This is a genomic window from Planococcus beijingensis, from assembly GCF_016820615.1.
GTDB classification, from domain to species: Bacteria; Bacillota; Bacilli; order Bacillales_A; family Planococcaceae; genus Planococcus; species Planococcus notacanthi.
Genome location: NZ_JADHDZ010000003.1, coordinates 1 through 57,671, shown reverse-complemented (window position 1 = coordinate 57,671; position 57,671 = coordinate 1). Strand labels below are relative to the sequence as shown.

General features: G+C 44.5%; 57 protein-coding genes, 1 pseudogene and 1 riboswitch (1 of these 59 running past the window's edge). Of the genes and pseudogenes, 35 read left to right on the top strand and 23 right to left on the bottom strand.

Annotation, left to right across the window (positions count from 1 at the left end; translation table 11 throughout):
- The 10 genes from IRE19_RS08875 to IRE19_RS08830 all read right to left on the bottom strand — a co-directional run.
- Positions 1-549, bottom strand: the 5' portion of a protein-coding gene (locus IRE19_RS08875; RefSeq protein WP_203340094.1) for a P-II family nitrogen regulator. Its footprint begins 153 nt before the window's first position; 549 of the gene's 702 nt are visible here — the first part of the coding sequence; the start codon lies at positions 547-549; its stop codon lies beyond the left edge, outside the window.
- Positions 539-1,276 (bottom strand): DUF1538 family protein, encoded by a 738-nt coding sequence (locus tag IRE19_RS08870; RefSeq protein ID WP_203340093.1) that lies wholly within the window; start codon positions 1,274-1,276, stop codon positions 539-541. Before IRE19_RS08870 ends, IRE19_RS08875 begins: the two co-directional genes overlap by 11 nt.
- Positions 1,273-1,968, bottom strand: a complete 696-nt coding sequence (locus IRE19_RS08865; RefSeq protein ID WP_203340092.1) for a DUF1538 domain-containing protein — start codon at positions 1,966-1,968, stop codon at positions 1,273-1,275. The genes IRE19_RS08870 and IRE19_RS08865 overlap by 4 nt, the downstream gene beginning before the upstream one ends.
- A 139-nt stretch (positions 1,969-2,107) precedes the next feature.
- A complete protein-coding gene (locus IRE19_RS08860) occupies positions 2,108-2,458 on the bottom strand; it encodes a Na+/H+ antiporter subunit G (protein WP_191714879.1) in 351 nt (116 codons plus the stop codon).
- Positions 2,436-2,720 carry a Na(+)/H(+) antiporter subunit F1 gene (locus IRE19_RS08855; protein ID WP_191714880.1) on the bottom strand — a complete coding sequence of 95 codons (285 nt, stop codon included), beginning with the start codon at positions 2,718-2,720 and terminating at the stop codon, positions 2,436-2,438. Before IRE19_RS08855 ends, IRE19_RS08860 begins: the two co-directional genes overlap by 23 nt.
- Positions 2,717-3,202, bottom strand: coding sequence for a Na+/H+ antiporter subunit E (locus tag IRE19_RS08850; RefSeq protein WP_191714881.1), 486 nt, complete (start codon positions 3,200-3,202; stop codon positions 2,717-2,719). The genes IRE19_RS08855 and IRE19_RS08850 overlap by 4 nt, the downstream gene beginning before the upstream one ends.
- A gap of 30 nt (positions 3,203-3,232) precedes the next feature.
- The gene (locus IRE19_RS08845) at positions 3,233-4,717 is read right to left on the bottom strand and encodes a Na+/H+ antiporter subunit D (RefSeq protein WP_203340397.1); all 1,485 of its coding nucleotides are present in this window, start codon (positions 4,715-4,717) and stop codon (positions 3,233-3,235) included.
- The gene (locus IRE19_RS08840) at positions 4,710-5,048 is read right to left on the bottom strand and encodes a Na(+)/H(+) antiporter subunit C (RefSeq protein WP_203340091.1); all 339 of its coding nucleotides are present in this window, start codon (positions 5,046-5,048) and stop codon (positions 4,710-4,712) included. Before IRE19_RS08840 ends, IRE19_RS08845 begins: the two co-directional genes overlap by 8 nt.
- Before the next feature lie 3 nt (positions 5,049-5,051).
- Complete coding sequence (locus IRE19_RS08835; protein WP_203340090.1) at positions 5,052-5,474, bottom strand: monovalent cation/H+ antiporter subunit B; 423 nt, start codon at positions 5,472-5,474, stop codon at positions 5,052-5,054.
- A complete protein-coding gene (locus IRE19_RS08830) occupies positions 5,461-7,863 on the bottom strand; it encodes a Na+/H+ antiporter subunit A (RefSeq protein ID WP_203340089.1) in 2,403 nt (800 codons plus the stop codon). Before IRE19_RS08830 ends, IRE19_RS08835 begins: the two co-directional genes overlap by 14 nt.
- Positions 7,864-8,181: 318 nt before the next feature.
- Here IRE19_RS08830 and IRE19_RS08825 point away from each other — a divergent pair, with 318 nt between their 5' ends.
- Both IRE19_RS08825 and IRE19_RS08820 read left to right on the top strand, forming a co-directional pair.
- Positions 8,182-8,874 (top strand): universal stress protein, encoded by a 693-nt coding sequence (locus IRE19_RS08825; protein ID WP_203340088.1) that lies wholly within the window; start codon positions 8,182-8,184, stop codon positions 8,872-8,874.
- A gap of 60 nt (positions 8,875-8,934) precedes the next feature.
- On the top strand, positions 8,935-9,573 hold the full coding sequence (locus IRE19_RS08820; protein ID WP_203340087.1) for a pentapeptide repeat-containing protein: 639 nt from the start codon (positions 8,935-8,937) through the stop codon (positions 9,571-9,573).
- 139 nt (positions 9,574-9,712) lie between these two features.
- On the opposite strand, the gene IRE19_RS08815 is transcribed toward IRE19_RS08820, so the two are convergent.
- Complete coding sequence (locus tag IRE19_RS08815; RefSeq protein ID WP_203340086.1) at positions 9,713-11,209, bottom strand: peptide MFS transporter; 1,497 nt, start codon at positions 11,207-11,209, stop codon at positions 9,713-9,715.
- Positions 11,210-11,648: 439 nt separating this feature from the next.
- Between IRE19_RS08815 and IRE19_RS08810 the strand changes: the two genes are divergently transcribed.
- From IRE19_RS08810 to IRE19_RS08735, 16 genes are all read left to right on the top strand, one after another.
- Complete coding sequence (locus tag IRE19_RS08810; protein WP_191714888.1) at positions 11,649-12,005, top strand: helix-turn-helix domain-containing protein; 357 nt, start codon at positions 11,649-11,651, stop codon at positions 12,003-12,005.
- A gap of 180 nt (positions 12,006-12,185) precedes the next feature.
- Positions 12,186-12,971: an SDR family oxidoreductase gene (locus IRE19_RS08805; protein ID WP_203340085.1), complete on the top strand. Its 786-nt coding sequence runs from the start codon at positions 12,186-12,188 to the stop codon at positions 12,969-12,971.
- Positions 12,972-12,984: 13 nt separating this feature from the next.
- Positions 12,985-13,482, top strand: a complete 498-nt coding sequence (locus IRE19_RS08800; RefSeq protein WP_203340084.1) for a DUF4334 domain-containing protein — start codon at positions 12,985-12,987, stop codon at positions 13,480-13,482.
- Between the two features lie 131 nt (positions 13,483-13,613).
- The gene (recQ, locus tag IRE19_RS08795; RefSeq protein WP_203340083.1) at positions 13,614-15,386 is read left to right on the top strand and encodes a DNA helicase RecQ; all 1,773 of its coding nucleotides are present in this window, start codon (positions 13,614-13,616) and stop codon (positions 15,384-15,386) included.
- 259 nt (positions 15,387-15,645) lie between these two features.
- Positions 15,646-20,232 carry a glutamate synthase large subunit gene (gltB, locus tag IRE19_RS08790; RefSeq protein WP_203340082.1) on the top strand — a complete coding sequence of 1,529 codons (4,587 nt, stop codon included), beginning with the start codon at positions 15,646-15,648 and terminating at the stop codon, positions 20,230-20,232.
- A gap of 201 nt (positions 20,233-20,433) precedes the next feature.
- Positions 20,434-21,921, top strand: coding sequence for a glutamate synthase subunit beta (locus IRE19_RS08785; protein WP_203340081.1), 1,488 nt, complete (start codon positions 20,434-20,436; stop codon positions 21,919-21,921).
- Between the two features lie 426 nt (positions 21,922-22,347).
- Positions 22,348-22,809, top strand: coding sequence for a hypothetical protein (locus tag IRE19_RS08780; protein WP_203340080.1), 462 nt, complete (start codon positions 22,348-22,350; stop codon positions 22,807-22,809).
- An 89-nt stretch (positions 22,810-22,898) separates the two neighbouring features.
- On the top strand, positions 22,899-23,807 hold the full coding sequence (locus IRE19_RS08775; protein WP_203340079.1) for an HD-GYP domain-containing protein: 909 nt from the start codon (positions 22,899-22,901) through the stop codon (positions 23,805-23,807).
- Between the two features lie 125 nt (positions 23,808-23,932).
- Positions 23,933-24,583, top strand: a complete 651-nt coding sequence (locus IRE19_RS08770; RefSeq protein ID WP_191714896.1) for a hypothetical protein — start codon at positions 23,933-23,935, stop codon at positions 24,581-24,583.
- A 107-nt stretch (positions 24,584-24,690) separates the two neighbouring features.
- A complete protein-coding gene (locus IRE19_RS08765) occupies positions 24,691-26,148 on the top strand; it encodes a circularly permuted type 2 ATP-grasp protein (protein WP_203340078.1) in 1,458 nt (485 codons plus the stop codon).
- Positions 26,148-28,019, top strand: a complete 1,872-nt coding sequence (locus IRE19_RS08760; protein ID WP_203340077.1) for an alpha-E domain-containing protein — start codon at positions 26,148-26,150, stop codon at positions 28,017-28,019. The genes IRE19_RS08765 and IRE19_RS08760 overlap by 1 nt, the downstream gene beginning before the upstream one ends.
- Positions 28,020-28,164: 145 nt before the next feature.
- Positions 28,165-29,610 carry a DEAD/DEAH box helicase gene (locus tag IRE19_RS08755; protein ID WP_203340076.1) on the top strand — a complete coding sequence of 482 codons (1,446 nt, stop codon included), beginning with the start codon at positions 28,165-28,167 and terminating at the stop codon, positions 29,608-29,610.
- A gap of 249 nt (positions 29,611-29,859) precedes the next feature.
- The gene (locus IRE19_RS08750) at positions 29,860-30,426 is read left to right on the top strand and encodes a 3D domain-containing protein (RefSeq protein ID WP_191714900.1); all 567 of its coding nucleotides are present in this window, start codon (positions 29,860-29,862) and stop codon (positions 30,424-30,426) included.
- A 208-nt stretch (positions 30,427-30,634) separates the two neighbouring features.
- A complete protein-coding gene (locus tag IRE19_RS08745) occupies positions 30,635-32,161 on the top strand; it encodes a phytoene desaturase family protein (protein WP_191714901.1) in 1,527 nt (508 codons plus the stop codon).
- A complete protein-coding gene (locus IRE19_RS08740) occupies positions 32,158-33,615 on the top strand; it encodes a phytoene desaturase family protein (protein ID WP_203340075.1) in 1,458 nt (485 codons plus the stop codon). The genes IRE19_RS08745 and IRE19_RS08740 overlap by 4 nt, the downstream gene beginning before the upstream one ends.
- Positions 33,612-34,445, top strand: coding sequence for a phytoene/squalene synthase family protein (locus IRE19_RS08735; RefSeq protein ID WP_191714903.1), 834 nt, complete (start codon positions 33,612-33,614; stop codon positions 34,443-34,445). The genes IRE19_RS08740 and IRE19_RS08735 overlap by 4 nt, the downstream gene beginning before the upstream one ends.
- 102 nt (positions 34,446-34,547) lie before the next feature.
- Here IRE19_RS08735 and IRE19_RS08730 read toward each other — a convergent pair whose 3' ends face one another.
- From IRE19_RS08730 to IRE19_RS08715, 4 genes are read right to left on the bottom strand one after another with little or no spacing between them, the layout of a single operon-like run.
- On the bottom strand, positions 34,548-36,041 hold the full coding sequence (locus tag IRE19_RS08730; protein WP_203340074.1) for a phytoene desaturase family protein: 1,494 nt from the start codon (positions 36,039-36,041) through the stop codon (positions 34,548-34,550).
- Positions 36,038-37,138 (bottom strand): glycosyltransferase family 2 protein, encoded by a 1,101-nt coding sequence (locus tag IRE19_RS08725; protein WP_203340073.1) that lies wholly within the window; start codon positions 37,136-37,138, stop codon positions 36,038-36,040. Before IRE19_RS08725 ends, IRE19_RS08730 begins: the two co-directional genes overlap by 4 nt.
- A gap of 2 nt (positions 37,139-37,140) precedes the next feature.
- Complete coding sequence (locus IRE19_RS08720) at positions 37,141-37,815, bottom strand: lysophospholipid acyltransferase family protein (protein WP_203340072.1); 675 nt, start codon at positions 37,813-37,815, stop codon at positions 37,141-37,143.
- The gene (locus IRE19_RS08715; RefSeq protein WP_191714907.1) at positions 37,812-38,561 is read right to left on the bottom strand and encodes a carotenoid biosynthesis protein; all 750 of its coding nucleotides are present in this window, start codon (positions 38,559-38,561) and stop codon (positions 37,812-37,814) included. Before IRE19_RS08715 ends, IRE19_RS08720 begins: the two co-directional genes overlap by 4 nt.
- Positions 38,562-38,977: 416 nt before the next feature.
- On the opposite strand from IRE19_RS08715, the gene IRE19_RS08710 reads away from it, so the two are divergent.
- The 5 genes from IRE19_RS08710 to IRE19_RS08690 all read left to right on the top strand — a co-directional run bounded on the left by IRE19_RS08710 (position 38,978) and on the right by IRE19_RS08690 (position 42,733).
- Positions 38,978-39,820 carry a MurR/RpiR family transcriptional regulator gene (locus IRE19_RS08710; RefSeq protein ID WP_191714908.1) on the top strand — a complete coding sequence of 281 codons (843 nt, stop codon included), beginning with the start codon at positions 38,978-38,980 and terminating at the stop codon, positions 39,818-39,820.
- A 74-nt stretch (positions 39,821-39,894) separates the two neighbouring features.
- Positions 39,895-40,734: a transporter substrate-binding domain-containing protein gene (locus IRE19_RS08705; protein WP_191714909.1), complete on the top strand. Its 840-nt coding sequence runs from the start codon at positions 39,895-39,897 to the stop codon at positions 40,732-40,734.
- Between the two features lie 28 nt (positions 40,735-40,762).
- Positions 40,763-41,431, top strand: coding sequence for an amino acid ABC transporter permease (locus IRE19_RS08700; RefSeq protein ID WP_191714910.1), 669 nt, complete (start codon positions 40,763-40,765; stop codon positions 41,429-41,431).
- Between the two features lie 12 nt (positions 41,432-41,443).
- A complete protein-coding gene (locus tag IRE19_RS08695; RefSeq protein ID WP_203340071.1) occupies positions 41,444-42,166 on the top strand; it encodes an amino acid ABC transporter ATP-binding protein in 723 nt (240 codons plus the stop codon).
- A 150-nt stretch (positions 42,167-42,316) separates the two neighbouring features.
- Positions 42,317-42,733, top strand: a complete 417-nt coding sequence (locus IRE19_RS08690) for a CBS domain-containing protein (RefSeq protein WP_203340070.1) — start codon at positions 42,317-42,319, stop codon at positions 42,731-42,733.
- A gap of 48 nt (positions 42,734-42,781) precedes the next feature.
- Here IRE19_RS08690 and IRE19_RS08685 read toward each other — a convergent pair whose 3' ends face one another.
- Positions 42,782-43,198, bottom strand: a complete 417-nt coding sequence (locus IRE19_RS08685) for a hypothetical protein (protein ID WP_203340069.1) — start codon at positions 43,196-43,198, stop codon at positions 42,782-42,784.
- A 139-nt stretch (positions 43,199-43,337) separates the two neighbouring features.
- On the opposite strand from IRE19_RS08685, the gene IRE19_RS08680 reads away from it, so the two are divergent.
- Positions 43,338-43,637, top strand: a complete 300-nt coding sequence (locus IRE19_RS08680; RefSeq protein WP_203340068.1) for a cupin domain-containing protein — start codon at positions 43,338-43,340, stop codon at positions 43,635-43,637.
- A gap of 187 nt (positions 43,638-43,824) precedes the next feature.
- Here the strand turns inward: IRE19_RS08680 and IRE19_RS08675 are convergent, their stop codons facing one another.
- Both IRE19_RS08675 and rluF read right to left on the bottom strand, forming a co-directional pair.
- Positions 43,825-44,541 (bottom strand): DUF6904 family protein, encoded by a 717-nt coding sequence (locus IRE19_RS08675; protein WP_203340067.1) that lies wholly within the window; start codon positions 44,539-44,541, stop codon positions 43,825-43,827.
- A gap of 13 nt (positions 44,542-44,554) precedes the next feature.
- Entirely contained in the window at positions 44,555-45,262 is a 708-nt protein-coding gene (gene rluF / locus IRE19_RS08670) for a 23S rRNA pseudouridine(2604) synthase RluF (RefSeq protein WP_191714916.1), read from the bottom strand.
- 205 nt (positions 45,263-45,467) lie between these two features.
- Between rluF and adh the strand changes: the two genes are divergently transcribed.
- The 4 genes from adh to IRE19_RS08650 all read left to right on the top strand — a co-directional run bounded on the left by adh (position 45,468) and on the right by IRE19_RS08650 (position 48,324).
- A complete protein-coding gene (gene adh, locus IRE19_RS08665; protein WP_191714917.1) occupies positions 45,468-46,988 on the top strand; it encodes an aldehyde dehydrogenase in 1,521 nt (506 codons plus the stop codon).
- Positions 46,989-47,046: 58 nt separating this feature from the next.
- Entirely contained in the window at positions 47,047-47,409 is a 363-nt protein-coding gene (locus IRE19_RS08660; RefSeq protein ID WP_191714918.1) for a DUF779 domain-containing protein, read from the top strand.
- Positions 47,410-47,552: 143 nt separating this feature from the next.
- Positions 47,553-47,741 carry a hypothetical protein gene (locus IRE19_RS08655; protein ID WP_142826824.1) on the top strand — a complete coding sequence of 63 codons (189 nt, stop codon included), beginning with the start codon at positions 47,553-47,555 and terminating at the stop codon, positions 47,739-47,741.
- Entirely contained in the window at positions 47,734-48,324 is a 591-nt protein-coding gene (locus tag IRE19_RS08650) for a Fic/DOC family protein (protein WP_203340066.1), read from the top strand. The genes IRE19_RS08655 and IRE19_RS08650 overlap by 8 nt, the downstream gene beginning before the upstream one ends.
- A 31-nt stretch (positions 48,325-48,355) precedes the next feature.
- Here IRE19_RS08650 and IRE19_RS08645 read toward each other — a convergent pair whose 3' ends face one another.
- Complete coding sequence (locus IRE19_RS08645; RefSeq protein WP_191714920.1) at positions 48,356-49,168, bottom strand: AAC(3) family N-acetyltransferase; 813 nt, start codon at positions 49,166-49,168, stop codon at positions 48,356-48,358.
- 93 nt (positions 49,169-49,261) lie between these two features.
- Here IRE19_RS08645 and IRE19_RS08640 point away from each other — a divergent pair, with 93 nt between their 5' ends.
- Positions 49,262-49,738, top strand: a complete 477-nt coding sequence (locus IRE19_RS08640; RefSeq protein WP_191714921.1) for an acyl-CoA thioesterase — start codon at positions 49,262-49,264, stop codon at positions 49,736-49,738.
- Positions 49,739-49,774: 36 nt separating this feature from the next.
- Here the strand turns inward: IRE19_RS08640 and IRE19_RS18530 are convergent, their stop codons facing one another.
- Both IRE19_RS18530 and IRE19_RS18525 read right to left on the bottom strand, forming a co-directional pair.
- Complete coding sequence (locus tag IRE19_RS18530; protein ID WP_349291267.1) at positions 49,775-49,921, bottom strand: hypothetical protein; 147 nt, start codon at positions 49,919-49,921, stop codon at positions 49,775-49,777.
- A 179-nt stretch (positions 49,922-50,100) separates the two neighbouring features.
- Positions 50,101-50,289: pseudogene (locus IRE19_RS18525) on the bottom strand (DUF421 domain-containing protein); the annotation flags it as partial.
- Between the two features lie 312 nt (positions 50,290-50,601).
- On the opposite strand from IRE19_RS18525, the gene IRE19_RS08630 reads away from it, so the two are divergent.
- Positions 50,602-50,823, top strand: coding sequence for a hypothetical protein (locus IRE19_RS08630; RefSeq protein ID WP_203340065.1), 222 nt, complete (start codon positions 50,602-50,604; stop codon positions 50,821-50,823).
- A gap of 65 nt (positions 50,824-50,888) precedes the next feature.
- Here IRE19_RS08630 and IRE19_RS08625 read toward each other — a convergent pair whose 3' ends face one another.
- Positions 50,889-51,908 carry an SEC-C metal-binding domain-containing protein gene (locus tag IRE19_RS08625; RefSeq protein ID WP_203340064.1) on the bottom strand — a complete coding sequence of 340 codons (1,020 nt, stop codon included), beginning with the start codon at positions 51,906-51,908 and terminating at the stop codon, positions 50,889-50,891.
- A gap of 265 nt (positions 51,909-52,173) precedes the next feature.
- Between IRE19_RS08625 and lepB the strand changes: the two genes are divergently transcribed.
- The gene (lepB, locus tag IRE19_RS08620; protein WP_191714925.1) at positions 52,174-52,707 is read left to right on the top strand and encodes a signal peptidase I; all 534 of its coding nucleotides are present in this window, start codon (positions 52,174-52,176) and stop codon (positions 52,705-52,707) included.
- Positions 52,708-52,780: 73 nt separating this feature from the next.
- Here lepB and IRE19_RS08615 read toward each other — a convergent pair whose 3' ends face one another.
- Positions 52,781-53,944: a pyridoxal phosphate-dependent aminotransferase gene (locus tag IRE19_RS08615; protein ID WP_203340063.1), complete on the bottom strand. Its 1,164-nt coding sequence runs from the start codon at positions 53,942-53,944 to the stop codon at positions 52,781-52,783.
- A gap of 86 nt (positions 53,945-54,030) precedes the next feature.
- Between IRE19_RS08615 and IRE19_RS08610 the strand changes: the two genes are divergently transcribed.
- The 4 genes from IRE19_RS08610 to IRE19_RS08595 all read left to right on the top strand — a co-directional run bounded on the left by IRE19_RS08610 (position 54,031) and on the right by IRE19_RS08595 (position 57,558).
- Entirely contained in the window at positions 54,031-54,819 is a 789-nt protein-coding gene (locus IRE19_RS08610) for a carbon-nitrogen family hydrolase (protein ID WP_191714927.1), read from the top strand.
- A 51-nt stretch (positions 54,820-54,870) separates the two neighbouring features.
- Positions 54,871-54,972, top strand: a riboswitch (SAM riboswitch).
- A 68-nt stretch (positions 54,973-55,040) separates the two neighbouring features.
- Positions 55,041-56,054: a methionine ABC transporter ATP-binding protein gene (locus tag IRE19_RS08605; RefSeq protein WP_203340062.1), complete on the top strand. Its 1,014-nt coding sequence runs from the start codon at positions 55,041-55,043 to the stop codon at positions 56,052-56,054.
- Complete coding sequence (locus IRE19_RS08600; protein WP_191714929.1) at positions 56,044-56,715, top strand: methionine ABC transporter permease; 672 nt, start codon at positions 56,044-56,046, stop codon at positions 56,713-56,715. The genes IRE19_RS08605 and IRE19_RS08600 overlap by 11 nt, the downstream gene beginning before the upstream one ends.
- A 12-nt stretch (positions 56,716-56,727) precedes the next feature.
- Complete coding sequence (locus IRE19_RS08595) at positions 56,728-57,558, top strand: MetQ/NlpA family ABC transporter substrate-binding protein (RefSeq protein ID WP_203340061.1); 831 nt, start codon at positions 56,728-56,730, stop codon at positions 57,556-57,558.
- The last annotated feature ends 113 nt before the right edge of the window (positions 57,559-57,671 follow it).

The following is a 57,671-nucleotide window of genomic DNA, read 5'->3' as shown; positions in this document are numbered from 1 at the left end:
TAAGACAACGTCCTTTTCTGGATCAATTGTGAAATTCATGAACTTTTGCTGTTCATTGACTCCTGTACCGCGTCCGTTTATTATTGTTCCGCCTTCCGCCCCTGCTTTTGAAGCGGCTTTAACCACTTTTGAAGAATCTCCTGAATTGACAATGGTAACAATTAATTGAAAATCCTTCAGTTCTGATTCCAATTCTGAAGCACCTCTCTTTCTTTTGCGGTCATCCTGGCGTTGAGATAAATGCGGCACGCCCAGTAATTTGCTTAAATGAACGGTGAAACCTAATCCATATCCTGGTTTCCCGAGTTTTCCCGCTTCATTGACTGCTTCTGCAACCGCTTTTTCATTGTCTCCATCCAATGCGAAAAAAATCACATCTTTTTCATGGGTAGCCGGGAGGCCAAGAAATGTAGGTTTTTCATTTCTTCCGATTCCTTCGCCATAGACAATCGTTGCGCCATCGACCCCTGCTTTTTTAGCTGCCGCAATGACATCGCGTGAATGGCCTCTTTTGACAATCGCAATCATCAACCTATGATTAAGAATCATTCGCTTTCCCTCCGCCTTTCTTAGTGAAAATCAGACCAAGTATCAATACTGCAATGATAGGTGTCAGGGCTACAAGTGCGATCATTCCAAATCCATCGGTTAAAGGATCGCTGCCTTCTATGGCAGTCGAAATGCCTACTGCCACAGCAACGACAAAAGTGACGGTCATTGGTCCGGTTGCCACGCCTCCCGAATCAAAAGCGATACCGATAAAAGTCTGGGTTGAAAAAAATACAAGGATGAATGCAAGCAAGTAGCCAGGAATGATGAAATACCATAACGACCAGCCGGTTAGAATTCTCAGCATGGACAAAGCGATGGATACGCCGACGCCTGTCGATAATGTATAAAGCATCATTTTACGGGAAATGTATCCGCCGGTCTCTTGGTCGACTTCATCTGTCATAATACTGACGGCCGGTTCGGCAAATGTGGCAGCGAATCCAAGAACAAAACCAATCGGAATCAGCAGCCATTTGTTATTCCAACTGCCAAGCGTTTCACCCATCATTGTCCCTACAGGCATAAATCCAACATGCACACCTTGAAGGAAAAAAGAAAGGCCGAAGAAAGCTAAAATAAAACCAATTCCTACCTGAAGTACGCGCTGCATCGGCAATTTAAGCATAAACACCTGGAAGGCTGCGAAAAATAACAAAAGAGGGAGAAGTGCCAAAGAGACTTCCAGCATCACGGTTGGAAAACCTTCGAAAACATGAATGTTCACCTGAACAACACCCCCAGCACCATAACAGCCAGAATCGGTCCAATGGATGCCAAGCCAATCAAGCCAAATTTCTCGCCAGAACTATCATCCTCTGAGCGCAATACAGAAGCAACACCAATGCCAAGTGCCAGAATAAATGGAACTGCCATCGGTCCGGTTGTAACTCCTCCGGAATCGAAGGAAATGGAAATGAAGGCCTCGGGGACAAATAAAGATAGCAGAAAGACTAAAGCGTAACCGCCGATGAGTAGATAATGGAGGGGAATTCTAAAGATGGTGCGGACCATGGCCAACGCCACAAAGATAGCCAGGCCGAGGGAGACGGATAGAATCAGAATTGCTGCACTTACAGCGCCTTCAGATACTTCATCAATTTGCTTCGCCAATACCCGGACATCGGGTTCCGCGACTGTAACGGCGATGCCCAGTAAGAAACCGGTTGCAATGATGAAGCCTGCTTTTTTTGTGCTGGGCAGCCTTCGTCCAATCATCTCACCGATAGGCAGAAGGCCAGCGTTGACACCGATCAAAAACAGGAAAAAACCGATACTGACAAAAAGAACACCGACAAGAAATTGAATCACTGCCTCGAAAGGCATTTTGATGAAAACGACCTGCAGAAGAATAACAACAATAGTAACCGGGAGGATGGCGGCAGCGACTTCTTTAAACGTATCTCTTACATTTTCCATCGAGAGTCTGTCCCCATTTCTGTTTTTTTACTCTTATTCCCTCCAGAAACAGCCGTAAACTTTTGCTTTATTAACAAAAAAAGAGCGATGCCCACTTTACTGGAGTGGCCATGCTCTTTTAGCATTAACGTAATTCTTGTTATTTCTTAAACAGTTCTTCCAATGCGTCTTCTGTAGAAGAGTCAGCCAATTTGACGTTTGAACGGTAAGCGGCCCTTGTGATCAGATGTCCCGCAACCGGTGCAGTCAAAAAGACAAAAATAATGCCCAGAATTAGCCGAACGCTGATAAAGTTTTCGGATGCCCAGAAATAGATGAATGTTCCCGACAGCGACAACAGCACGGCTAAAGTAGAACTTTTAGTAGCTGCATGTGAGCGGGTATAAACATCCGGCAACCGAAGGATACCGATTGCGCTGATCACCGCCATGATGCTCCCGATCAAAATAAGAAAAACGCCGAAGTACTCAACGATCGTGTTTATGTTCAACGATATCGCCCCTTTCAACAAAACGCGCTAACGCCAGTGTGCTGATGAATGCCAGAATTCCCACAATCAGTATGACTTCGAGAAATGCATGGGTGTTGAGGACAACAGAAAATACAGCGACTCCTGAAATCAGGTTAACGCCGATCATGTCCAGGGCCACAACGCGGTCGGGCATGGAAGGGCCGCGAATAATCCGATAGAGGGCGAGGATGATTGCCAATATGAATAGGGACAAGGCGATGGTCAGTATCGTATTAATCAATTTCTCGTCACCTCCATAATCGCTTTTTCAAATACCTTGATGGATTTCAGTACGGAATCCCGGGAACTTTCCACATCCATTGCATGGATATAGAAAACTTTTCCGTCCGGCGATACTTCCATCACCACGGAGCCGGGTGTCAATGTCAGCAGAAGGGCTAGTGTAGTCAATTCGTAATCGCCTTCCATACTATGTTCATAAGTAAAGATGCCGGGTTTTATATTCAGTTTCGGGCTGAGGATCTGTTTCATGATCAGCAAGCTGGATTGTGAAAGTTCCGAAATGAAAATCAGCAATAACTTAAGCGCGGAGAAGACGCGCAGTAAATAGAACTTGGTCCCAAAAAATCGGTGCATCAGAAAAAGGATTCCAATACCGATCAAATAACCGGTCAGAAAAGTCGTCGGATAAAAAGCGTCTTCATCCATCAGCAAGGTCCATAGAAAAGCAATGGTGATATTTAAGAGGAACTGAGCCGGCACTTTGATTCACTCCTTTCAATGATTAATAGATTACTGAATCAGCCCTAGAACCGCATCAATGTAAATCCCAGGATTCAGTAATGTTTCAGCTGCATCTGTGACATAGGGCGCCATGCCTTCGGTACCCAGACCAATGCCGATTGTCAAAAGGACAAGAGCCAGGCACGGCCATAAAACGCCTTTTCGCAATGGCGGTTGTTCTTCTTTACTGACGATGGTTTCACCCCAGAAGCAATTTTTGAAGACGCGAAGCAACGAGTAAAGAACGAAGATGCTGGAAAGGAGAGCCAGTGCCAGCAATACGTAAGAACCGCTATTGATTGCTGCGCCTGAAATCAGCACTTTCCCGATAAAACCGCTGAGTGGCGGGATTCCTGCAAGTGACAGCATGGTAACGAAGAAAGACCATCCCAATAATGGATAGTTCTTCATGAGTCCACTCATGCCCGCCATTTTAGAAGTTCCGCTTAGTGTGATCATGGTACCGACAAGCAGAAACAGCAAAGCTTTGGCGACCATATCATGGATCAGGTAGTAGATGGATCCTTCAATGGATGACGGAGTGGAAATCGCCAACCCAACCAATATGAACCCGACCGCAATAACCACGTTATAAGCCGCAATCGTGCGGATGTCGTTAAAGGCAATGGCCCCGAGGCTGCCGCCGATTAAAGTAAGTGCCGCCATGATGCCAATCAGCAGATGCGTAGTTTCCGGCTGATGATAAAAAATCAATGAGAATGTCCGGAAGAGGGCATAAATGCCAACCTTCGTCAATAACGCGCCGAAAAGAGCGGACGTCACAATAGGCGGTGAGCTATAGGATCCCGGTAGCCAGAAGTACAGAAGCAATCCGGCTTTTAAGCTGAAAACGATCAAAAAGACGATGCTGATAGTAGTCAGAAGAGGGGTTTGTCCTACTTCAGCAACCCGTTCAGCCACATGCGCCATGTTCAAAGTACCGACCGCTCCATAAAGGAAAGCCAGTGCGACAAGGAAGAACCAGGACGAAACGATATTGATCGAAACATACTTGATGGCTTCCCGCAGTTGGCGTTTGGAATTACCCAAAGTCAGCAGTACATAGGAAGACAGCAGCATGACTTCAAAGCAGACAAACAAGTTGAACAAATCGCCTGTCAAAAAAGAACCGTTGACACCGGCTATAAGAAACAGCACGGAAGGATAAAAATACATCGTCTGCAATTCTTTGCTAGTGGAGATTAAGGCATAGCTTAGGCAAATCGCCGTTACAATGCTGGAAGTCAGCACTAGCAGAACAGAAAAGGAATCGGCAACGAACAGAATGCCGAAGGGCGGCTCCCAACCGCCGAAATCCAAACGGAAAATCCCCTCGGTCTGGACTTTATGCAAAAGGTAAACTGAAATGCCTGATGTAACCAGCATACTGGCAATGCTGATCCACGCTTGGACTCGGCCGTACGTACGAAGGAAAATCAGCAATACACCCACAACAATCGGAAGCAGCATAGGAAGCACTAAGATATTATTCATCATCAGAACCTCTCATTGCGCTTAGATTGTCCGTTCCCAGTTCCTGATAGGCGCGGTAGGCAAGCACCAGGACAAACGCCGTCACCGCAAAACTGATGACAATGGCAGTTAAGATTAATGCCTGCGGCAATGCATCGACATAGGTTTCGGCTTCTTCGCCAAGCAACGGCACCGCTCCTAATTTAAGGCCGCCCATCGACAAGATCAACAGATGGACTGCGTGGGACAAAATCGCTGTCCCCAATATGACACGTACAATATTTTTGGATAATACAAGATAGATGGCGACCGTGGTAAGGACGCCGACCAAAATAATGATCAATGATTCCACAGGCTACTCATCCTCACTTATGCTAAGAATAATATTCACGACAACGCCGACTACAGTCAACGCGATGCCGGCTTCAAATACGGTGACGGTGGCAAGTTCGGTTTTGCCGAATATCGGCAAGTCGAAATAGCCGAAGCTTTGGCTTAAGAAAGCCCCGCCGAAAAACATCGGGGCTATTCCGCTGATCATTGCCAACAATACACCAAGTGCAGAGAGCTTCTTGAAATCGATGGGCAATGCTTCGCTGACAGTTTCCGAATCGTAGGATAAAAACATCAGCACAAATGCCGAAGCAATTACCAATCCGCCGATAAATCCGCCTCCCGGTTGATTGTGGCCGGAAAAGAACAAGTAAATGCCGAAAGTTAAAATAATCAAAACAACGGCTTTCGATACGGTTTTTAAAATCACATCATTGATGTTCATCTTTTCCCGACCCCTTTCCAACTTTTAAGCGGATCAATGTATAGACGCCAAGTCCGGCAATGAACAGAACAAGTGATTCCAGCATAGTATCAAAAGCGCGGAAATCGCCCAAAATGGCATTGACGATATTGTCTCCTCCTGCAAGTTCATAGGAATCTTCAAAGTACCCGGAGATGCTTTCGAACAACTCACCGCTGTTGACGGTCAAGCCGATCAATGTAACGGTCACTCCGCCACCGATGGCAATAAGTGCGTTCCGAATTTTTGTCCGTTTTGGAGAATCTTCTTTTTTCCATTCCGGCAAGAAATTAAAGCACAGCAGGAATAATGCGGTGGTCACCGTTTCGATGACCAATTGCGTCAATGCCAGATCCGGTGCGCGGAACAACACAAAGAAAATGGCGATGGAGAAGCCAAGCACACCATTCAGTAAAATAGCTGTCAAGCGGGACTTGGCAAATAAGATGCTGACTGCTGCAACTGCCATTACGGCTACAAGCATGCCCTCATAAATGCTGATGGGTGAATCGGCCATCAAATCCACGGATAACGCACCGGTGATAAGAAGGGCGCCGCCGGCTGTGGCAATAAAGAAAATGAAGATATAGGCAAAGTAAGCTGGCAAGTGGCCAGTCATATAATGGGTTGTGATCCAATTGGCGACTCTTTTCAAATCCTTCAAGAAAGAATTATAAAGCACAGTGAACGTCCAATCTGCAGGCTGCAGGCGGTAGATTTTAAACCAGCTGCGGAAAGTAAGGAAAAGAAGCGTCCCTACAATTACGATTCCCAACGTCATAAACAATTCAGTGTTAAAACCATGCCATGCCGAAATCTGAGGTGCTGCACCTGAAATTCCAGGGATTACACCGTTCAATGCCGGACGAAGCAGATAGTCCCCCAATAGATTAGGGGCGAAAAACAAACCGATAATCAATATACAAAGGATGGCAGGTGAAATGAGCATACCGATTGAGGGTTCTACAGGCTGTTTGTCCAGCTTTTTCAGCTGAGATGAACCGAAGAACGTGCGGAATACCAAAATCATGCAATAAACGAAAGTGAAGACCGAAGCGATCCAGGCAATAACAGGAATCAGCACGCCCCATGAAGAAACGCCGAAAACTGGGAGTCCGGCCGCATTGACCGTAGCTGTGAAAAACATTTCCTTGCTTAGGAAACCGTTGAAAAACGGCAGCCCCGCCATTGAAAAGCTGCCGATGACAGCAAATGTGAACGTGATCGGCAAGAAGGCCATCAGGCCGCCCAGACGTCGTATATCACGTGTGCCGACCTGGTGATCGATGATACCGACTGCCATGAAAAGTGCACCTTTAAATGTGGAATGGTTGACGAGGTGGAACAAGGCTGCAAAAATGGCTAAACCGTATAAAGCACCTTGTTCACCGTCGCCGAAATACATAGCTGCTGAGCCAAGTCCTAACAAGCTCATGATCAGGCCCAGTTGGCTGATCGTTGAATAAGCGAGCAAGGCTTTTAAGTCCGTCTGCCGGACGGCACAGAATGCCCCCCAGAATAAGGTGATAAGCCCGACAATGGTGATGGTCCAGAACCAGGAAGCGTTGCCGGCAAAAATCGGTGTAAAACGGGCAACTAGATAAAGCCCCGCCTTTACCATCGTGGCAGAATGCAGATAGGCACTGACCGGTGTCGGTGCTTCCATCGCATCCGGCAGCCAGATATGGAATGGGAATTGTGCTGATTTAGTGAATGCGCCAAGAAGCACTAAGAACATCGCCGGATAAAACAGCGCATGGTCTGTATACTGGCCGATGACAGCGATAATTTCCCGGATGCTGAAGGTGCCGGTCATGGAATGCAGCATCATGAATCCAGCAAGCATCCCCAATCCGCCAAATACAGTGATCAACAGAGATTTTTGTGCGCCGTAGCGCGAATTTTTGCGATGGTACCAGAAAGCAATCAGCAGGAAAGAAGAGATGCTGGTCAATTCCCAGAAGACATAGAGCACAAGGAGGTTATCAGATAGAACGACACCGAGCATAGCTCCCATGAATAGCAACAGATAAGCATAGAAATGCGGGAAGGAGTCGGATGGTGAAAGGTAGTAGATGGAGTAAAGAACGACTAGGCTCCCCATACCGGTTATCAGTAAAGCCAAAATCAAACTGAGTCCATCAAGATAAACGGTAAAGTTGATGCCTAATGAGGGAATCCAATTAGCTGTCTGGTTAAGGACTTCGCCAACTGAAATAGCAGGAATTTGCAAGGCGAAAATGATGAACAATGCAGTAGGTACCAGCAGAACGAGCCAGCCGATATGCAAACTGCCTATGCGATTATGTATAAGTGGAATCAAAGCGGTAGCAATGAAAGGAATTAAAATGGCGATAATCAATAAATACACGGCAGAACCTCCTTAAATGAGTTAAAAATCATTAATGAATGGAAAAATCGATGAGCGGGTATATAATAAGGGAAAAAGGTTTCGCTTTTCCTGCAATATGATATGATAAGGGCTCCCAAAGCAGTCAATGTAAATTATACAGGAAATCCGGGGATTTTTCATTTCTCAGCTAGCGCCAAAGTGAAAAGAGGAGAATTCTTTTTGAGAACTGTAGTTTGAATGTGTACAAAAGCCCTTGATTTTTTAAAATAGAAGAAGTATAATTTCATGGTTTTGAATTTCAGGATAGACATTATATTTTCAGGGGGGTGAACATAAATGAAAAAAATCAGAGGACGAATGGATGAAAGTATCCTGGTATGTGTGTTTTATGGTCCTAATGGCGAACGATTAATCAGCCGTGGCCATCGACTTGCCAGCATGCTTGATTGCCCGTTGTACATTTTAACGGTGGATCCGACATCTATCAACGAATTTGACGCTGAAAAGGCTTCTTATATTGAACGATGGAAAGAGCTTGCGGAAGAATACGAAGCTGAAGAGTTTATTGTTCGTGACAATGAAAAACGCCCCTCTGCAAAAGTGATTGCAGAAGTGGCTCATGAATTCAACATCACGCAAATTATCATTGGGCAAACTGCCAGAAGCAGATGGGAAGAAATCACAAAAGGATCATTCCTCAATATGCTGCTTCGCGAAATTCCATTTGTTGATCTGCATGTTGTCTCAGTGGCTCGCACAGTCAAAGGCGTTGAAGGGGACGAATTCGAGAAAGGCGTACGCTGCTACCTGGTGAAAGATGGGGACAGCTACAAAATCAACTTTACGCAATCGAAAAACTGTCAGATTGAAGGGATTTTCTTTAAAGAAATCGGTACTGATTTTGATAACGGGATCTTTAAATTCATGCATGACAATAAATTATATCAAGCGGAAGTGACAGACGACCGTATCGATTTGCCTGAAATTATTGACGCTTGCCTGGACAAAGAATTAGTGAAAAACAAATAGCTTAAACAAGGCTGCTTCGCCATCGAGGCAGTCTTTTCTTTGCTTAAAGGAGAATCATTAATGAAGAAAACCAAAAGGTTGACGCCGCTTATTCCGAAAGAGTTGGAAACCAGTTCTTTTTCAACAGCGTTAGATGATAATTACATAAGCAATTGCCGGATTTTGCCGGAAACCATCGACTTCGCCACGGAGGAAGCGCTTCATATCGACAAGGTGATTTTTGAAAACGTCAATTTTCTGGAGACAAGCTGGCCGCGCTCGGAATTTGTCGATGTCGTGTTTTTGAATTGCGATCTGTCAAATGCAGACTTGAGCCGTGCGGTTTTCCATCGGACTGAGTTCCGAAACTCCAAATTGCTTGGCGTTAATTTTGCGGAAGCAGGAATCCGCCACACTCTTTTCGAAGAATGCCTGATGAATTACGCGACCTTCGGCTTTACTTTATGCAACACCGTTTCTTTCATTTCCTCCTCGCTGCGTTTTGCAGATTTTTATCAAATGGAACTGAAAAACAGTGAATTCCAAATGTGTGAATTGAATGATGTCAATTTCACGGAAACCAGTCTTAAGGGCATCGACCTTAGCACGAATTCCTTCGAAAGCATTCAGGTTTCAATTGAAAAACTTCAAGGGTGCAAGGTGTCTCCAAATCAGGCGATCGCTTTTGCACGGCAAATGGGAATGATCATAGAAAACTAATATTATAGAAGAAACATGAAAAAATGCCCGGCAGTTTTAAGCTGCCGGGCATTTTTTTTGAAGCTTTTACAGGCGTTTAATAATTGTTAAAATGTCCAGCTTCCGTGCCTGGATTCGCCGGGCACGGAAGCTTTCCTTATTAACGGACGCCTTTCATGAATTGCTGAATACGTGGAGCGAAGATGAACAATAGGATACTGAGGGCGATAGAAGCTCCCCCGATGATTCCAAAGTACATCATTTCGTTTTCCACTGTATAGAATTTAACCAATTGTGCGTTGATTGCCTGCGCGGCAGCGTTGGATAGGAACCACAAACTCATTGTCTGAGCTGAGAAAGCAGCAGGCGCCAATTTGGTAGTTGCTGATAGTCCCACCGGAGATAGGCAAAGTTCACCTAGTACAACAATGAAATAACTCAAGACAAGCCAAAGGGGATTAACCAATGCTGCTGGTCCGCCAAAGTAGGCCGGTAATAGGATAACCAGGAACGATAAGCCGGCAAACAACAGGCCGAGTGAAAATTTCTGTGGAATAGACGGTTGTCTGCTTCCCAGTTTAACCCAGAGCCAAGCGAAAACCGGAGCCAGTGTAATGATGAATAAAGGATTCAAGGATTGGAACCAGGCAGGGGAAATAGTGATTCCTGCGAATTCAAGATCCGTACGCGTATCAGCGTAGGCGGCAAGAATAGTTGATCCTTGTTCCTGTATTGCCCAGAACATAACGGAGGCGATGAACAATGGAATATAAGCCAATAAATGTGAGCGTTCCACTTCTGTTGTTTTTTTGCTGCGGTACATAACCGTGAAATAAGCGATTGGAATCAAAATACCAAAGATACCGACAAGTGCAACGAAGCTGTTAAAAGTCAATAGACCTGTTGGAATTCCGATAGCGACTGCCGCTGCAATAATCACAGCAGCAATAGTGAAGATCAGAATTGTTGTTTTGCGTTCTGAAGGCAATAATGGGTTCGGTACAACTGTTCCAGCCAATCCAAGATTTTTCTTCTTTGTGGCGATAAAAATCACTAAACCAAGGAACATACCGACTGCTGCAATACTGAATCCTAGATGGAAGTTGATATCCATACCGACAGTACCGACGATTAAAGGCGCCAGGAAGCCACCCATATTAATACCCATATAGAAAATGCTGAAGCCAGCATCACGGCGGTCATCATTGTCTGCATAGATTTCACCGACAACACTCGAAACGTTCGGTTTCAATAACCCGGTACCAAGGACAATCAAGACCATGGAAACAAAGAACAAAGCGAGATTTCCTGGAATTGCAAGAGCGATATGCCCAAGCATGATCAGGATACCGCCATAAAATACAGCTTTCGAGGTTCCGAATATCCGGTCTGCCAGCCAGCCGCCGATAATTCCGGACATGTAAACAAGAGAACCGTAAATAGACATGATAGATAAAGCGGTTGTTTGATCAAGGCCGAGTCCGCCATCGGAAATTTCGTAGTACATATAGAAAACCAGAATGGCTCTCATCCCATAATAGGAGAACCTTTCCCAGAACTCAGTAAAGAATAGCGTAAAAAGTCCTTTAGGTTGACCAAAGAAGCCTTTTTGAGGAACGCTATCGACAATCTCTTGTCGAGAATATTTTTCAGACATTGCACTAACCTCCATTTGTTTATTCTAACATAATACTTTTTTTAGTTAAAAAAATCAAAATAAATTTATTATCTAGTAAAAAAGCCCTCTAATTACGTTTTGGACGGTACTGTAAAATTGAGAAATATAAGAAATGTTTTGTTAGAATAATTATTATATTCAAATTTGCGTCATTTATTAATTTTATCTATAGGTGAAGTGGCACTGAAACAGATTTCTAAGTTTAACATGTCAATTTACCTGCAATTCCAAAAAATCTTTCGTGTGGTAAATTAAGTAAATAAAATATCCTATTAAATTACCATAATTAGTAATCGTTAGTTAGTGTTCACTAATTATTCACACTTTTTTAAAGAATTATCCAAAAAAGATTGTGAAAAAGCGCAAGGTGCAGTATATTTAAAATAGTTAGAATATTATTCAGGGAGCAGGAGTATAAATGAAACAGTTAAGCAAACGAATCAAGGACTTAAGAGAAGCAAAAGGACTATCTACTGAAGAATTGGCAGAAGAAATCGGCTTTGCGAAAAGCACGGTCTGGGCTTATGAAAGTGGAAAGAAACAAGTGTCTGTAGTGCATCTCGAGAGGCTTGCCGATTATTTTGAGATATCAGTCGACAGTTTGTTGGATCGCAGCGAACGGACAATCAATGTGGATCTTCAAAATACCAGTTTTTTAAATGATTATAATCTAATGTTGGATGACCAACCGCTTAATCAGCATGAAATTGCGGAAGCTGCATCTTTCATTCAAGTTAAACGCCGTATGGGCAGTTATGGAACCGCGACTAACTGATTGCCTGAAGGCCCAATATAACCAAAACGCCTATTCCTTAAAGGGGAATAGGCGTTTTGGTTTTTTGGAAACGACTAAGCCAGCAAGAGGAACTGCCTAAAGCGATATTTCCTGTTTTCTTGTTTATTCCAAATGCTTCCGGGAAGACATAAAGTAAAATGGATGATGGAGGCTGAAATTATGAGTAAAACAATCTTTATTACAGGAGCAGGAAGCGGGTTGGCGAAAGGAACAGCATTCGGACTCGCGGAGCAAGGGCATAAAGTGATTGCACCAGTGGAAACAGCTCCTCAAGTAACGGCTTTAAAGGAAGAAGCCAAAGCAAAAGGGCTGGATTTGGATATTTTTAAAATGGATATCAAAAATCCACAGGACTTGGCGCAAATGCTTGAATATGATTTTGATATTTTTGTGGCCAATGCTGCCATAAATGAAGGCGGTGCCCTGGCAGAAGTGCCGATGGCGAACTTCAGGGAATTATTTGAGGTCAATGTTTTCAGTACTTTAGAAACAGCTCAAATTGCTGCGCGGAAATTTGTGGATAAAGGAAAGGGCAAGATTATTTTCATGTCTTCTATGGCAGGGATTATGTCGACTCCTTATGTCGGTCCTTATACTGCAACTAAGCATGCGATCGAAGCCATTGCCACAACGATGCAAAAAGAGTTGGAAAGCCAAGGAGTTCAGGTGGCAACCATTAATCCAGGAGCTTTTGCGACAGGTTTTAACGATCGCAGTGCAGAGGCTAAATGGAAGTGGTTCGATGAAGAAATTCATTTTACGCGGAAAGAAGATATGGAAGAAGCTGATCGTGCATTAGAGAGTCAATATGATCCTGCTGAAATGATTGCGAAGATGATTGAAGTTATACCTCTTGATCACCATAAATTCCGTACAGCTTTTCCTGAAGAAACAGAAAAGCAAATGAAAGAAGAAGAGGCGAAACGATGGAAAATGGAGATTTGAAGGAGGGGCGAAGATGGAGCGCCAAGCAGAGTTGGTTGCCATGCTGGAAAAAGGAGAAGCGGATCTTCATGCTGCTTGCCAATTATTTGATTCGTTGGAAACGGTTGATCTGGAATCGCTTCTTGGAACTTGGAGAGGAAAAGAATTCCTTACTGGCCATCCGTTAGACGGTGTCTTAAAGAAACTAAATTGGTATGGGAAAGCATTCCATGATACAGAAAATGTGGATCCGTTGCTGTTTGAAGTGAAAAAAGGAAAAGTGATCGCAGTCGACCCAGTTCCTTTTATGGGAAAACAGAAGTTAACAAAAGCGGTTGGCGGTGAAGCCCGTATGCGGATGGTGGAGTATCGCGGGAAAATGAGTGCGGCGATGATCTATGACCATTTGCCGATCCTTGACCATTTTCGGAAAGTGGCAGAAGGGAAACTGCTTGGCATGATGGACTTGAAGGGAGACCAGCAGCCTTTTTTCTTCCTGCTTGAAAAAGTGCAAGATGAAAAACTGTCCTGAGAGCGTATGCTTGAGGACAGTTTTTTTATCTGTGTCAATATACATGGTTTTTCTCGGTATTTCGTCAAAGAAAAAGGCGCAAAAATGTGGTAAGCTAACTCATACGATACGAGTATTAGGAGTGTTCTATTTTGTTGGAAAGCGCGAAAAAATTATTGAAGTCCCATTTTGGCTATGAATCCTTCCGGATCGGCCAGGAGCAAGCCATTACCCAGGTGTTTGAAGGGCATAATTCGATTTGCGTCATGCCGACCGGCGGAGGCAAGTCCATGTGCTATCAAATTCCGGCACTGGTCATGGAAGGGACCACCATTGTCGTGTCGCCTCTGATCTCATTGATGAAAGACCAAGTAGATGCACTTTTGGCAGCTGGGATTCCAGCTGCTTATATAAATAGTTCCCTCGATTTTGATGAAGTGCGGGAAACGCTTATGGATGTGCAACGCGGTGCCATTAAGCTGCTTTATATTGCGCCAGAGCGTTTAGATTCAGAAATGTTCCTGAATGAACTTCAGGGAGTCCATGTTCCGCTGATTGCTGTTGACGAAGCACATTGTATTTCGCAATGGGGCCACGATTTCCGCCCAAGTTACCGTTTGATCAGCCGGATGACGGAGCTGTTCCCGAATAATCCGACTGTATTGGCGTTGACTGCTACTGCCACGCCCCAAGTGCGTGAAGACATTTGCCGGATTTTGAATATCGAAGAAGAACACACCATTATGACTGGTTTTGAGCGGGCAAATCTAACATTTTCCGTCATTCGCGGCCAGGACCGGGAACGTTTTGTAAAAGAATACGTGGAAAAAAACGAAAAAGAAGCGGGGATTATCTACGCCGCCACTCGAAAGACAGTGGACTCGGTATACGAAATGCTCATTAAAAAAGGCATTAAGGCTGCAAAATACCATGCCGGCATGCCTGACAATGAAAGAAAGATCGGCCAAGAACGATTCCTGAATGATGAAGTGACTGTCATGGTGGCGACAAATGCATTTGGTATGGGAATCGATAAATCCAATATCCGCTTTGTCATCCATTATCAGTTGCCGAAGAACATGGAAAGCTATTATCAGGAAGCCGGCCGTGCAGGCCGTGATGGGCTGCCGAGTGAGTGTATCGTATTGTATGCTTCCCAGGATGTCCAAACACAGCGTTTCTTAATTGATCAGGCCCAGGATCCGAGCCGAATTCCGGGAGAATTGGTGAAGTTGCAAGGGATGGTTGATTATTGCCATACTGAAAGTTGCCTGCAGCAGTTTATCATTCATTATTTCGGTGACACGGCAGCAGAACCATGCGGCCATTGTGGAAGCTGCTTGGATGACCGTGAAAGCATGGATGTTACGAAAGATGTTCAAATGGTTTTGTCATGCGTCATCCGGATGGGGCAGAAATTCGGCAAGGCTATGACAGCGCAGGTATTGACCGGTTCCCGCAATAAAAAAGTGCTGGATTTTGGTTTCGATAAATTGTCGACCTATGGAATTCTTAAGCACCAAAATGCCAAAGAAGTATCGAATTTAATTGAATTCATGATTTCGCAGGAGCTATTGGCTGTTGAACAAGGTTCGTTTCCGACCATCTATGTTCCTGATGGTGGCAGAGATGTATTGCTTGGCAAACGCCAGGTATTAAGAAAAGGCGCGGTTGTCACCAAGAAAATTTCATCGAATGATCCTTTATTTGAAGAACTCAGAGTGGTTCGGAAAAAGCTGGCTGATGAAGCGGGAGTGCCGCCTTTTGTTATTTTCTCCGATAAAGCATTACAGGATATGGTGGCGAGACGCCCTAAAAATGAAGTGGAATTTTTGGAGGTCAACGGTGTAGGTGCCAACAAACTTGAAAAGTATGGACAAGCCTTTTTACAAGCGATTCATTCTTTTGATGCCATAAATAACTGAATAAATATAAGTTGGAAAACCCCGTATAAAACGGGGTTTTTTTATTTGATGAATTACTTGAACTGTATATTTATACATTGTGTTCCGGAGTAAACGTTTGTTTTTCTTGCAATAAAAATGGAAGCGCTTGCAATGTGGATATAAGATTTCGCCTTTTATTTTTGATATTTTTTTACTTGGGGGAATTGTATATATATTCAGACTTATGATATACTATCAAAACATTATGACACATGAGTGTAATGAAGGAGGCGGTTTGATGAGCAAGAAAGAGTATCCAATCCCACAGGGACTATATCATCCAGATCAGGAACACGAGGCGTGCGGAATCGGGATGATCGCCAATATTAACGGAGAAAAATCACATGCAATCGTTCAAAATGCGATCAACATATTGTGCAACCTGGAGCACCGAGGCGGCCAATCATCTGACACGAGCACAGGAGATGGTGCAGGGATTCTGACGCAAATTCCCCATCGTTTTTTCCTGAAGCAATGTGAAAAAGAAGGCATTACTTTGCCTGAAGAAGGAAAGTACGGCATTGGTATGCTCTTTATGCCAAAAGATTATGATTTGCGTATGAAAACCAAGGAATTGATCCACCAAATTATCCAAGAAGAAGGCCAAGTCTGTCTTGGATGGCGTCCGGTTCCGGTCAACGATTCGTTTGTCGGTAAAGTCGCTTCAAAAACCAAGCCTGTGATTCGCCAGGTATTTATCGGTGCTGCACATGGATTGGAAAACCGTATTGACCTTGAGCGCCGTTTATATGTCATCCGCAAACGGATTGAACAGGAAATGGTCGGCAAAGAAGAATTTAAAGATGTGTATTTCAGCAGCCTTTCAGCAGGTACGATTGTTTACAAAGGCATGCTTATCCCGGAACAACTCGATTCGTTTTATATAGACCTCAACCATCCCGAATTCAAATCAGCATTGGCTCTCGTCCACTCTCGCTTTAGTACGAACACCTTCCCAAGCTGGCAACGTTCACACCCTAACCGCTACTCAATCCACAACGGTGAATTCAATACCCTTAGAGGAAACGTCAATTGGATGCGTGCTCGTCAGATGCTTTGCACATCTCCCGCTTTCAATGAAGAGGACCTTCAAAAAGTACTGCCTGTCATAGACGAAACCGGCAGTGATTCTTCAATGTTCGATAATTGCTTTGAATTCCTGCATTTGTCTGGAAGATCGCTTGCCCATACAGCCATGATGATGGTGCCGGAACCTTGGGTCAATGATCCAACCATCAAACAGGAAAAAAGAGATTTCTATGAATACCATAGTACGCTTATGGAACCGTGGGACGGTCCGGCTGCATTGGTCTTTACAGATGGCAAACAGATTGCGGCTTGCCTTGACCGAAACGGCCTGCGGCCTGCACGTTATTATGTGACGAAGAGCGGCATGATCGTCATGGGCTCAGAAGTAGGCGCACTTGATATATTTGCAGATGACATCATTTATAAAGACCGTCTTCGCCCAGGGAAAATGCTGCTGGTGGATTTAGAAGAGGGCAAAATTATTCCCGATGAAGAAATCAAGCTGCAGATTGCAGGAGAGTTGCCATACAAAGATTTCATCGAGAAAAATATGTTCGATTTGGAAGATTTGCCGGAGCCGGTCAAACCTACAAACTCTGACGATGCGCAGCCTTTGATTAAACGCCAGCTCGCTTTCGGCTATACAATGGAAGAAGTCCAAAAAATTATCAAGCCGCTAGCAACAGATGGGAAAGATCCTGTTGGTTCGATGGGATATGATTCGCCTTTGGCAGTCTTGTCTAAAAAACCTCAGCTTCTCTACAATTATTTCAAGCAATTGTTCGCTCAAGTTACGAATCCGCCAATTGACGCCATTCGTGAACATATTATTACAGCAGCCCGTACAACCATTGGTGCAGAAACGAATCTGGTTCAACCGACTCCTGAAAGTGCCCGCCATATCCGCCTGGAAACGCCGATTTTGACAGATATTGAACTTGAAAAATTGCGTCAGCAACATGTTCCTGATTTCAAGACCGCAACCATCTCTATACTGTTTCCAAAAAATGATGGGGAGCAAGCAATGGAACAGAGGTTGGAAGCTGTTTTTGCGGAAGCCGATCAGGCGATACGAGAAGGGGCGAAATTGCTCATTTTATCCGATCGGGGAGTGAATGAGGAGTTTGCAGCGATTCCTGCGCTATTGGCTGTTTCAGGTTTGCATCATCATTTGATCCGTGAAGGCACCCGAATCCAAATGAGCATTTTGCTGGAATCTGCAGAACCGCGCGAGGTCCATCATTTTGCGGCGTTGCTCGGTTACGGAGCGGAAGGCATAAATCCATATTTGGCTTTCGATACAATCAAAAATTTGATTGAAATAGAAGATATTCCGAATATGAATTTTGAGGAAGCGGAACAGACTTACGTTAAAGCTGTTACAGACGGCATTATTAAAGTTCTATCCAAAATGGGAATTTCAACCATTCAAAGTTACCGTGGTGCGCAGATTTTTGAAGCTGTCGGTATTCATATGGACGTAATCGATAAATACTTTACACGAACTTCTTCACGATTAGGCGGAATTGGTCTGGATATCATTGCTAAAGAAGTTCTTATGAGACATGCGGCAGCTTATCCGGTTGCTCAAGGAGACGACCAGGCCCTGGAATCCGGCGATGAATTCCAATACCGTGAAAATGGAGAAAACCATCAGTACAATCCAAAGACAATCCATACACTCCAGCATGCATGCCGGACTAATAACTACGATGTCTTCAAGAAGTATACGAACTTGTTGACGGATGAAAAGGCCAATCTTCAATCGCTGCGCGGTTTGATGTCCTTTAAGAAACGGACGCCTGTGCCGATCGAAGAAGTGGAAACAATAGAAGAAATCTGTGCGCGCTTCAAAACAGGCGCCATGTCGTACGGTTCCATCAGCAAAGAAGCACACGAAGCATTAGCGGTGGCAATGAACCGCATCGGCGGAAAGAGCAATTCTGGTGAAGGTGGAGAAGAAGTTTCCCGTTTTATTCCGGACGAAAATGGCGACAATCGCCGCAGCTCCATTAAACAAGTGGCATCCGGACGCTTTGGCGTAACGAGCCATTATCTGGTGAATGCCGATGAAATCCAAATCAAAGTGGCCCAGGGAGCAAAACCGGGAGAAGGCGGACACTTGCCTGGCAAGAAAGTTTATCCTTGGATTGCTGAAGTGCGCGGCTCTACAACCGGAGTTGAATTGATTTCACCGCCGCCGCACCATGATATCTACTCAATCGAAGATTTAGCTGAATTGATTTTTAACTTAAAGAATGCAAATCCAGATGCGCGAATCAGCGTTAAATTGGTATCCGCTGTTGGTGTCGGGACGATTGCTGCAGGTGTTGCTAAAGGCCGGGCGGACGTTGTCTTGATCAGCGGATATGATGGCGGTACAGGAGCGGCTCCTAAAACAAGCCTGAAACATACAGGGCTTCCATGGGAAATCGGCTTGGCTGAAACGCATCAAACCTTGCTGTTGAACGGTCTGCGTGATCGCATTGTCGTAGAAACAGACGGCAAAATGATGACCGGCCGCGATGTAGTGACAGCGGCTCTGCTTGGCGCTGAAGAATTCGGATTTTCCACTGCACCGCTTGTTGTACTTGGCTGTGTCATGATGCGCGTCTGCCATTTGGATACGTGTCCTGTCGGCATTGCAACTCAAAATCCCGAACTGCGTGAAAAATACGGCGGCGATCCGGAGCATGTAGCGAATTTTATGCGCTTTATCGCAAGAGAAACACGTGAACTGATGGCTGAACTGGGCTTCCGTACCATCAATGAAATGATTGGACGGACAGACGTTCTTGAAGCCAATCAAGCTGTCGATCACTGGAAAGCCGGCGGCATTGATTTGAGCGCCTTATTGTATCAGCCGGACCTGCCTGAAAAAGTAGGCCGTTATGCGACGGTTAAACAAAACCATGAATTGGAACAGACATTGGATTACCAGGAATTGTTGCCGCGTTGCCGTAAGGCGATTGAAAATGGCGAGCGGGTTGAAGTGGCAACGGCAATCCGTAACATTCACCGTGCGACAGGAACGATTGTTGGGAGTGCCATTTCAAAACGTTACGGTGCAGAAGGCTTGCCTGAGGACACTGTTAATTTGAATTTCCAAGGATCTGCCGGACAAAGTTTCGGTGCATTCATTCCAAAAGGGATGTCGATGAACCTGATCGGCGATGCCAATGACTTTGTCGGAAAAGGGTTATCGGGCGGTAAGATTACGGTTTATCCGGCACTCGATTCAACTTTCCTTCCTGAGAAAAACATCATTATCGGAAATGTATCATTCTATGGCGCCTCTGCTGGCGAAGCCTATATCTATGGAGTGGCTGGCGAACGCTTTGCTGTCAGAAACAGTGGAGCGAAAATCGTTGTCGAAGGTGTAGGCGACCATGGTTGTGAATATATGACGGGAGGACGGGTAGCGATTCTTGGGCAGACCGGCAAAAACTTTGCAGCTGGTATGTCAGGAGGCGTAGCTTATGTTCTCGATGAAGAAGGTACGTTCAGTGAGCGCTGTAATGCCGAAATGGTCCATTTGCAGCCGCTTGCCGACCCTGCAGAAATCGAAGAATTGCGCGAAATGATTCAAAAGCACGTTCATTACACAAGCAGTGTAAACGGCACGCGCTTGTTGGCTCACTGGGATATTTATTCCGCAAAATTCGTCCGGGTTATTCCTAAAGCTTACCTTCAGATTAATGAACGAATCAATAAATTACAGAGCAGCGGCATGGCCAAGTCCGAAGCGGAAATGGCCGCTTTCGAAGAAAGCAAAATGGCCGGTGCCGGGAAATAAGAAAAGCGGAAGCGCCTGTTCAGCTCTTACAGGGGCAAGGCGTTCTGGCGAAGCGGCATCTTTTCAGCCGCACAGCCAGAATGGCTTGCATCCCGAAGAGCTAGGTGCTGAAGTCTAGACAATAAGAAAAGCGGAAGCAGCCGTTCATGTTCAAAAGTGCTGTGATTACAACATGAGAAATCGTGAGTAGGAGGGGAAACAATGGGGAAACCAACAGGATTTATGGAATATGGCAGACAAACAGTCAAAGAGCGCCAACCGGCTGAACGGACAAAGGACTGGAATGATTACACAATTCCTTTGTCGAATGAAGAAGTGGCAAAACAAGGCGCGCGTTGTATGGACTGTGGAGTGCCGACATGCCATACCGGAATGGAATTGGATAATGTAACGACCGGTTGCCCTGTAAACCATCTCATCCCAGAATGGAATGATCTTGTTTATCGTGGCCAGTGGAAAGAAGCCTTGCACCGTGAACACTTGAAAAACAACTTCCCTGAGTTTACAGGAACGGCTTGTCCGGCACCTTGTGAAGGAGCTTGTGTACTCGGCATCAATGAACCGCCAGTAGCGATTCGTACAGTAGAACGGTCGATCATTGAGCGTGGATTTGCGGAGGGTTGGGTTGTGCCTGAGCCACCCAAAACACGTACCGGCAAAAAAGTAGCCGTAATCGGTTCGGGGCCGGCCGGACTTGCCGCTGCAGCCCAGTTGAACAAAGCGGGGCATATGGTGACGGTATTTGAAAAAAGCGACCGTGTAGGCGGCTTGCTGACGTACGGAATTCCAGAAATGAAGTTGTCCTATGATATGGTAACCAGACGTGTGAATATTCTTGAGCAGGAAGGAATCACTTTCATCACAAACGTGGAAGTCGGGAAAAACTACCCTTCTGCGAAACTGAAAGATGATTTCGATGCAGTAGTCATGTGTACGGGTTCAACAGTTCATCGTGATATTGATGTGGAAGGCCGGGAGTTGGAGGGTGTCCATTTCGCTATGGATTTCCTTCACGCCAGTACAAAAAGCCTTCTGGATTCAAATTTTGAAGACGGCAATTATATTTCGGCCGAAGGCCAAAATGTCATTGTCATCGGTGGTGGAGATACAGGAACGGATTGCTTAGCGACATCAGTTCGCCATGGTTGTGAAAGCCTTGTTCAATTTGACGTTTATGACAAAAAAGGTGCAATCCGCGACGAAAAAGGCAATCCATGGCCACAATATCCGAAAGTGCACCGCGTGGAATATGGCCATAAAGAAGCAGCGGCCACTTTTGGTGAAGATCCAAGAGCTTACGCAGTTATGACCAAGAAGTTTGTCGGTAATGAAAACGGCCAAGTCAAAGAAGTCCATACGGTCAATGTGAAATTGAAGATAGACGAAAACGGCAATCGGATTCGCGAGGAAATTCCAGGCACCGAAAAAGTATGGAAAGCAGATTTAGTGCTGATCGCCATTGGCTTTAGTGGGCCAGAACAAGACTTGATCCAGCAGCTGGAGTTAGAAACAGAAGTGAATTCAAGAGTAAAAGCGGAATATGGAAAATACACTACAAATATCGAAGGCGTTTTTGCGGCGGGTGATGTCCGCCGTGGCCAAAGCCTGATTGTTTGGGCCATCAATGAGGGACGTGAAGCAGCGCGTGAATGCGATCGTTTCCTTATGGGGACGACTGTATTGCCGTGATAAAGAAGCGTAATAATAGAGTTGAAGAAAAGCTGCAGTTGACCTCATTCGCGAGTTCAACTGCAGCTTTTTCTGTGGAAAGGAATGGACGCAGAAGAAGGGGGATAAGAAGTAGCGTTGCCATCAATAAATGCCCATGGTTGTTTCCATTTAGGGCAGGGGAATGAGGAGTGTTTACGCACAGTAGCAGCCTTATAACAGCTATTTGATAATCCTTTATTACAGTAATACTTTATCACTGTAACCTATAAGTCTTTTATCTAAATAATACAATATTTGATTGTGCAAAAGACCTATGAAGGATATACTATATTAGGTCAGGGATGGTATTTTAAGTTAATTTAAAGTAGAAAGATAATTGGCTTTTGCTTATAAAATTTTAAAATCTCACTGCCTGCTTACAAATTGGAAATAGGAGGAATACGGATGTTTAAAAAGAGCTTAATCGCTGTATTATTTTCATTCATTATGGCAATGGTATTAGGTACTAGTGTGTTTGCAGCGGATAATGGTGAAGTGGTCAAAGTCGACGCTGCAACAGAAATGACTCCGGAAATTGCATCAGTGATAAAAGATATTGAAAAAGCAAATGCGAAAATTTATGCTGAAATAGCCAAAACCCAAGAAAAAACTAACATGATGTATAGCAAATATCTTGAGCAAGTGAAAAAAACTGATAATGAAAAGCAAAAAGTGATTCTGTGGGAAAAGTATGATATGAAAGTAAATGAAACTATTTCTAAATTAGACTTGAAGACACAAAGTATAACAAACAAAGAAGTAGAAAAGGCCTCTGAAGCTGGAGTGAAAGTTGAAGTAAAGTGGATTCTTGTGAAATTTGCTGATCGCGAAGCATTAATTGACCCATTAGTTGCAATTGGTTGGTAATTTGATTTTATAAAAAGAAAAATATGAGTTAAGATGAGAGTGTAGATTGTTATCTATAACTCTTATTTTTTTTAGAAGGAAGTGGATATATGAAAGGCTTGGATATATTAAAAAAAGGATATCTTGAGAAAGTTAATAATGGAACTACTTCTATTAGTCTACTTGGACGAGGTCCTGGGATTGAATTGATGAAACAAACTTTTTTAGAAAGTACCCTGATTGTTCTTTTTCCAAGCAAAGATCCTACGGTCCAAGAGTTTTTTTATATAATAATGGGAGAAATCGAAGCAGAACTAAATGAAGGCAAGATCACTATTGAAGCGGAAGAATTTTTTTCGACAAAAAATCTTGAAGGAATGGTTCAGTTCACAGCCAAAACTGATGTCACTCTTTTATCTGTTTCAACTGCACCGGTATTCCATTATTTGAGTGATATGATAACCGAATTAAGAAAAATAGGTGAAGCAGTCGAAAAGAAGGACCGCTATACATTTAATCATAGTTCTAGAGTAGCTAACTATGCAGTGAAAACTGCTGCAAAAATGAATTTAAACAAAGAACAGATAGAGAACTTATTTTTAGCCTCCATCCTCCACGACATCGGCAAAATCAACATTCCTGAAGAAGTATTGAAAAAGCCAAGCAAATTGACGAACGAAGAGTTCGAGTTGGTGAAAAAGCATCCAGGCGATGGCGCTGCCATGATCCGGGACACTCCTTATGCAGACATCGCAGATATCGTCGAACAGCATCACGAGCGCGTGAACGGAAGAGGCTATCCTTTTGGCTTGAAAGGCGATGAGATTTTAGTGGAAGCTAAAATTATCGGCGTGTGCGATACGTTCGATGCGATGACCGAAGACAGAGCTTACCGAACCGCATTTTCTCCAGAATACGCGATGGCCGAAATCAACAATCTGGTTGGGGTTCAATATGATGAAACAGTCGTCAAGGCTTTCGAACAAGTTTTGAAAGAAGAAGGAAAGCTAAGTTCATAGATGCTGGAACCAGACACCCAGACTTTTCGAGGTGTCTTTTATTTTGCCTAAAATGTTTAAAAATCAGTGATTTAGTCAATACTTTATACACAGTGATTATACAAAAACGAAGAGGAGAGATTCAAATGGCCAGAAATTCATCAGGCGGTATGTTTGGAAAACTTGTATTGATCGGCCTTGGTGCTGTAATCGGTGCAGCAATGACTCAGCAGAAAACGCAAACAGGCGAAACCTCTCAAACCAGCAAAGCAGATATGAAAGCGAACATTAAAAAAGGGCTTGATCGTTTAAATGAGCAATCAGGCGGTATGGTGGACAAAGTGAAGCCGACAGTCAATAAAGCGGTGGAAAAAGTGAAAACGGCAATTGATGCACAGCAGGATATGATGAACAAAGAAAAAGATGCTTTGGATAAAGCGAATAAAACATTACAGGATGATGTTGGCGGCAATGTCGACAAATCGAGCAGTTCATCAACTGATCAGTCAAAGACGAGCTCTACCGGCAATGTTTCCCCTAACACCAATAAGCCGACAGGCGGCGTTTATGGAGGAAGCACGGAGTATACAGAATCCTTGAAAAAAGATGTTGATGATTCGTCGAGTACGGACAGTTCTACATTCGGCAGCACTGGATCTACCGGCAATACTTCTTCTGAAGCCAATAAACCATATGGCGGAAGCACGGAGTATGCGGATTCTTTGAAAAAAGACTTATCGAACCAGTCGAAGAAAAAAGACGATTCTTCTTCAAATGATTCCACATTCGGGAAGTAAATTAGGTATAATGGAACAAAGTTAAGCTATGCGCGTTTCCAGAAGCGGCATAGCTTTTTCTTCATTCATTTTTGTCTGAATATTCTACGTATTAGGGGGTTGTCTCTTTGTTTAAAACGTATTCGACAGGGGCATTTTTTGATGAAATGTTTACACCAAATGGAAAGCCGAAGTCACATTACCAAAAATTTTTTGATGTACTTCAGAAGTTTTCGAAAGATGAGCTGCGTGAAAAACATGAAACAGCTCAACTGTCTTTTCTGAGGCAAGGCATCACTTTCACTGTTTATAACAACAATGTCGGAACGGAAAGAACCATGCCTTTTGACTTTGTGCCCATCATCATTCCATCTGAAGAGTGGGAAGTGGTGGAAAAAGGAATGGTCCAGCGCGCGGAAGCGCTCAATCAGTTTTTGGAGGATGTCTATCACGATAAGCGCATCCTGAAGGATGGGATTGTTCCCAGACATTTAGTTGAAGCGAATCCATATTATTACGACGAACAGGTAAAAGACATCGACATTCCGCTGAAAAATCATATTTTTCTAGCCGGTATTGATTTGATCCGTGATGAAAACGGGAAATATCATGTGCTTGAAGATAATTTGCGTAATCCATCAGGGTTGTCTTATGTGTATCAAAACCGGTACGTCATGCGTCAGGTTTACCCCGAGTTTTTCGCCAGCCAATCGGTTCATACCCTCGAGCATCAGCTTTCCCATCTCCATCAGGCGATATTGGACCATGCGCCGGAATCCAGAAAAGACAAGGCCTTTGCTGTTCTGCTGACTCCTGGGATGTACAATTCCGCATATTATGATCATGTCTTTCTAGCGCAGCAGATGGGCATCGATTTGGTGGAAGGCCGAGACCTGATTGTTAAAAAGAACATCGTTTACATGAAGTCAATCCGGGGGTTGAAACGAGTCGATATCATCTACCGCCGGATAGACGACGATTATCTGGACCCGGAAGCGTTTCTCGCTGAATCTGCACTGGGTGTTCCCGGGTTGCTGCTGGCTTACAGAAAAGGCAATGTAGCGATTTTAAATGGCATTGGAAATGGAGTGGCAGACGACAAAGCCATCTATGCCTATGTGCCGGAGATGATCCGGTATTACTTGAATGAAGAACCGATCATCGATAATGTCAAAACCTATCTATTGGATAAACCGGAAGAGCGGGAGTGGGTGCTCGATCACTTGCATGAATTGGTGGTAAAAAATGTCGGTGCTTCGGGTGGCTACGATATGTTGGTCGGACCGCATGCATCAGAAGAACTGATTGAACAGTTTCGTGAAAAAATCATTGAAGCCCCTCACCAGTACATTGCCCAGCCGACCATTAAACTGTCCAGGGCCCCTGCGTATCAAGGAGAAGAATTTTATCCTTGCCATGTCGACTTAAGGGTTTTTGTCGTTCGGGGAGTGGACACACATGTTATGCCGGGCGGGCTTTCACGTGTTGCTTTAAAAGAAGGGTCCTTGGTTGTGAATTCTTCGCAGGGCGGAGGCGGGAAAGACACATGGGTGTTTAAGAAAAGAGAAGAAGAGGGGGACGCTTAATGCTGAGCCGCGTGGCAAATTCTTTGTATTGGATGTCGAGAAACGTAGAGAGGGCAGAGAACAACGCCCGTATTTTGGATGTACAATTGCTTCAGATGATTGAAGCGGCAGACGAAGAGTTGATTCGAGATAGCGATTGGAAATTGATTTACGAAATATGCGCTTCGACAGCAACGATGGAAAAGATTAAGTCCCTTCCAAGCTATCAGGAAGATCAGCTTGTCCACTACTTGGCTATGGAAGAAGCCAATTTTAATTCCGTAGCGAGTTGTGTGAGAGTCGTCCGTGAAAACGCCAGAATCAGCCGGGACCACATTCCGGATGATTATTGGGAAGCCTGGAATGGCTGTTACTTGATTTTACAGGAAATGGATCAGCAAAGCTGCACTGTCAAAGAAATACGTGAATTTCTTCAACATGTCAAGCTGACCTCGCTGACCACACAAGGAATCGTGGAATCCTCCATGTCGAGGGGAGTCGCTTACCAGATTATCAAAATCGCCAAATGGCTGGAACGCGCAGAAAAGACAGCCCGAATTTTAAACGTCGTTTGTGAACGTACGAGAGAGCGGGTTTTGGAAGCGCAATCGGAGGATTATTATTATTGGCTGGCTGCATTACGGATGACCAATGGCTATAATGCGTATTTAAAAGTGAATCCCCCACAGATGAACCCGAAGAAAGTATTGACTTTCCTGATTGCCGATACGAACTTTCCGCGTTCGATCCGCTATTGCCTTACGCATGTCCGCAGAGCAATCGATGAGTTGGAAGGCGGAAAAATTTCTCATTATTCATGGCAGCTTTATGCGAAACTGGACCAACTCCAGGAAGAATTTGAAGCCATTAATATTGATGAACTGAACTCAGACGAAATTATGGATTTTCTGAATGATTTTCAGAATGGCTGCAATGAAGTTGGCCAGATTTTTTCGAAAACCTATTACTTAAGCGATTCCGAGACCAAACCGATGGAATCCAGCCAATCACAGAGCATGGGCGCGAAAGGAATAACATCTATGAAATATAAAGTTGAGCATACCAATATCTTTCAATACGAAACAATTGTAGACCAAAGCATGAACTCGATCCGGCTAAAGCCGAGAACGGATGAATGCCAACGCTTATTGTCCTACCGGGCGGAAATTACACCGGCTTCCTTGACTAAGGAGCATATCGACATCTGGGGAAACCATGTAGAGACCTTTTTTATTGCTGAGCATCACCAGCATTTAGAAGTGAAGACGACATCCATCGTCAGCATCCAAAAAAGTCCCTTTATTCATCGGATTGATTATTCGCCAGAAATGAGTGCCATTTTTCATTCGCAATTATTCGGAGAACATTACCTGGCCTTTTTGAGTAATACAGCGTATACGTATTTATCAATGGAGCAAATGAGCCAAATCGACCGTGAGCTGGGCATTATGAAAAATCCAGTGCAATATGCGATCGACGTGATGGAGTATATTCACCAGCATTTCACTTATGACGGTGAATCAACGACGGTCAATACAAAAGCGGAAGAATCTTTTGAATTAAGAAAAGGGGTTTGCCAGGACATCACGCATGTCATGCTCGGCATTCTTCGCAGCAAGTACATACCGGCCCGTTATGTCAGCGGCTATTTGTATGTGGGGGAAAATTCGGCACTTGTCGGGGATGCTGCGAGTCATGCATGGGTGGAAGTGATGGTCCCTGGCATTGGTTGGGTAGGTTTGGATCCAACGAATAATGTAGAAGCTCTGGAAAATCATATTCGTGTTGGCGTAGGGCGGGATTATAATGATGTCAGCCCGGTGCAAGGGGTTTATCGCGGCGGCAGCCAGTCCTTGGATGTTAAAGTTTCAGTGAGCTTGATGGATCAATAACTGGAAACCGTAGACATGGGAATTTTCTTCAGCACCATCGATTTTTAGAGCGGGATAAAACTTAATAATCGTTTAACAGCAGAATTTTCTAATCCGTGCGATAATAGGAGAACCTGAAATTTTTGAACGGAGATGGAGAGCAAACATGAATACGAAACAATTTAAAGAATACGGCATAAGTGAACCGATCGTGAAGGCTCTTGAGGGGCTTGGATATACCGAACCGACAGAAGTACAAAGAAAAGTCCTTCCTGTCGCATTTTCAAAAACTGATATAACGGTGAAGTCTCAAACAGGAAGCGGGAAGACAGCTGCATTCGGAATTCCGATCTGCGAATTGGTCGACTGGGAAGAAAACAAACCCCAGGCCTTAATTTTGACACCGACACGGGAATTGGCGGATCAAGTGAAAGAGGATATAACGAACATCGGCCGATTCAAACGAATCAAAGCAGCGGCGGTTTATGGCAAACAGCCTTTTGCTTACCAACAGGCTGAACTCAAGCAGAAATGCCATGTGGTTGTTGGGACGCCGGGCCGTGTGCTGGATCATATTGAACGTGGTACGTTGAACTTGGAACGCATCGAATACCTGGTTCTTGATGAAGCAGACGAAATGTTGAATATGGGCTTTGTGGAACAAGTGGAAGCAATCATCAACAAATTGCCGAAACAGCGTATGACTATGCTGTTTTCAGCGACATTGCCTGAAAACGTAGAAAATCTGCAAAAAAAATACATGATTGATCCGAAGCATATTGAAATTGCTTCAACGGAAACTTTAACCGCTCGAATCGATCACTCCTTGTTTGTTGTAGCGGAACAAAAGAAATTCTCATTGTTGCGGGATGTGACCATTGTTGAGAATCCGGACAGCTGCATCATTTTCTGCCGGACCAAAGACAATGTCGATTTTGTCATGGAACAGTTGGAAAAACATTATTACACGTGTGATAAATTGCACGGCGGCATGATGCAGGAAGACCGTACTGCTGTTATGAATGATTTTAAACGAGGTGAATTCCGTTATTTGGTGGCGACTGATGTTGCTGCCCGCGGGATTGATATCGACAGCATTACGCACGTCATCAACTATGACTTGCCGATGGAAAAAGAAAGCTATGTACACCGTGCAGGCCGCACAGGACGTGCCGGAAAAACAGGGAAAGCAATTTCATTTGTGACACCACATGAAGACAAATTCCTGGCTGAGATAGAAGAGTACATCGGTTTTGAAATTCCGCGCAGAACGGCACCTTCACCGACTGAAGTGGACGGAGCTATGCTGGACTTCACTGAGAAACTTGAAAGCCGTCCAAAGCTGAAGAAAAACAAAAATGAGCAAGTCAATAAAGATATCCTCAAGTTGTATTTCAATGGCGGCAAGAAAAAGAAACTTCGTGCTTTTGACTTTGTGGGTACATTAACAAGCATTCCAGGAGTGACAGCTGAAGATATCGGGATTATTAAAATACAGGATACAGTGACATACATTGATATTCTGAATGGCAAGGGCCCGATGGTCTTGAAGGCGATGAAAGATAAAACCGTTAAAGGCAAAACACTAAAAGTGCATAAAGCCAACAAATAAGCTGGGACTGCGAGCCAAAAAAGGTTCGCAGTTTTTTAATTTCCAAAGAAATAAAAAAACGATGTACCATATGGAATGGTATAAAGAGTCTTGTTTTTTTACATAATTTAGGTTTAAAATAAGGACGTCATAATTCATATGTCACAAAATGAAGCAGTATTGTAATGAAACATGCCCTTTATTGTTACATGCCTGTAATATTCCCGTGCTATTTTAATTGTACTTAGAAAAAGCAAAGGGGATAGCAGATTGAAAAAACTATTGGCAGTCTTAAGTTTTGCACTGATTTTATTCCTAGCAACTTCGATTCAAAGTTCAGCGGCATCAAATGTATATACAGTAAAAAGCGGGGACACATTATATAAAATTTCAAAATCTCAAAAAGTATCAGTCAGCAATTTGAAAATCTGGAACAATTTAAAGTCCAATACGATTCATCCAAAACAGAAACTTAAGTTGAAAAAACCGGCTGCTAAAACAGTTTCGAAAAAAACGACTCCTTCACGTTCGACAAGCGGAACAGTCGCAAAGGAATTCACAGTGAGCGCCACTGCATATACAGCTTCGTGTAAAGGATGTTCAGGCATTACACGCACAGGGATTAACTTGAAAAAGAATCCGGGGCTGAAAGTCATTGCAGTGGATCCTAAAGTTATACCTTTAGGAACGAAAGTTCATGTGGAAGGCTATGGATACGCTGTTGCAGGTGATACCGGCGGTGCTATCAAAGGGAAAAAAATCGATGTCTTTATTCCGACCCAAAGCAAAGCGCTTAAATGGGGACGCAAAAACGTTAAATTAAAAGTATTGAAATAAGTGAAATCCGGCTCATGAAAATGAGCCGGATTTTTTTGCGTTCAGCAATTGACTACTGGAGAATTGCGGGTGGGTAACTTCACAGAAAGATTTAAAAAAATTGGAAATAGGGTAAATTCAAATGAATAGTCTTTTTTAAGGTTAGGCGGTATAATATTTGTATAATTAATGTAGAATATATAAGGCGATTTGAAATGGAGGCATCTTTATGTCAGAGAGAATGATTGTGATAGGGGCAGGGCCTGGTGGATTAGCTGCAGCTATGTTGTTGGCCAGCAAAGGATACCAAGTGGATGTCTACGAAAAACAGCCATGGGTAGGAGGGCGAAATGCAGAACTGCGTCTTGGCGATTTTACTTTTGACACAGGCCCTACCTTTTTGAGCATGCTGCATTTAGTGGAAGAGTTGTTTGAAGCAACAGGCAGAAACTTAAAAGACTATATGGATGCCGTTGAATTGGATCCCATGTATGAATTGATTTTTGAAGATCAAAATTTGGTTATGACCCGAAATAACCAAGAAATGAAAAAACAAATCAATGAAAACTTCAAAGGCGATGGCGAAGGATACGAGCGGTTCATGAAAGATACCGGCAAGAAATTGGAAGCTCTGTCTCCCATTCTGCAAACCAAGATGGATAGTTATTTCAGAATGGTCCAGCCGAAAGTATTGAAGGCTTTGCCTGAACTCGAAGTGAATAAAACATTATACGATGTATTGTCCCGGTATTTTAAAGATGAACGGCTGAAAATGGCCTTTGCTTTCCAATCCAAATACCTCGGTATGTCGCCATGGGAATGCCCTGGGGCTTTTTCCATTCTTTCTTACATGGAACATGCGTATGGCATTTATCACCCGATCGGCGGGGTAAATCAATTGTCGCAGGCTATGGCAAAAGTAGTGGAAGAACTGGGCGGCCGAATCCACACCAGCACAGGAGTCAAAAAGCTGTGGATTGAAAATCGTGAAGTGAAAGGCGTAGACCTTGAAAATGGACAACGCAAAGAAGCGGATGAAGTAATTATTAACGGTGACTTCGCTCATGCCATGAACCATTTGGTCGAGCCAGGGATTTTGAAAAAGTACACTCCTGAAAAATTGGCGAAGAAAAAATATTCCTGTTCCACGTTTATGCTTTATTTAGGGCTTGATAAAAAATACGATCTTTCCCACCATACGATTGTCTTTTCAAAAGATTATAAGAAAAATGTGGAAGAAATGACAAAAACGCAAATTCTTTCTGCAGATCCATCCATTTATGTCCAAAATGCCAGCGTTACCGACCCTACGCTAGCGCCTGAAGGGAAATCAGCCTTGTACATTTTAGCCCCGGTGCCGAATAACTTCAGTGACATCGGTTGGGAAAACGAGCAACATGCTTTCCGTGAACTGGTGTTGGATATTATTGAGGAAAAGACAGAGTTCAAGAATTTGCGCGACCATATCGAAGTTGAAAAAATGTTGACGCCGATGGGCTGGCAGGAAGATTACTCAGTCTATCAAGGAGCGACGTTCAATCTGGGCCATCAATTATCTCAAATGATGGTCTTCCGTCCCCACAATAAATTTGAAGAACTGAAAAACTGCTGGTTGGTTGGTGGCGGCACACATCCAGGAAGCGGATTGCCAACCATTTTGGAATCGGCCCGCATCACAGCCAATGGCATTCTTGAACAGCATGGCAAAAAAGGGATCCCAGTGTTGCCGCTTCCTGCATTGGAGGGCTTTGCATGAAGATTGCAATGATTGGCGGAGGCGTCGGCGGGATGATGGGCGCTTTGTATTTAACGAATATGGGCTTTGATGTCACGATTTTTGAAAAAGAGGAAAAGCTTGGAGGCCGTTTAACGTTTGTTGAGCGGGATGGCTTTAAAGTAGATCAGGGGCCCACCATTGTATTATTGCCTGAGATGTTTCAGGATCTGCTTCAGCAAGCAGGGATTCCTGCTGAAGATATCGAATTATTATTATGTGATCCGCTTTATTCCATTCGCTTTTCGGATGGCACTGTTTATACTAAGTATCCTGATATCAATCGCCAGTTGGAAGAAATTGAAAACGTTTTTCCGGCTGAAAAAGAAGGGTTTCTTCGGTATATTTCAGAAGGCCGCAAGCGGTTTGAGATCGGCAAATCTTCATTCTTAGAGCATTCATTCGTCAATAAAGCCGATTTCTTTACCGCTGGAAACGTCAAGAAATTGTTGAAGCTCAAACCTCAGCAATCTGTCAAAAAACTGACATCCAATTATTTTCGGGACGAACGGCTGCAGTTGGCTTATTCGCTGCAATCTTTGTATATCGGTGGGGACCCGTTCCGTGCGCCGGCTATGTACTCGCTTGTCCCTTTCAGTGAACACGAACATGGGGTATATTATTTGAAAGGCGGTTATGGAAGCCTGATTCCAACGTTGGAAAAAGCACTTCGGTTACGTAATAATCTGACCATCAAAACAAATACGGCAGTTCAACAAATTGTTACAAAAGAAGGTAAAGCTAAAGGGATTGAAACGGCAGAAGGCTATGAAGCGTTTGATGGCATTGTCTATAATGGCGATTTTCCAGGTATTGAAAAAGTATTGCCTGAGCAGAAAAAGAAAAGTTATACCGCCTCTTCAGGATGTGTATTGCTGTATTTTGGCTTGAACAAAGTGTACGAAGAAGGAAATGTCCATCAGTTTTTCATCGGTGACAGTTACGAAGACCATATGGATGATGTGTTTGTGAAAAAACGGAAAACTGAAAATCCGGCAATTTATACTTTTCATCCATCAAAGATAGATGATTCATTGGCTCCTGAAGGAAAGGGTGTCCTTTATGTATTGGTTCCGGTTCCTTCAGGAACGGATATCGATTGGGCAAATGATTCAGCCTGGATCGAAAAAATCATCGATCGCATGGAAGATTTAGCTTTTCCTAATTTCCGGGAAGCGGTGGAATGGATGGAAGTCCGGACACCTACAGAGGCAGAAGCATTCGGTCTGTTCAAAGGAGGAAGTTTCGGAATTGGCCCTACATTGTTCCAATCCGGTGTTTTCCGTCCTCAAGTCAAACCGTTCAAAACCGATCGCTTGTATGCAGTAGGTGCATCTGTCCATCCTGGCGGAGGCATTCCAATCGTCATGCAAGGGGCAAAGCTACTGGCAGAGCAAATCCAAGGCGATTTTGCAAAGGAAAGGGGCAGTGTATGATGAATTTGAAAGATGCTTATGCTTCCTGTGAACAAGTCATTGCTATGCATTCTAAAAGTTTCTATAAAGCATTCTCCTTGCTCCCTAAGGAAAAACGAAAAGCTGTTTGGGCTGTTTACACATTTTGCCGGACTGTAGACGATATTGTGGATGAAGGATTGAATTCAGAAGAAGAACTTGAACAATTCAAAGTGGATTTCGAAGAATTTTTAACAGGAGCCTACGACAATGATAATCCAATGTGGGTAGCACTGGGTCATGTCTTTGAAAATTACGAGATGGACGTGGATGCGTTTTTCGGGTTGATTAGAGGGCAAGAAATGGATTTGACCATCCATCGCTATCGGACAATGGAAGAGTTGCTGAACTACAGCTATCATGTGGCCAGTACAGTTGGCCTCATGCTGTTGCCGATATTGGCTCCCGGTAAAACAGGTATCCTGAAAGAAGGCGCTATTTCACTTGGCTATGCCATGCAGATCACAAATATTCTGCGTGATATCGGCGAAGATCTGGAATTAGGCCGCATCTATTTGCCTGAAGAGATTATGGGCAAGTATGAATTGTGTGAAGATGAGCTCCGTTCCGGAATTGTCAGTCCTCAATTCATTGCGGTTTGGGAAGAATTGGCGGAAAAAGCCGAATTCCATTACAAAAAAGCATTTGAAACGATTCAGGATTATCCTTTGTCTTCAAGAGTCCCTGTTAAAGGAGCTGCACTTGTCTACCGTGAAATTCTTTTCACAATCCGTTCGAAGCAATACAATGTCTTCCGCGAAAAACATTATGTGCCCGAAGAGTCGAAACAAGCCATATTGGCTTGTTTGTAAAGAAAAAAGCGGAAGTGCCCGTCGGACCTGGGCGCTGGAGCTGGACAATAGAGAAAAGCGTCATCACCTATTGTCTTCTCTAAATACAAAAAGACAGCTTCATCATTTCGATGAAGCTGTCTTTTTGTATTTAGCGATTATCTTATTTGCTACATTCAAACCGCTCAAGACTACCATTGGCGAACCGCCGCCGGGGTGGCTGCTGCCGCCGACGAAATAAAGATTTTGAATATCGCGGCTGGCATTAGGAGGGCGAAGAAAGGCATCTTTCGGGCGGTTGGAAGAAGGGCCATATAAAGCTCCCCGGAAAGCGCCGAACTTATCCCGAATAAAAGCTGGAGTGAAGATTTTCTCTTCAGCGATATAACTGCGTACATCGATTCCGTAACTTAGAAGAAAGTCATAAATGCGTTCTTTATATGTTTCTGGATCAATCTGCAGCTGTCCTTCTTTAGTCAGTGCAGGTGCATTCACCAGAATAAACAGGTTGTCGCCATCAGGTGATACGCTTGGATCTGTATAGGAAGAGTTGCTGATATAGACGGTGGGCTCATCGCTGTATGCGGAAGCATCGAATAAATCGCTGAATTCCTTCTGGTAGTCTGAAGAGAAAAAGACGTTATGATGCTTCAGGGCATCAAGACGTTCTGTTAATCCGACCGTAATGACAAAGGCCGAAATAGATGGTTCAAAGGCTGCCACTTTGGCATCAGACAACGATGGGCGATGTTTTTCTTCGACCAAAGCGGGAAAGGCCGACAGCAAATCGCCGTTTAAAATGACCAGGTCAGCGTCGACCCGTGTACCATCTTTAAGCTCGATGCCTTTTGCCTGACCGTCATCAGTAAGTATTCTTGTCACTTCTTTTCCGGTTTGCAGAACAGCACCGGAATTTCTGGCAACAGCTGAGAAAGCTTTGGCAATACCTGTATTTCCACCTTTTGTGTAATAGACGCCTTCCACCAATTCCAGATAAGCAATCATGGAGAAAGTGGCAGGTGCCCGGTAAGGGGAGGATCCGATATAGGTGGCGTACCGGTCAAATGCCTGGACCAGCAAAGGATTTTTGAAATACCTTTGAAAAAAATGATGCATCGATTCTGCCGGACGGACCTGCAGCAAGGCGAAACCGAGAGAAGGAGACAAATAGTCGCGCCAGGACTGAAAGGTCACTGGGAAAAAATAGCGTTCAGAGAATTTATAAAGACGGCTAATTTCCTTGATAAAAGCAGGGTATCTCTCTGCGGCATGGGTGTCGAACTCCTGAAGCTGGTGAATCATTTTTTCCTGGTCAATGGTGAAATCGAATGCACTGCCGTCCCGGAAATGATTTCGGGTATGAACTTCCAAAGGCATAAAGTCCAAATAATCCTGTGGATTTTCACCAGTTTGGGCAATGACTTTTTCAAAGACAGCCGGCATTGTAATCGTGTTCGGACCGAAATCAAAAGTATAGCTCCCAAGTTCCACAGGCATCAGTTTGCCGCCGAGATGATCATTCTTTTCAAAAAGCTCTACTTCAAACCCTGCGTGGGCAAGCGTGACCGCGGAGGCAAGTCCGCCTAACCCGCCACCGACTATGACAATTTTTTTCATGAATAATGCCTTCCTTTCCATGAATAGGGCTGTTTTTTAAAGGATTTCCGCATCGATTCAACCAAAACTCCGAGCATCGCTGCTGCCTGGAGAGGAATCAGGAACGATAAGTACCAGCGCTGATTGGTGACCATATCCACATACCAACGCTGTGCTACTGTCAATGCGTAAGGGATCATCCATGAGTATAAACCATTAAATACTCCGTAAAGGGCCAAAAAAGGAGGAAGGATGTAAAAGGTTGAATAAAAAAGGATGAGCACACCTGCAAGAAAAGGTGACCGTCCGATGCCAGCGTAACTGTTCTTCAAAAACCCTTCCCATACTTCAGTGTTGGTGTCGTACATCCGGCATTTTACTGACATGGTGATATTCGCCAATACAACCTTATAGCCATGTGCTTTTATTTCCCGGGCAATATGGACGTCCTCGACCAGTGAGTTATAGACGGCCGCGTGGCCGCCGATTTTTTGATAGCTGTTTCTTTCAAACATCATCCACATGCCATTGGCGGCTGTCGCGGCTTTAAATTTCGTATAGTTGGCCAAAGCAATCGGCAAATGAAATAAAATAACAAAATGGAGCATCGGCACGAGCAGTTTGCTGAGAAAAGGAGCGACATCAAAAGCGGGGAAACCAGTCAATAAGTGTGCTTTTTTTCGCTCCATTAATGCCAGGGACTGTTCAATCGCTTTCGGCCGGAACCGCACGTCAGCATCGACAAACAATAAATAATCGCCGGAAGCGGCTTGCTGAAGCTGATGGCAGGCATGGACTTTACCGACCCATCCTTCGGGAAGTTCTTTACCCTGCAGGATCGTGAACCGGGAATCACCTTCGATTGTGCGCTCCAGCTCTTTTTGTGTGCCATCTGTTGATTGGTCATTTAAAAGGATAAATTCCATCTGGTCATAGGATGAATTCTTTAAGGATTTTATCAGGACTTCGACATTTCGCTCTTCATTCCGCATCGGCACGAGAACGGATACCAGGGGTCTTGCAGAAAGCTCCGGTTGCTTCGGCAACGCCGGAAGAAACAGGCGGTTGATGATGATCCAGCCTAAAAATGCCAGATGAATTCCGATATAAAGGGCCATAATTATTTCCCCCTTTTTCCGAGCGATTGAAACGCTTCACTGTTTTCGCTGATTACGGTACTCTTTAACGAATCTAGCTGTTCCGTACAAAGCTCTTGCAGGTAGAGGGTTTTTTCTTTACGGTTCAGATGTTCCAGTGTTTTTGTCGCTACCGGTGGATGTTGCTGGATCCACAGTTCAGGTTTTTGCTGATGGCCGAATGAATAATAGAAACTGAGAGGCACAACAGGTACTTCCGGACAATGTTCCATCAAGTAAGCCACTCCCGTCTGAAAATCGAGAGGGCGCGTTTCAAGGTGGAATTCATCCCCTTGGGGAAACAGAACCACGGACTTTCCTTGTTTCAATAAAGCTTCAGCGTACTGAAGTGAAGTCAGAATTTCTTTTGGTTTTTTTCGGTTGATGGAAAATGCGCCAAGGTAACGAAAATAGGAATGTTTTTTCAGTCCCTCTTCATGCATCATCATGTGTATATCGTGCCGCCAGACCGTGCGGTTCAAATAGAAAAACACAAGGCCGTCCCACCAGGAGCTGTGGTTTGCGATAAACAGCACCGGTTTCTCTGGAATGGTTTTTACTCCCTGGCCAAGTATTCGGGAAAAAGAAGAACGGATGAGCGGCGTTAAGTATAGATTAAAGCCGAATTCGAATAAACTGGATTTTTTCGCATCGATCATACCGGTTGCCTCTTCCAAGCCAGAGCGACAATCAAGACAGTTAAAGCAGTCGTCAATAGCACAGCCAGCCATAATCCGCCGATTGCTCCCAGCATGATAAACATAGCGATCATCAATACGTATAAAAGAAGCATCCGCTTTTCTGGAAGGTTTGAAGTAATCGTCAACGATTTTTTCTTCATCGTCAGGTCAATCACCAAATGCAGGACAAATGCCACAACGAACCAACCGAAAAAATTAGTCCAGGGAATATTATAGTAAAGTCCGGTATCCTCCCAAATCCAATACTGTTTTACTTGATAGGCGACCGGATCGATGATCAGATCAATGATCACTGCACCTATCCCCCCCACGATAGCGTAAAGTAAGCCACCGCCTGGAACAATCCAACGTGCCACCACATGGGTGGTGGCCATGACCATAAGCCAAGCGAAACCGATGGCAATAGGAACCCCAAATACGTTTGGCGCAAAACGGTCTGTGTAGTCATACGAGCCGAACAGAAAGCCGCTGTCTGCTCCTGCCCACTCGACAATGAATGTTGAGAAGAAGATAAGGACGCCGATTGACGCTCCGGGAATTGCACCGAAACGTTTCAGGAAGTATAGAAAGCCGAGCGTTCCGGCGAGTATGAGGAAGAATGCGTTTGCCCACTCCAGCCAGGAAGGCAGAAGGTCAAAGCCGACTAGGATAATTCCGCAAACATACCAAAAGATGAAAAGTTTGAATATCCGATTTTCCCACACAAAAAACAGCCCCTTAGATAATTTTCTTATACAAAGATTATACAGGAGTTGCGTCGAAATATGAAAACATGAGAGGCAGCTTCAGGCAACTATAAAGAAATGTAACGTTTCGAATTTACAAAATAAGGGGATAAATTCTTATGTCCATAAGTCTGCATAGTAGAAAATAATTAATAATAAAACCAATAATTTCAGACGAATAGGCTAGTTACTTAGAGTAAATTTCAAAAAAATGTTAAATTATTTTCAGCTTTATTTTTTCTTAAACCCTTTATTAGAAGGCTTTTGAATGGTTTTTTAAGTATTCAAAGAATCCGGTTAATATTGAATTTTCGGTAAACTATTGCAGGATTTCCTGCATGCTTGTATACTTTAGGAAGAGTATTTAAGTGTGTTCTTCAAGTGGAGGCGTTAATATGCAGGATTTACTGCGCAGTGTGTCAGATTCATATCCGGAATTTAGTTCGGGCCAGAAAAAAGTCGGAGATTTGTTTTTCAAAGAACCTATATTCCTGGCTTTCTCTTCTGCACTCGAAGTTGGCAGACGCGTCAACGTCAGTGAATCGACAGTTATACGCTGGACACAAAAACTGGGTTATAAAGGATATGCTGAATTTCAGCATGTCGTACAGCGGAAACTGGCGGAAGAACGGCTGGAAAAAGCGGAACAGAAAATAGTCGAACCTGCTGCCCAACAATCTTTTTTGATGAATTTGCTGGATGCCGATATTTCAACGATTGAGAAACTGAAAGAATCGATCAACGAAAAGGAACTTCTGCAGGTTGTCGATAAAATCAGTCAGGCTAACCGGATTTTCGTTACCGGCAATTTCTTCGATTACGGAATCGCCCATTGGTTTTCCAACTGGCTGAATCTTGCGCTTGATCACTCAGAAATGCTTTACCCTTCAACTGGAGAATATTACACACAGCTCTCCAAAATGGGCAAAGGGGATTTAGTCATTGCTTTCGTATTTCCCCGTTACACAAACCTGATCATCGATGCATTAAAAAGTGCCAAAGCACAAGGTGCGGATGTGGTTGTTTTGACTGATTCAACAGAATCTCCAGCTCTTGCCTATGCGGATTGTGCTCTTGCAGTGTCCGTGAATTCAAGTTTGAATATTGATTCCTACACCTCCGTCCATGCACTTTTGACATCGATCATGCGATTCATTTATGTCAAAGATCAAGAAAAAGTAAATGGCAATTGGGCAAAAGCAGAAGAAGTATACAAAGAGCGGAATCTTTTTATTTAAGCAAGCCAATGTATTGGGAAATTCCGAAACGCCTCGGCGATTTGGTCAAATAAAAACGAAAAGGGGAGAAAAAGATGAAAAAGAAATTATCATTTTTAAGTGTAGTTTTTTCCGCGGGAATGTTATTGGCAGCTTGTGGAGGGGATGACTCATCCAGTTCGGAAGAAGGATCAAGTACTGAGGGCGGAGGCAGCGATCTAAATTTGCTTGAAGAAGGTAAATTCACGACTGCATCAAGTGGTTTATACAAACCGTTCAGTTTTGAAGAAGGCGGAAATCTGGATGGATTTGATATCGATATCGGCAATGCCATTGCAGAAGAAATGGGGCTTGAGCCAAATCCGGTCACTACACCATTCGAAACCATCATTCAAGGGTTGAATACAAACCGCTTTGATGCAATTATCGGATCAATGTCTAAAACCGCTGAACGTGCGGAACAAGTCAGCTTTTCTGATCCATACTATTATTCAGGTGGAGCCATTTTCGTGCGTGAAGGAACTACAGATATCCAATCTGTAGAAGATTTGACGGATAAGAAAATCGGTGTAGTTGGTCAGACTACATATGATACGGTTGCTCAAGAATACACAGAAGACATCCAATACTATTCAAGTGACGTTGTTGCTCTGCAGGATTTAGCAATTGAAGGCCGCTTAGATGCTGTTATTACAGCAGACGTGGTAGGGTTTGAAGCGCAAAATGAAGGACTGGCAGTCGAAATGATCGGCGATCCGCTATGGGTCGAACAACCATCAATCGCCGTACGCAAAGATGATGAGGCATTGCTTGAGGAAATTAATAAAGCCTTGGATACTATCATCGAAAATGGAACTTATGATGAGATTTCACAAAAATGGTTCGGCCGCAATCTCCTCGACATAGATCTTGAAGGCGTTGAAGTTCTCGAATAATTTTTTGAGATAAAGAGGAGTGGAAGGTATGCCAGAGATAATTACAACAGTTTACGACGTATTTATGCGCACGTATCCTGGATTTTTAGAAGCGACCGTCGTTACCTTGCAATTGACAGCTATTGGTGTCATTTTGGGAACGGTTATCGGACTTGTTTTCGCGCTGATGAAAATCTCAGGTTCTAAAATTTTACAGGCCATTGCCAACATTTACATCACAATTATTCGCGGTACTCCGCTGATTGTACAGATTATGTTCCTGTACTTCGGGATTGTTGAACTTTATACAATGTCGAATTTCTGGGCCGGCGCTATAGCGCTCGGTGTCCATAACGGTGCTTATATCGCGGAAATTTTCCGGGGCTCAATCCAGGGTATTGATCCGGGACAGCGGGAAGCCAGTATGTCGCTGGGTATGGACCGCCGCCAGACAATGAGCCGAATCGTTTTTCCACAGGCTTTACGCCGTTCGATTCCGCCGCTTGGCAACCAGTTCATCATTACATTGAAAGATTCATCACTTGTTTACATCATCGGGGTAGCGGAAATCTTCTCACTTGGAAACCGTGAAGCCGCACAATCTTACCAGCCATTTGAATCATTTTTGGTTGTTGCGCTCTACTACCTGGTGCTCGTAATGATTTTCACATTCCTATTGCGTTTGTATGAAAACAAACTCGATGTCGACAGAGCCTAAGGAGGGACTAACATGATTATTGGTGAAAACATTCATAAATCCTTTGGTGACCTCGAGGTACTGAAAGGTGTAGACCTTCATGTCAAACCCCAGGAAGTGGTTGTACTTGTCGGAGTCAGCGGCTCCGGAAAAAGTACGCTTCTCAGATGCTTTAATTTCCTGGAAATGATCAATGACGGAAAAATTACGATTGATGGCCATACGGTCAATCCGAAAAAGGATAATTTAACGAAAATACGTGCCGAAGTCGGCATGGTATTCCAGCATTTCAACTTGTTTCCTCATAAAACGGTACTGGAGAACGTCATAGAAGCTCCAATCACCGTCAAAAAGATGAAGAAAGAAGCGGCTAAGAAGCTGGGAACAGACTTGCTGGAAAAAGTAGGCCTGGGTGATAAAGCCAATGTCTACCCGAGCAAACTTTCTGGTGGGCAAAAGCAGCGCGTTGCGATAGCACGTTCGCTTGCCATGCAGCCAAAAGTTATGCTGTTTGACGAACCGACTTCTGCACTCGATCCCGAACTTGTCGGAGAAGTGCTGCAGGTTATGAAGCAGTTGGCTGAAGAAGGAATGACTATGGTCGTCGTCACCCATGAAATGAAGTTCGCCAAAGAAGTGGCGGATCGCATCATCATGATTGATGAAGGCAAGATCATTGAATCGGCAGATCCGAAGAATTTCTTTGAAAATCCGCAAAATGAGCGAACCAAGCAATTTATTCAGCTGGTCGAATAATCAGTCGCCATGCGGGATGAAAATACTAGGTGAAAAGGAAGGAATCGGTTCAAAGGAACTGATTCCTTCTTTCTTGTGGTATTTAACGTTTGCTGAGGAGGAATTTGGTTAAGTTATATAGTAATGGGAAAACTTGAGGAGGCAGAAGGGATGAAAATCAAAGAGATCATGACGACCGATGTCGAAACGTGTATGCCCGAATCAACGCTCCAGGAAGTTGCCTTAAAAATGCGGGAAATCAACGTGGGGTCTATTCCGATTTGTGAGGATGACCGTTTGGTTGGAATTGTTACTGACCGAGATATTGTCGTCCGCGGCTTGGCTGAACAAATACCTAGTGAGGCGCCTATTTCGGAAATTCTGTCAGCGGAAGTCGTTACGGGAACTGTAGACTTGACTGTTGAAGAAGCGGCTGAGATGATGGCCACGCATAAGATCCGCAGATTGCCTATCGTGACAGGAGAACAAGTAATCGGCATTGTTTCATTGGGGGACTTGGCAATAAGGGACGTTTCAGCAAACCATTATGCAGAGAATACCATTATTGAAATCTCGGAAGTGGAATAATAATAATCAAAAAAGCCGATTCGCAGTGAATCGGCTTTTTGAGGGAGTTTATTCAGCTTTTTCGATAAGAGAAGCAGAAATCATAGGCATCTCTTCTTCGGCCTTGCCTTCAAAAATGCCATCTGCTGTAATGCGGTCTCCGACTTCAACTGGAGTTTCCGCCATATTCCGAACATAAACCTGGCTTTCGCCATCTCCTACAATGAAGGAAGGAAAAGCGATGTCATCTGCCAGTTCTTCAACTGTTCCTTGAATCGATACGCCTGCGCCTTCTTCAACGTTTCCGGAAGACAGTTCATCAAAGCTTACAAATTCTGCATTCTCAGCTTCTTCTGGGGCCGTAGGATCCAACTCTCCTTTTGGAGCAGTCACTTCTGTCTGGGTTTCTTCTGTAACATCGGGTGCTGTCCCTCCGCAAGCAGTTAATAAAAAGACCAGACTCACTGGAATTATAAATTTATACATAAACTCACACTCCTTAATAAATACGGTTAATTGACTTTACCCTTTACCGAATGCTTCCTAACACGGCCGGCGAAGTTGCGGTTTTCTTTTCATTTCCCCGTGTTCAGTGTATGGTGTGGAAAAGGGGTGAGGTGAAGAGATGGAATTGATTGAAACACCCAATCTGCTGGAAGAGAAAAACAAACATATTCATAAAGCGTTAAGTTTCGGCAAAACCAAAGTCGTGAACATGCAATTGCAGACAGGCGAAAAGATTGCAGAGCACGATTCAGCAGCTGATGTGGTCATTATTGTACGGAGCGGAAAAGTCTCATTTAATGTGGAAGGACAAACGGTGGAAGTTACACCTGATACCATTCTGCATCTGAATCCGAAAGAAAAACACAGCCTGACTGCAATTGAGCCAAGTGATTTGTTGGTTCTTCAAATTACTTCATGAAAAAAGCTCACGCTGAGAAAGCGTGAGCTTTTTTCATGGGGTTGAGCTGCTTCCGCTTTTCTTGTTGTCCAGCTCCAGCAGCCAGTCCCTCGAGTCGCTTCAGTTTTACCGAAAATGGCAAACAACGCCATTACCGGTAAAGCTTCCAACGCTTGTCGGAGCTAAACGGCTGCTTTCGCTTTTCTTGTCACCATTCAAAGTCTTCTGGATACTCCGCTTGGACAGTGATTTCATGTATCGACTTTTTATGGGGGGCAGCGGCAGCTAGAACCTGGTTGCGGAAGGCGGTATAGTCCTGGTCCTGCACTGCAATTTTCATGGCAATGGCAGAAAGGCTTTGTTCCCGCTGCTGTTTGGTCATGCCGATGTATTTCAGGTTTAAAAAGTCTACGTATTGGATGGCATAGTCATTAACGGTAACCGGCTGGTTAAAGGATTTCAGGACCATACCGAACTCCTCTTGAGGAACGTGCCCTTGCAGGCAGTCGAGTACCAAAGACTGGAAGCGGGAAATGACCGGTAAATGGGTGTCCCACAGCGGAAATTGTTTTTCTTCCTGGTAGAACTTAACAAAATCCTTCAAGGCAATAACCGCATATATCAATTCCGGCCAAAGAATTTCGGTTGAAAAGTAAATATTCTTATCAGGAGCGATAAAGCCATGCTGTTTCATCGTATGATCGTGAAGACCATTGAAAACGAAATCAACATTGCGGTCGCCTTGAGCTGCATGGCGGATTTCATAGGAAATGCCTAGAATCCGCATCCGGGATCCCTCATAACCGTAATACTGGTCTTCTTGCCCGATGACTCTGTAGATCGCCTGGTTCAGTTCATCCAAATCGAAATAGTCACCGCTGATTTTAACACCTGTATGGTTTGGCGTGCTTTTCATGGTCAACATGGCAATGTCCTCCTCAGCGTTTTGGTGTGTAATCGAGTTCAGCAAACAACTCGGTGCGTTCAGCATCGGTTAAATCGCGCCATTCACCCACAGCAAGATCTCCGAGCAGTATGTTCATGATGCGGACCCGTTGTAGAGCTCGGACTTCATAGCCGAGTGCTGTGCACATGCGGCGGATCTGCCGGTTCAATCCCTGCCGTATCGTCAGTTTAAAGGTATAAGTGGAGAGCTTTTCGGCTTTCGCCGGAAGGGTCTTTGTATCGAGTATTTCCACCCCTTCCTCCATTTTTGCCAAAAATGATTCAGTGATCGGCATATCGACTTTGACGATATATTCTTTTTCATGCTCATTTTCAGCACGAAGAATTTCGTTGACGATGTCTCCATCGTTGGTTAATAGAATCAGGCCTTCTGAATCTTTATCGAGGCGGCCGATATGAAAAATGCGTTCGGAGTGGTTGACGAAGTCGACAATATTTCCTTCGATATGGCGTTCGGTCGTACTGGTGATGCCAACTGGCTTATTCAAAGCCAAATAAACATATTGCTGTTTCGGCTGTTCAATAACTTTTCCATCTACCTGGACTGTATCTCCAACTTCGACTTTACTGCCGAGTTCGGCAGGCTTTCCATTGATGGCCACACGTCCCGCTTCGATGAACTTATCGGCTCCGCGGCGGGAAGTGATGCCTGTTTCGCTTAAAAACTTATTGATTCGCATAATAAATTCCTTTCAATTCCGTATTTCCAGTTCTCGTTCTCATTATACATGAACTATAGGATGAATAAAAAATTTCGGTGTTCTACAGTTGCAATTTTTAGATTAGTTTGACAATATAGAAGGGAAGCTGTTATTGATGCGCCAAGGGGTATTGATTAAATGTAAGCGCGTACATAATGGTAAAAAGAAAAAGGGAGAGATGAGAATGGTCTATGCAATGCCAAACACGGAAGGTTCGAAAGTTACGTTTAAAGATAAGTACGAAAACTTTATAAATGGGGAATGGAAAGCGCCGGTAAAAGGCCAATACTTTGAAAACGTGTCACCGGTCACGGGCAAGAAGTTTACGGAAATCGCCCGTTCGACTGCTGAAGACGTGGAGTTGGCGTTGGACGCAGCGCATGCAGCCAAAGATGCCTGGGGGAAAACGTCGGTCACGGAACGGGCCAATGCCCTGTTGAAGATTGCGGACCGGATGGAACAGAACCTGGAAATGCTGGCCGTTGCGGAAACGTGGGATAACGGCAAAGCCGTGCGCGAAACCTTGAATGCCGATCTGCCATTGGCCATTGACCATTTCCGTTATTTCGCCGGCGCGATCCGTGCGCAGGAAGGGTCACTGAGCCAAATCGATAACGATACCGTCGCGTATCATTTCCACGAGCCGCTTGGTGTGGTCGGACAGATCATCCCGTGGAACTTCCCGATCTTGATGGCGGTCTGGAAATTGGCCCCGGCTTTAGCTGCCGGCAACTGTGTGGTATTGAAACCCGCAGAACAGACACCGGCAAGCATTTTGGTGCTGGCTGAATTGATCGGCGATATTCTGCCGCCGGGCGTACTGAACATCGTCAACGGTTTTGGCCTTGAAACCGGCAAGCCGCTTGCTTCGAGTCCGCGCATCAGCAAAGTCGCATTTACCGGTGAGACGACGACTGGGCGTATGATCATGCAATACGCTTCCCAGAACCTGATTCCGGTCACGTTGGAACTGGGAGGCAAATCACCGAACATTTTCTTCAAAGACATCATGGACCAGGACGATGCGTTTCTGGATAAAGCCATTGAAGGATTTGTCATGTTCGCCTTGAACCAAGGGGAAGTCTGTACCTGCCCGTCCCGTGTACTGATTCAAGAGGACATTTATGACGAATTCATAGAACGTGCACTAAAACGCGTAGCGGCCATCAAAACCGGGAACCCGCTTGATCCGGAAACGATGATGGGTGCGCAGGCTTCCACGGAACAGATGGAAAAAATCCAGTCCTATTTGGACATCGGCAAACAAGAAGGCGCCAAAGTGCTTGCAGGCGGTGACCGCAACATGTTGGATGGAGAGCTTTCCGAAGGCTTCTACATCCAACCGACTGTATTTGAAGGGCATAACAAGATGCGCATTTTCCAGGAAGAGATCTTTGGTCCGGTCGTATCTGTGACAACGTTTAAAACAAAAGAAGAAGCACTTGAACTGGCAAACGATACTTTATATGGTTTGGGCGCCGGAATTTGGACGCGCGACACCAATACGGCTTACCGTTTTGGCCGCGGCATCCAGGCAGGGCGCGTATGGACGAACTGTTACCACCAGTATCCGGCCCACGCCGCGTTCGGCGGTTACAAAATGTCCGGATTCGGCCGTGAAAACCATCTCATGATGCTCAATCATTACCAGCAGACGAAAAACATGCTGGTCAGCTACAGCGAAGACAAGCAAGGATTCTTCTGATCCCAAGGAATAACCAACCCACAGGAATTTCGAAGATTACCGGAAAGTAGGGATAGCAATGGTCGAACGCGTAATTGCGACAGATGCTGCTATTGAATTGATTCAATTGCTCAAGGAAAAGCACGGTCCGGTCATGTTTCACCAATCAGGGGGCTGCTGTGATGGCAGTTCCCCGATGTGTTATCCTGAAGGCGACTTGTTTATCGGAGATCAGGACATTCTGATGGGCGTCATCGGGGACAGCAAATTCTATATGCACAAGAACCAATTCGACTACTGGAGCCACACGCAATTGATCATTGATGTCGTGCCAGGGCGAGGCGGAATGTTCTCTTTGGAAGGAGTCGAAGGCAAGCGATTCCTGACAAGGTCACGTGCTTTCACTCCGGAAGAGGCCAAGGAACTACAGGAACAGGTTTAAAGGAAACCGGATGCTGATGCATCCGGTTTTTTTAATTCCGATACCTATTGAAAAGGTATAGAAAACCTAGATGAATCAAGGGGTGAAGATAGAATTCATGCTGGGAAAATGGTATAATTGCAGCATGAAAGGTGGTCATACAGTTGACGAAATTAGTGAACCGAGTTTCCCATGAACAAGCCAATCACGCGATTTCCTGCGCTTCACATTCTCTTGTTACGGAGGGGTTTGATGTAACAAATGAGGATGAGAATTTCGTTCGGTCGGTATTGACTGGTGAACGGACGGAGGCACAATTCCATCAGGCCATCAAAAGGAAGTTCGATGTCTAAGTATCAGCATACTTCAATGTATTGCTATCCTGGAACTGATGTATTGATCAATTTGTTTGATGTACAGGACGAAGAAAAACTGAAGGAGCTGGAGAAAGTCTATACTCTGTTCCGCCTTTCGGAACTCCAGTTGCAGAAACCGGCAGATCCTGTGGATGCGAAGGCATTTTTAGCCATTCATCGATACTTGCTCCAGGATGTCTATCCATTTGCTGGAGAGTTGCGGCAAGAGATGATTTCAAAAGGTTCTTCATCTTTTGCGCATCCGAAACACATTGAGACGCATCTCATGAAAATTTTTGAAGAACTGAAAGCAGAAAATTACTTAAAAGACTTGCCGCGAAATGGGCTGATTTCCCAGCTTGCCTATTTTCTGTCTGAGTTGAATGCCCTTCATCCTTTTCGGGAAGGCAATGGTCGCAGCATCCGTGAATTTGCGCGTCAGTTGCTCTTGAATGCAGGATATCGGCTGGATTGGGAAAAAGTACTGGAACCTGCAGAGATCATCAATGCTTTTGTCGATTCATTCAATAAAGACAACAACCGTCTGGAAAGGCTGTTGGATGAAATCATTACGCGGTAAAAATGCCAGCTGCTCAAAGAGCGCTGGCATTTTACGTGCTTTCTGGTGCCGGCTGAGTGCGAAGCCAGTCAATTCCAAATTCGACCAGAGGTTTCATTTCCGCAAGACGGATTTGGGCTTGTCCGAGCGATCCTTCGACAATGTTGCCAGGAAAGGCTTTCGCAATTTCCGGAAAACGATCCGAATCCATTTCTACGCAGTCGTAGGTCTGCCAGACCCTTTTTCCGTCGAGCAAAATAGCGGCGCCTTGTGGAGAAGTGACGCGGTGTTCCTGAACAAATTCAGCATAATGGAGAGCGGTGCATGAATCGAAACCGACGCCGATCAACAGAATTTTTACATGTGCCTGCATCATTTTTGCGAGTGGGGAGCGTTTGCCGAAGGAATCGTCAATCGGCTGTTCACTCATCCAATCGGCTGCCTGTCTGCCCCATGCGATAAAGGAGTGGGATGGATGCGGGCTTCGGATGGTCAACGGATGACGATGGAAACATTCCGCGATTTTTCCCATTCCGCGCATTCCACTTAAAAAAGGATCGAACGCAGGAAGTTCATCACGGATCGGCTGATGCCAATTTTCAGGGACCGGAGGCTCCATCCAGTAAACAGGGTCTGAGTTGTCTGCAGACTGTGCGGGCATAATTAATGTGCCCGCATCAGTGACAGTCTCCATTAAAGCTTCCACGACGGCTTGAGCGCCTCCAGCGACCCATCCCATGGACTTTAGTGAAGAGTGGACCATCAATGCGTCTCCAGAAGTGATGCCAAGCTGATGAAGCTGGCGTTTTAATGTTTCTTTCGATTGGAATTCAGGTGTGTTTAAAATATTCAATAACTCTGACATAAAGTATCCCTCCGATTTCACTATATTATAAAGGAAAGCCTGTTGTTTTGGGAAACCTCTGTCGACAGGGCAAATGAGAAAGGAATGAAGGCAATGGAAGCAAGATTTATGAAAGAATCCAGAACAATTCAAACGAAATTGGTGCTCCCTCCGGACACCAACCACATGGACTCCATATTCGGCGGAAAAGTATTGGCTTATATCGATGAGATCGCAGGAATTACAGCGATGAAGCATGCACGCCGCAAGGTAGTGGTGACAGCATCAATCGACTCGGTGGATTTTTTATCTTCGGCACGGGTCGGAGATGTATTGGAGCTTGAAGCGAACGTCACTTCAACGGGCCGGACATCTATGGAAGTATATGTTCGGGTAAAATCACAAAACCTGCAAACCGGGGAAGAAAAACTGACAACGGAATCATTCTTGACGATGGTAGCAATGGGGGACGACGGGAAACCGACTCCTGTGCCGGCTGTAGTGCCGGAATCCGAAGGGGAAAAGCTGTTTTTTGAAACAGCGCCCGCAAGACGTGAACACCGGAAAAATCGAGTGAAAACACCAAGATGATAAAAAGGTGCATGGATGTTTGTCCATGCACCTTTTCTATCTTCCGACTGATTCCTTGGAATTGACGTTTTCCAGCGCATTGCCCGGTTCGCTGCTTATGACCGACAGGCTGCCGTCTGTTTCCAAAACGACAGCTGCCACTTTTTCAGTAGAACCTGAGCCGGAATTTCGGATAGCCTGCAAAATTTCAATTTCTTTGATCCGTTCTTTTTCATTGCACTTCTTATAAATTGGCCATTTAGAAACAACAGGCGTGGTTCCGATTTGATGACGTTATTGAACCAGTCGGAATGGACAGCAAGAAGGGTAATGACATACTGCAATAGAATCAGTAGAGCGAATGCAGTCAGCCCTTCAAGCAGGCTGATGCTGCTGTCCAGTAGAATAGTAGCCAATGTTGATCCTAAAGCCACCGTCACGACTAAATCAAAAGCGTTTAATTTAGTCAACGTGCGTTTACCGGAAATGCGCAGAAAAATGACTAATCCGACATAAGCGAAAAAACCGACTGTAGCAATGCGAATAAAGCTGTCGAGGGTAATTTTGAACATTTTTCTCCTCCTTCTGAAAAGGATTTTGATAATTTTATCCACATGTTGATAAGTTTTATTTATTCTTAAATATCAACAAAATTCAAATATCTTATCCACATAGCACACATTATTTGTTGGTTTATTGTGCATAAGCATAAAAATATGGAGTTTCTTATGAAAAAATGCAGGATTGTGGACAGTTCTGCCGTTACTCGTTATGATTCCCTGTAAAGTTATCAACAAACGCCAAAAGCTTAAATCGTTAAACCTCTTCATAGTTTCGGTAGGAAAGAGATCCATCATCTGAATTTCAGTTGGGAGTGGTTGAGGATGGCATCGTTCTTGAACGTACTTTGCCTTTTGGGTCTGTTGGTTTTCGCAGCAGGAATCGCTCTGTCTTTGCTGACGCTGGCCAATTTTGTTTTCGGCTTTACCGACGGTTTATGGCTGCGTATCTACTTCATACGCTTTTATTTATTTTTGGCGGTTTCCGGTATTCTGTTGTACATCCTCATTACATTCCGAAGAAAAGACGATGAAAAAAAGGAGTAGCCGAAGCTACTCCTTTTTGCTGCTTTAGCAGTCATGAAGGAAAAATCCTTCAAGCTGGTTAAAGCTTATTTTTTTGCTAGCAATTCTTCGAAATAAGCTCCGAATTCTTTTGAACGCTTCAAGATTGTGCTTGAAGACACGCCGAATTTTTCGCTTAAATCTTTTGCAGATAGCATAGGGCCTTTGATCAGCTCATGGTCCTGCAGGAATCTCCAATATCCGGCTACAAGAGCTTCCGGTTTTTGGACAGTCGGCTGCTGGCTGACAAGATAGCTGTTCAAGATGCTTGTAACATTGCTGACGGTCTCTTCATCAAAATCCGCCTGCTCAATATGCTTATCAAGTTCTGCCATAACAGAATCGTGTTCAGGAGAAAGCTGAATGCTTTCTTCTACACTTCCAGTTGAATACTTAACGATTTGTTCGACAACTGCTAAGTAGTTGTCACGCAGGTAGCTTTCATCCTGCGAAGCATTTTCAGAAGCGATTTGAGCTTTCAACTGCTCGAAGAACGGTGCGAATTCACCGACAACCGTCAAATAACCGTTGAGGAATAGTACACCTTTTTCCCCCACGCGAGAGTCTGGAAGCAGGATGGCCAATAAGCCTTGCCCGTTTTCCATATCTGTTGGAGGCTGATCGGCCATTTCAAGTGTTTCGCCTGTAAAGACATCGGTGAACTGTGCTTTTTCCACATCTCCCTTAACATATTGGCCAAGGAACACTTTCACGTCTTTCCAGTCTTCCAGCACTTCTTTGGTCGAAGGACGCTGGGCAAGTTCGATTTGTTTCGCTAAGAATTCTTCCCATAGTTCGGGTTTTTTCATGAACAGGAAGTTTTCGATTACGAAAGCCTGTGCATCGTTTTCAGCCATTGATTGCATCAAGCGTGGCTGCCATTCTTGTTGAAGTTCGCGGAATTCTGCAAGTTGTTCCTGGTTTGGATTTTCCGAGAAGAACTGTTGGCGTACTTTGAACAGTTCATCATTCACCAAATCATTGATGGATACAGTTTGCTGTTTTCCGTGACATTTTTTGTATTTTTTGCCGCTGCCACATGGGCATGGATCATTTCTTCCTACCATTCTAATCACCTACATTTTTTATTGAGTGTAACATAAAATTGCGATACGCTCAAAAGTCTGACGATTCAGACGGGAATCGGACGTATGAAAAAGGGTGTAAGGCTGCTGATGCTGTACCGAATAAGGAGTTGGGCAACAGACAATTCGGACTGGAAAAATCTTAAACACTTTTGGGATTCATTAGATATTAGAGAATCGAAAGTATGCACAAATTGGCATGCGTATTATAATTAAGAAAGAATAAGCAGGAGCAGGAGGGGACGATGTGTTTGAAGATCCGGTAAAAGAGTTTATTTCCTGGATGCGGGTCATCTTTTTGACTGTGCTTATCGTCTTGGGATCACGGTATTTTCTGTTTGAACCGGTAGCTGTCCATGGAGAATCCATGATGCCCACGTTCGAAGAAAATGACAAAGTCATGCTTTTTAAGATTCATACGATAGAAAATTTTGACATGATCGTCTTCAAAGCACCCAATGGCGTCAATTTCATCAAACGGGTAATCGGTGTTCCAGGAGACCGCATTTCAATGAAAGACGATCAGCTGTATGTGAACGGCACTCCCCAAGCGGAACCTTATTTGGATAAGAACCGGAAAGCGGCGGAGCAAGAAGGATTGATGCAGCTGACTGAAGATTTCCAGGAATTTGTCGTACCTGCCGAATCTTATTATGTATTAGGGGATAACCGCTTAAATAGCATGGATTCCAGGGTTTTGGGTTTTATTTCTAAAGACTCAGTCCTTGGTGAAGTGAAAATCAGGTTGTCGCCTTTCGAGCATATCGGTTTTGTGAAATGAATCAGATGTGGACAATCTTCTCAATTTTTAAAAGGACAGCAGCCCCGTATTGGGACGCTGTCCTTTATGCACTCTAAAATAATTTCAAAGCTTCGATGCGATTGACCGCTTCAATGATGCGGGTTTCATCAACCAGTAATCCGACACGGACAAAACCTTCTCCAACATCGCCGAAACCACTGCCTGCCGCAACTGAAATATCTGCTTTCTCAAGAAGGAAGTCGGCAAATTCCACGCTGGTGAAACCTTCTGGAACCGGCAGCCAGGCAAAGAAAGAGCCTTGTGGTGCTTTGATGTCCCAACCGATCCGCGCGCATTCAGCCACCAGGACGTTGCGGCGTTTTTCATAAAGGCCGACCAATTCATCTACGCATTGCTGGTCGGCATTCAACGCCTCTGCCGCAGCCAATTGGACGGCAGGGAACAAACCGGCGAAAAAATGGTCCTGGATCAAGTTCAAGGCTTCAATCATTTTGGAATTGCCAACAGCAAATCCGATGCGCCAACCTGCCATGTTGTAAGTCTTCGATAAAGTGTACATTTCGATGCCAACTTCTTTGGCCCCTTCGGATTGAAGGAAACTGACCGGTTTTTTTCCGTCAAACCCGACCGCTCCATAAGCGAAATCATGGACAACCGCAATGCTGTTGTCCTTGGCGAATTTGACTGTCTCATCAAAGAATTCTTTAGTCGCTACTGCACCGGTCGGATTGTTCGGGTAGTTCAAATACATCAGTTTGGCGCGTGAGCGGATGCTTCCAGTCAACTCGGCATAATCCGGCAAATAGCCATTTTCCGGATTCAGCCTCATCAGCTCATACCCAATATCTGCAAGCGGGGCTCCCGACAGGTAATCCGGATAACCGGGATTCGGCAGAAGTAATAGATCATCTGGATCCAACAAAGCCAAGGGCAGCTCAACGAGCCCGATTTTTGTTCCTGCCAAGATTGCAACTTCGAGGTCAGGATCGATATCCACACCATACTCGCGTTTGTAAAAATTCACAGCGGCTTGACGCAGTTCCGCTATGCCGCGAAAAGGTGAATATTTATGCGTTTTTGGATCGGCTGCAGCGGTTTGCAGGGCTTTGATAATATGTTCGGGCGTCGGCTGGTCGGGATTGCCTTGGCCAAGATTGATGACATCGCGTCCTTCAGCGATTGCTTTGCTTGTTTTGGCCACCAGTGAAGCGAAAAACTGCGTGGGTAAGTTTTGGAGCCGTTTTGAAAAGTCCATGTGATTCTCCTTATTTTCGAAATAATTGCACTTCTACTTCAAATCTTATAGAGTTGAAGGTAACTTGTCTAGTGGAGGAGAAACGAATGAAAATTGCATGCGTTCAAATGGATATCGCTTTTGGTCAGCCGGAATTGAATTATCGGAAGGTCCTGGATTATTTAACGGAAGCGGCCAGCAATGGAGCGGAGACGATCGTCTTGCCTGAAATGTGGAATACAGGATATGCATTGACCGAACTGGATACATTGGCAGACAGCACAAACCGGACAGTGGAATTGCTCAAAAGTTTTGCGAAAGAGCATAAAGTCAATATTGTGGGTGGCTCTGTTTCGACTGAAAAAAACGGAGGATTCTATAATACGATGTACGTTGTCGACAAAGACGGCGGGCTGGTTTCGGAATACGATAAAGCCCATCGTTTTTGTTTAATGGATGAACATATCCATCTTGAAGAAGGCGATACACTTGGCACATTCGAATTGGATAATCAGACATACGGAGGCGTCATTTGTTACGATATCCGTTTTCCTGAATGGATCCGTGCCCAGGCGCTGAACGGTGCAAAACTTGTATTTGTATCAGCGGAATGGCCCGAAGCGCGGATTGATCATTGGCGCATCTTGTTGCAGGCACGCGCCATCGAAAACCAAATTTTTATTGTCGCCTCGAACCGTATCGGCAGTGATCCAAACAATGAATTCGGCGGCAGCACGATGGTGATCGCCCCCTGGGGAGAAGTTCGTTTGGATATGAAGAAAGAGGAAGGCATTGGTTATGCAGAAATCGATTTGGATGAAGTAGAGGAAGTCCGGAAGCGCATTCCGGTATTCGCCGATCGCCGTGAGCAATTGTACGAAAAATTCAAAAAGTAGATTGACACTCGCTGGGGATGCCTGTAACATAAAATTCAATTAAATAACTTAAACTTATCAAGAGAGACTGAGGGACAGGCCCTGTGACGTCCGGCAACCCCCGATTGGGAAGGTGCCAAATCCAACGGAATCCAATGTTCCGAAAGATAAGTCGAGAAACTAAATTTTTCGATGCTTCTTTCTTGATGAAAGAGGCATCTTTTTATTGGCGGGAGGAAGCTATGATACAGATTGAGAAATTGACGAAAACTTACACAACTAAGCATGGCACCGTCACTGGAGTGGATAATGTTTCATTGGAAATCGGAAAAGGTGAAATTTTCGGCATCGTCGGCTATTCAGGTGCCGGCAAAAGTTCGCTGATCCGTTGCATCAACTTGCTTGAACGGCCGACTTCCGGCAGCGTCACAGTAGATGGCAATGATTTGACCAAACTAAACAGTGAAAAATTGAGAAAAGCCCGTTTGAAAATCGGCATGATTTTTCAGCATTTCTACCTGATCAGCCAAAAGACGGTGTACGAAAATATCGCTTTTGCGCTTCGGGCTGCAGGCACTCCATCTAAAAATCTGAAAGGCCGCGTGGAAGAATTGTTGGAAATGGTCGGTTTATCAGATAAACGCGATGTTTATCCAGCTCAATTGAGCGGTGGACAGAAACAGCGTGTCGGCATCGCACGGGCATTAGCCAACAATCCGGCCGTTTTGTTATGTGATGAAGCAACATCGGCACTGGATCCGAATACCACATTGTCCATTTTGCGTTTATTGAAAGACATCAATCTTAAATTGAACATCACAATTGTACTGATTACGCATGAAATGAATGTCGTCAAGGAAATCTGTGACCGCATGGCCGTCATGCAAGGTGGCCGTGTCATTGAAGAAGGTCAGGTCTACGACATTTTTGCAGATCCTCAAAAGGAATTGACCAAGGAATTCATCTCCAGCGTTGTCTCTTTCAATGTTCCGGAACACTTGTTGAGTGAATTTACGGGTACAGTAGTGAAAGTGTTGTTCAAAGGGGGAGTGGCCGGAGAAGGCGTAATTTCCGATATGCTGCAGAATTATCCGGTCAAAGGAAACTTTTTGCATGGAGCGATTGAGTATATTCAGGAAAGGCCGCTTGGCGTTTTTATCATGGAGTTGAAAGGGACTTCTTCTGACGTCATGGATGCATTGAAGTATATGGAAAGCAGATCGGCAATTGTGGAGGTGATTCCGAATGGGCGTTGAATGGGGACGAATTATTGAATTATGGCCCGAAATACAGACTGCTTTTTTTCAGACACTGACAATGATCGGGATTTCCTTGGCAGTGGCTTTGATTGTCGGCCTTCCTTTGGGAATTTTGCTGTTCATTACAGACCGCGGCTTATTTCTTGAAAACCGGCCGGTCAATGCTGTGATTGGTTTTATCGTCAATATTGTGCGTTCTATTCCGTTTATCATTTTGTTGGTGGCACTTATCCCGCTGACGAAACTTATTACAGGAACAACCATTGGCCCGATTGCGGCGAGTGTGTCCCTATCGGTTGCGGCGATTCCGTTTTTCGCACGTATTGTGGAAAACTCACTGCGTGAAATCGATAAAGGCGTCATTGAGGCAGCGATTGCCGTGGGTGCCACACCATGGATGATCATCAAAGACGTTCTGCTGCCGGAAGCGAAAGCAAGCATTATCCAGGGGGTGACATTGACCATCATCAGCCTGGTCGCCTATTCTGCGATGGCAGGCGTAGTAGGCGGCGGAGGCATTGGAGATTTGGCCATCCGCTTCGGCTATTACCGCTACGATAATACGATCATGATTGTTACTGTTGTCATTTTGATTGTGTTGGTCCAATTGATTCAACAAGCTGGCGACTATACGGCGAAAGCCATCGATAAACGATAAGGGGAGAATGACATGAAAAAATTAGGATTTATTTTAGCAGCAAGCGCATTGGCTTTGGCAGCATGCGGCAGTGGAGAAGAAAGCGGCTCTGAAGGAACTGGAGGAGAAGCTTCGAAGGACATTAAACTAGGGGCTACTGCAGGTCCATACAGCGACATGCTGAGCAAAGCTATTGTGCCTGGACTTGAAGAAAAGGGTTACACAGTGGAATTGGTGGAGTTCAGCGATTACATTCAGCCGAACGTAGCACTTGATGGTGGCGATATTGATGCCAACCTGTTCCAGCACACGATTTACCTGGAAAACTTTGAAAAAGAGAATGGCATGGACCTATCCGCACTGATTACGGTGCCAACAGCGCCTATGGGCCTCTACTCGAACCAATACGATTCTTTGGAAGCAATTGAGGATGGAGCAACCATTGCGATTCCGAACGATCCGGTCAACGGTGCACGTGCTTTGCTGATGCTGCAGGATGAAGGCTTAGTCGAGTTGGATCCGGAAGCTGAAGTGCTGCAGGCGTCCGAAAGAGATGTTATTACAAATGAGAAAAACTTGGAATTTCAGCCGATCGAAGCAGGCCAATTGCCGCGGGCAGTTGATGGTTCTGACTTGGCGGCTGTACCCGGAAACTTTGCAATAGCTGCTGAAATGGATCTATTGGATGCATTGGCACTTGAAAACATGCCGGACCAATACCGCAATGTAGTGGCGGTCAATGCAGAAAATGAAGACAGCGAATTGGCAAAGGATTTAGTGGAAATTGTGGAATCGGCTGAATTTGAAGCAGTCATTGATGAAGAATTTGAAGGATTCGGCAAGCCGGAATGGATGGCTGAATAAAATTTCCGATACAGAAAGCCGCTCCAGCGAAAAAATCTGGAGCGGCTTTCTTACGATTAGTCAATAGATTATATTCAACTATAAAGCGATTCTTTTGAGATTTTCTCTCTTCG

Coding starts and splice junctions, on each gene's coding strand:
- IRE19_RS08865 (WP_203340092.1), bottom strand. CDS start 1,968: ATGGAAAATGTAAGAGATACGTTTAAAGAAGTCGCTGCCGCCATCCTC.
- IRE19_RS08845 (WP_203340397.1), bottom strand. CDS start 4,717: ATGAATAATATCTTAGTGCTTCCTATGCTGCTTCCGATTGTTGTGGGT.
- IRE19_RS08835 (WP_203340090.1), bottom strand. CDS start 5,474: ATGAACATCAATGATGTGATTTTAAAAACCGTATCGAAAGCCGTTGTT.
- IRE19_RS08825 (WP_203340088.1), top strand. CDS start 8,182: ATGAAAAAAATCAGAGGACGAATGGATGAAAGTATCCTGGTATGTGTG.
- IRE19_RS08820 (WP_203340087.1), top strand. CDS start 8,935: ATGAAGAAAACCAAAAGGTTGACGCCGCTTATTCCGAAAGAGTTGGAA.
- IRE19_RS08815 (WP_203340086.1), bottom strand. CDS start 11,209: ATGTCTGAAAAATATTCTCGACAAGAGATTGTCGATAGCGTTCCTCAA.
- IRE19_RS08810 (WP_191714888.1), top strand. CDS start 11,649: ATGAAACAGTTAAGCAAACGAATCAAGGACTTAAGAGAAGCAAAAGGA.
- IRE19_RS08805 (WP_203340085.1), top strand. CDS start 12,186: ATGAGTAAAACAATCTTTATTACAGGAGCAGGAAGCGGGTTGGCGAAA.
- IRE19_RS08800 (WP_203340084.1), top strand. CDS start 12,985: ATGGAGCGCCAAGCAGAGTTGGTTGCCATGCTGGAAAAAGGAGAAGCG.
- gltB (WP_203340082.1), top strand. CDS start 15,646: ATGAGCAAGAAAGAGTATCCAATCCCACAGGGACTATATCATCCAGAT.
- IRE19_RS08785 (WP_203340081.1), top strand. CDS start 20,434: ATGGGGAAACCAACAGGATTTATGGAATATGGCAGACAAACAGTCAAA.
- IRE19_RS08780 (WP_203340080.1), top strand. CDS start 22,348: ATGTTTAAAAAGAGCTTAATCGCTGTATTATTTTCATTCATTATGGCA.
- IRE19_RS08775 (WP_203340079.1), top strand. CDS start 22,899: ATGAAAGGCTTGGATATATTAAAAAAAGGATATCTTGAGAAAGTTAAT.
- IRE19_RS08770 (WP_191714896.1), top strand. CDS start 23,933: ATGGCCAGAAATTCATCAGGCGGTATGTTTGGAAAACTTGTATTGATC.
- IRE19_RS08760 (WP_203340077.1), top strand. CDS start 26,148: ATGCTGAGCCGCGTGGCAAATTCTTTGTATTGGATGTCGAGAAACGTA.
- IRE19_RS08755 (WP_203340076.1), top strand. CDS start 28,165: ATGAATACGAAACAATTTAAAGAATACGGCATAAGTGAACCGATCGTG.
- IRE19_RS08745 (WP_191714901.1), top strand. CDS start 30,635: ATGTCAGAGAGAATGATTGTGATAGGGGCAGGGCCTGGTGGATTAGCT.
- IRE19_RS08740 (WP_203340075.1), top strand. CDS start 32,158: ATGAAGATTGCAATGATTGGCGGAGGCGTCGGCGGGATGATGGGCGCT.
- IRE19_RS08735 (WP_191714903.1), top strand. CDS start 33,612: ATGATGAATTTGAAAGATGCTTATGCTTCCTGTGAACAAGTCATTGCT.
- IRE19_RS08730 (WP_203340074.1), bottom strand. CDS start 36,041: ATGAAAAAAATTGTCATAGTCGGTGGCGGGTTAGGCGGACTTGCCTCC.
- IRE19_RS08725 (WP_203340073.1), bottom strand. CDS start 37,138: ATGGCCCTTTATATCGGAATTCATCTGGCATTTTTAGGCTGGATCATC.
- IRE19_RS08720 (WP_203340072.1), bottom strand. CDS start 37,815: ATGATCGATGCGAAAAAATCCAGTTTATTCGAATTCGGCTTTAATCTA.
- IRE19_RS08710 (WP_191714908.1), top strand. CDS start 38,978: ATGCAGGATTTACTGCGCAGTGTGTCAGATTCATATCCGGAATTTAGT.
- IRE19_RS08705 (WP_191714909.1), top strand. CDS start 39,895: ATGAAAAAGAAATTATCATTTTTAAGTGTAGTTTTTTCCGCGGGAATG.
- IRE19_RS08700 (WP_191714910.1), top strand. CDS start 40,763: ATGCCAGAGATAATTACAACAGTTTACGACGTATTTATGCGCACGTAT.
- IRE19_RS08695 (WP_203340071.1), top strand. CDS start 41,444: ATGATTATTGGTGAAAACATTCATAAATCCTTTGGTGACCTCGAGGTA.
- IRE19_RS08690 (WP_203340070.1), top strand. CDS start 42,317: ATGAAAATCAAAGAGATCATGACGACCGATGTCGAAACGTGTATGCCC.
- IRE19_RS08685 (WP_203340069.1), bottom strand. CDS start 43,198: ATGTATAAATTTATAATTCCAGTGAGTCTGGTCTTTTTATTAACTGCT.
- IRE19_RS08680 (WP_203340068.1), top strand. CDS start 43,338: ATGGAATTGATTGAAACACCCAATCTGCTGGAAGAGAAAAACAAACAT.
- IRE19_RS08675 (WP_203340067.1), bottom strand. CDS start 44,541: ATGTTGACCATGAAAAGCACGCCAAACCATACAGGTGTTAAAATCAGC.
- rluF (WP_191714916.1), bottom strand. CDS start 45,262: ATGCGAATCAATAAGTTTTTAAGCGAAACAGGCATCACTTCCCGCCGC.
- adh (WP_191714917.1), top strand. CDS start 45,468: ATGGTCTATGCAATGCCAAACACGGAAGGTTCGAAAGTTACGTTTAAA.
- IRE19_RS08660 (WP_191714918.1), top strand. CDS start 47,047: ATGGTCGAACGCGTAATTGCGACAGATGCTGCTATTGAATTGATTCAA.
- IRE19_RS08650 (WP_203340066.1), top strand. CDS start 47,734: ATGTCTAAGTATCAGCATACTTCAATGTATTGCTATCCTGGAACTGAT.
- IRE19_RS08645 (WP_191714920.1), bottom strand. CDS start 49,168: ATGTCAGAGTTATTGAATATTTTAAACACACCTGAATTCCAATCGAAA.
- IRE19_RS08640 (WP_191714921.1), top strand. CDS start 49,262: ATGGAAGCAAGATTTATGAAAGAATCCAGAACAATTCAAACGAAATTG.
- IRE19_RS08630 (WP_203340065.1), top strand. CDS start 50,602: ATGGCATCGTTCTTGAACGTACTTTGCCTTTTGGGTCTGTTGGTTTTC.
- IRE19_RS08625 (WP_203340064.1), bottom strand. CDS start 51,908: ATGGTAGGAAGAAATGATCCATGCCCATGTGGCAGCGGCAAAAAATAC.
- IRE19_RS08615 (WP_203340063.1), bottom strand. CDS start 53,944: ATGGACTTTTCAAAACGGCTCCAAAACTTACCCACGCAGTTTTTCGCT.
- IRE19_RS08610 (WP_191714927.1), top strand. CDS start 54,031: ATGAAAATTGCATGCGTTCAAATGGATATCGCTTTTGGTCAGCCGGAA.
- IRE19_RS08605 (WP_203340062.1), top strand. CDS start 55,041: ATGATACAGATTGAGAAATTGACGAAAACTTACACAACTAAGCATGGC.
- IRE19_RS08600 (WP_191714929.1), top strand. CDS start 56,044: ATGGGCGTTGAATGGGGACGAATTATTGAATTATGGCCCGAAATACAG.
- IRE19_RS08595 (WP_203340061.1), top strand. CDS start 56,728: ATGAAAAAATTAGGATTTATTTTAGCAGCAAGCGCATTGGCTTTGGCA.